The 41,045-nt window shown below is 78.2% G+C and carries 37 protein-coding genes, 4 tRNA genes and 1 pseudogene; 24 read left to right on the top strand and 18 right to left on the bottom strand.

The features are described 5' to 3' along the window. Both WDV85_RS13990 and WDV85_RS13985 read left to right on the top strand, forming a co-directional pair. Positions 1-1,017 (top strand): annotated as a pseudogene (locus tag WDV85_RS13990) (hypothetical protein); the annotation flags it as partial. Continuing rightward, positions 1,014-1,223, top strand: coding sequence for a hypothetical protein (locus WDV85_RS13985; protein ID WP_298803253.1), 210 nt, complete (start codon positions 1,014-1,016; stop codon positions 1,221-1,223). The pseudogene WDV85_RS13990 and the gene WDV85_RS13985, both read left to right, overlap by 4 nt. Here the strand turns inward: WDV85_RS13985 and WDV85_RS13980 are convergent. The 3 genes from WDV85_RS13980 to WDV85_RS13970 all read right to left on the bottom strand — a co-directional run bounded on the left by WDV85_RS13980 (position 1,214) and on the right by WDV85_RS13970 (position 4,307). Beyond that, positions 1,214-2,524, bottom strand: a complete 1,311-nt coding sequence (locus WDV85_RS13980; protein ID WP_339571209.1) for an HRDC domain-containing protein — start codon at positions 2,522-2,524, stop codon at positions 1,214-1,216. The genes WDV85_RS13985 and WDV85_RS13980 overlap by 10 nt on opposite strands. A gap of 193 nt (positions 2,525-2,717) precedes the next feature. Then, on the bottom strand, positions 2,718-3,440 hold the full coding sequence (locus tag WDV85_RS13975) for a response regulator transcription factor (protein ID WP_339571208.1): 723 nt from the start codon (positions 3,438-3,440) through the stop codon (positions 2,718-2,720). 252 nt (positions 3,441-3,692) lie between these two features. Next, on the bottom strand, positions 3,693-4,307 hold the full coding sequence (locus WDV85_RS13970) for a DUF3000 domain-containing protein (protein WP_339571207.1): 615 nt from the start codon (positions 4,305-4,307) through the stop codon (positions 3,693-3,695). A gap of 86 nt (positions 4,308-4,393) precedes the next feature. Between WDV85_RS13970 and hemE the strand changes: the two genes are divergently transcribed. The 3 genes from hemE (at position 4,394) to hemQ (ending at position 7,949) form a co-directional block, all read left to right on the top strand. After that, entirely contained in the window at positions 4,394-5,542 is a 1,149-nt protein-coding gene (gene hemE, locus WDV85_RS13965) for a uroporphyrinogen decarboxylase (RefSeq protein WP_339571206.1), read from the top strand. A gap of 8 nt (positions 5,543-5,550) precedes the next feature. Then, positions 5,551-7,206: a protoporphyrinogen oxidase gene (hemG, locus tag WDV85_RS13960; protein WP_339571205.1), complete on the top strand. Its 1,656-nt coding sequence runs from the start codon at positions 5,551-5,553 to the stop codon at positions 7,204-7,206. Positions 7,207-7,286: 80 nt separating this feature from the next. Continuing rightward, on the top strand, positions 7,287-7,949 hold the full coding sequence (gene hemQ / locus WDV85_RS13955) for a hydrogen peroxide-dependent heme synthase (protein ID WP_445263341.1): 663 nt from the start codon (positions 7,287-7,289) through the stop codon (positions 7,947-7,949). Between the two features lie 98 nt (positions 7,950-8,047). Here the strand turns inward: hemQ and WDV85_RS13950 are convergent, their stop codons facing one another. Further along, positions 8,048-8,470 (bottom strand): GNAT family N-acetyltransferase, encoded by a 423-nt coding sequence (locus WDV85_RS13950; protein WP_445263340.1) that lies wholly within the window; start codon positions 8,468-8,470, stop codon positions 8,048-8,050. A 113-nt stretch (positions 8,471-8,583) separates the two neighbouring features. Further along, positions 8,584-9,060: a peptide-methionine (R)-S-oxide reductase MsrB gene (gene msrB, locus WDV85_RS13945; protein ID WP_339571202.1), complete on the bottom strand. Its 477-nt coding sequence runs from the start codon at positions 9,058-9,060 to the stop codon at positions 8,584-8,586. 116 nt (positions 9,061-9,176) lie between these two features. Between msrB and WDV85_RS13940 the strand changes: the two genes are divergently transcribed. Further along, a complete protein-coding gene (locus WDV85_RS13940) occupies positions 9,177-9,449 on the top strand; it encodes a hypothetical protein (protein WP_339571201.1) in 273 nt (90 codons plus the stop codon). Positions 9,450-9,506: 57 nt separating this feature from the next. Here the strand turns inward: WDV85_RS13940 and WDV85_RS13935 are convergent, their stop codons facing one another. Genes WDV85_RS13935 through WDV85_RS13925 form a run of 3 tightly spaced genes read right to left on the bottom strand, consistent with a single transcriptional unit; the run spans position 9,507 to position 11,419 of the window. Continuing rightward, a complete protein-coding gene (locus WDV85_RS13935) occupies positions 9,507-9,785 on the bottom strand; it encodes a hypothetical protein (protein WP_339571200.1) in 279 nt (92 codons plus the stop codon). Between the two features lie 16 nt (positions 9,786-9,801). Further along, positions 9,802-10,338 carry a hypothetical protein gene (locus tag WDV85_RS13930; protein ID WP_339571199.1) on the bottom strand — a complete coding sequence of 179 codons (537 nt, stop codon included), beginning with the start codon at positions 10,336-10,338 and terminating at the stop codon, positions 9,802-9,804. Positions 10,339-10,372: 34 nt separating this feature from the next. Further along, positions 10,373-11,419, bottom strand: coding sequence for an ATP-dependent DNA ligase (locus tag WDV85_RS13925; RefSeq protein WP_445263339.1), 1,047 nt, complete (start codon positions 11,417-11,419; stop codon positions 10,373-10,375). Between the two features lie 260 nt (positions 11,420-11,679). Between WDV85_RS13925 and WDV85_RS13920 the strand changes: the two genes are divergently transcribed. Then, entirely contained in the window at positions 11,680-12,153 is a 474-nt protein-coding gene (locus WDV85_RS13920; protein ID WP_339571197.1) for a DoxX family protein, read from the top strand. Positions 12,154-12,167: 14 nt separating this feature from the next. Continuing rightward, positions 12,168-13,547 carry an alpha/beta hydrolase gene (locus tag WDV85_RS13915; protein ID WP_339571196.1) on the top strand — a complete coding sequence of 460 codons (1,380 nt, stop codon included), beginning with the start codon at positions 12,168-12,170 and terminating at the stop codon, positions 13,545-13,547. A 214-nt stretch (positions 13,548-13,761) separates the two neighbouring features. Here the strand turns inward: WDV85_RS13915 and WDV85_RS13910 are convergent, their stop codons facing one another. The 3 genes from WDV85_RS13910 to WDV85_RS13900 are packed head-to-tail and all read right to left on the bottom strand — an operon-like array spanning position 13,762 to position 15,985. Continuing rightward, complete coding sequence (locus tag WDV85_RS13910; RefSeq protein WP_339571195.1) at positions 13,762-14,586, bottom strand: dihydrofolate reductase family protein; 825 nt, start codon at positions 14,584-14,586, stop codon at positions 13,762-13,764. A gap of 8 nt (positions 14,587-14,594) precedes the next feature. Continuing rightward, positions 14,595-15,080 (bottom strand): SufE family protein, encoded by a 486-nt coding sequence (locus tag WDV85_RS13905; protein WP_339571194.1) that lies wholly within the window; start codon positions 15,078-15,080, stop codon positions 14,595-14,597. Further along, positions 15,077-15,985 carry a sulfurtransferase gene (locus tag WDV85_RS13900; protein ID WP_339571193.1) on the bottom strand — a complete coding sequence of 303 codons (909 nt, stop codon included), beginning with the start codon at positions 15,983-15,985 and terminating at the stop codon, positions 15,077-15,079. Before WDV85_RS13900 ends, WDV85_RS13905 begins: the two co-directional genes overlap by 4 nt. A 278-nt stretch (positions 15,986-16,263) precedes the next feature. On the opposite strand from WDV85_RS13900, the gene zapE reads away from it, so the two are divergent. Together zapE and WDV85_RS13890 are read left to right on the top strand one after the other, a co-directional pair. Beyond that, on the top strand, positions 16,264-17,295 hold the full coding sequence (gene zapE / locus WDV85_RS13895) for a cell division protein ZapE (RefSeq protein ID WP_445263338.1): 1,032 nt from the start codon (positions 16,264-16,266) through the stop codon (positions 17,293-17,295). Between the two features lie 131 nt (positions 17,296-17,426). Next, complete coding sequence (locus WDV85_RS13890) at positions 17,427-18,851, top strand: hypothetical protein (protein ID WP_339571191.1); 1,425 nt, start codon at positions 17,427-17,429, stop codon at positions 18,849-18,851. Between the two features lie 93 nt (positions 18,852-18,944). Here WDV85_RS13890 and treZ read toward each other — a convergent pair whose 3' ends face one another. The 3 genes from treZ to glgX form a co-directional block, all read right to left on the bottom strand. Next, positions 18,945-20,744 carry a malto-oligosyltrehalose trehalohydrolase gene (treZ, locus tag WDV85_RS13885; RefSeq protein ID WP_339571190.1) on the bottom strand — a complete coding sequence of 600 codons (1,800 nt, stop codon included), beginning with the start codon at positions 20,742-20,744 and terminating at the stop codon, positions 18,945-18,947. Positions 20,745-20,821: 77 nt separating this feature from the next. Continuing rightward, positions 20,822-23,389, bottom strand: coding sequence for a malto-oligosyltrehalose synthase (gene treY, locus WDV85_RS13880; RefSeq protein ID WP_339571189.1), 2,568 nt, complete (start codon positions 23,387-23,389; stop codon positions 20,822-20,824). Further along, on the bottom strand, positions 23,386-25,689 hold the full coding sequence (glgX, locus tag WDV85_RS13875; RefSeq protein WP_339571188.1) for a glycogen debranching protein GlgX: 2,304 nt from the start codon (positions 25,687-25,689) through the stop codon (positions 23,386-23,388). Before glgX ends, treY begins: the two co-directional genes overlap by 4 nt. Positions 25,690-25,939: 250 nt before the next feature. On the opposite strand from glgX, the gene WDV85_RS13870 reads away from it, so the two are divergent. After that, positions 25,940-26,899 (top strand): YihY/virulence factor BrkB family protein, encoded by a 960-nt coding sequence (locus WDV85_RS13870; RefSeq protein ID WP_339571187.1) that lies wholly within the window; start codon positions 25,940-25,942, stop codon positions 26,897-26,899. A gap of 125 nt (positions 26,900-27,024) precedes the next feature. Here WDV85_RS13870 and WDV85_RS13865 read toward each other — a convergent pair. The 3 genes from WDV85_RS13865 to WDV85_RS13855 form a co-directional block, all read right to left on the bottom strand. Beyond that, positions 27,025-27,099, bottom strand: a tRNA-Val gene (locus WDV85_RS13865). A 44-nt stretch (positions 27,100-27,143) separates the two neighbouring features. Beyond that, a tRNA-Cys gene (locus WDV85_RS13860) sits at positions 27,144-27,214 on the bottom strand. Positions 27,215-27,241: 27 nt separating this feature from the next. Next, a tRNA-Gly gene (locus tag WDV85_RS13855) sits at positions 27,242-27,314 on the bottom strand. A gap of 59 nt (positions 27,315-27,373) precedes the next feature. Between WDV85_RS13855 and WDV85_RS13850 the strand changes: the two genes are divergently transcribed. Together WDV85_RS13850 and WDV85_RS13845 are read left to right on the top strand one after the other, a co-directional pair. Continuing rightward, positions 27,374-28,561, top strand: a complete 1,188-nt coding sequence (locus WDV85_RS13850; RefSeq protein ID WP_339571186.1) for a chorismate-binding protein — start codon at positions 27,374-27,376, stop codon at positions 28,559-28,561. A gap of 107 nt (positions 28,562-28,668) precedes the next feature. Beyond that, positions 28,669-29,565 carry an aminotransferase class IV gene (locus WDV85_RS13845; RefSeq protein ID WP_445263337.1) on the top strand — a complete coding sequence of 299 codons (897 nt, stop codon included), beginning with the start codon at positions 28,669-28,671 and terminating at the stop codon, positions 29,563-29,565. Positions 29,566-29,687: 122 nt separating this feature from the next. Here the strand turns inward: WDV85_RS13845 and WDV85_RS13840 are convergent, their stop codons facing one another. Beyond that, complete coding sequence (locus WDV85_RS13840; protein ID WP_339571184.1) at positions 29,688-30,134, bottom strand: SsgA family sporulation/cell division regulator; 447 nt, start codon at positions 30,132-30,134, stop codon at positions 29,688-29,690. Positions 30,135-30,359: 225 nt separating this feature from the next. Between WDV85_RS13840 and WDV85_RS13835 the strand changes: the two genes are divergently transcribed. From WDV85_RS13835 to WDV85_RS13785, 11 genes are all read left to right on the top strand, one after another. Continuing rightward, positions 30,360-31,034, top strand: a complete 675-nt coding sequence (locus WDV85_RS13835; RefSeq protein WP_339571183.1) for a PGPGW domain-containing protein — start codon at positions 30,360-30,362, stop codon at positions 31,032-31,034. 72 nt (positions 31,035-31,106) lie between these two features. Further along, positions 31,107-31,181, top strand: a tRNA-Val gene (locus WDV85_RS13830). An 81-nt stretch (positions 31,182-31,262) separates the two neighbouring features. Then, positions 31,263-31,946, top strand: a complete 684-nt coding sequence (locus WDV85_RS13825) for an MOSC N-terminal beta barrel domain-containing protein (RefSeq protein WP_339571182.1) — start codon at positions 31,263-31,265, stop codon at positions 31,944-31,946. A 236-nt stretch (positions 31,947-32,182) separates the two neighbouring features. After that, positions 32,183-34,168: a threonine--tRNA ligase gene (gene thrS / locus WDV85_RS13820; RefSeq protein ID WP_445263336.1), complete on the top strand. Its 1,986-nt coding sequence runs from the start codon at positions 32,183-32,185 to the stop codon at positions 34,166-34,168. Then, complete coding sequence (locus WDV85_RS13815; RefSeq protein WP_339571180.1) at positions 34,165-34,779, top strand: HIT family protein; 615 nt, start codon at positions 34,165-34,167, stop codon at positions 34,777-34,779. The genes thrS and WDV85_RS13815 overlap by 4 nt, the downstream gene beginning before the upstream one ends. 106 nt (positions 34,780-34,885) lie before the next feature. Next, entirely contained in the window at positions 34,886-35,509 is a 624-nt protein-coding gene (gene pgsA, locus WDV85_RS13810) for a phosphatidylinositol phosphate synthase (RefSeq protein WP_339571179.1), read from the top strand. Beyond that, complete coding sequence (locus WDV85_RS13805; protein WP_339571178.1) at positions 35,506-36,483, top strand: phosphatidylinositol mannoside acyltransferase; 978 nt, start codon at positions 35,506-35,508, stop codon at positions 36,481-36,483. The genes pgsA and WDV85_RS13805 overlap by 4 nt, the downstream gene beginning before the upstream one ends. Next, positions 36,480-37,673: a glycosyltransferase family 4 protein gene (locus WDV85_RS13800; RefSeq protein ID WP_339571177.1), complete on the top strand. Its 1,194-nt coding sequence runs from the start codon at positions 36,480-36,482 to the stop codon at positions 37,671-37,673. The genes WDV85_RS13805 and WDV85_RS13800 overlap by 4 nt, the downstream gene beginning before the upstream one ends. An 11-nt stretch (positions 37,674-37,684) precedes the next feature. Further along, positions 37,685-38,368, top strand: coding sequence for a hypothetical protein (locus WDV85_RS13795; protein ID WP_339571176.1), 684 nt, complete (start codon positions 37,685-37,687; stop codon positions 38,366-38,368). Positions 38,369-38,568: 200 nt separating this feature from the next. Next, the gene (gene pdxS / locus WDV85_RS13790) at positions 38,569-39,525 is read left to right on the top strand and encodes a pyridoxal 5'-phosphate synthase lyase subunit PdxS (RefSeq protein ID WP_339571175.1); all 957 of its coding nucleotides are present in this window, start codon (positions 38,569-38,571) and stop codon (positions 39,523-39,525) included. 191 nt (positions 39,526-39,716) lie between these two features. After that, positions 39,717-41,018, top strand: a complete 1,302-nt coding sequence (locus WDV85_RS13785; protein ID WP_339571174.1) for a hypothetical protein — start codon at positions 39,717-39,719, stop codon at positions 41,016-41,018. Positions 41,019-41,045: the final 27 nt, after the last annotated feature.

Below are 41,045 nucleotides of genomic sequence, written 5' to 3'. Positions count from 1 at the left end.
TCCCCCCCCCCCCCCGCGACCGGCATGGACGAGGCGCAGTCCGCCCACGTGGTCTCCCTGCCCCCCGGGCGCTTCGCCGTCCACACGTCCTCCTGCGACGCCCCGGTGCTCGTCGACGTCCCCCTCGCCCCCGAGGGGGGAGGGCCCCCGCCGGCGGACCCGGCGCCGCTCGTGGGGCCGCTGCCCCCCTGGTACGGCCCCGTGCGCGCGCCGGGGGCGCTGCGCCAGCGGGACGTCGCGCGGGGGGCGCAGGTGGCGGCCGAGCCGCTGCTGGGCCTGCTCGTCGACACGTGGACCGTGGCGGCGCTGACGGGGCTGGTGCCGCCGCGGCTCGTGCCCGCGGCGCGCGAGGCCCTGGTGGCCGGGTGGCGCGGGGCGGCCGGCGAGGCGGCCGTCGCCGGGCTGGCGTGGTCGTGCGTGCGCGCCCGGCGGTCGGTGCTGGGCGCTGCGCCGCCCGAGGAGGTGGCCACCGGCGTGGCGGCCGGGGTCCTCGCCGGCCTGCGGGGCGAGCCGGTGGCCCCCGTGCCGGCGCGGTGGGCCTCGCGGGCCTGGGCGCACGGCGTCGCCGCCAAGGTGCTGCGCTCGGCCGACGGCACCACGGCGGAGGCGCTGTCCGCGGCCGCGCGGGGCCCCTGGCTCCGGGAGGTGCTCGGGCTGCGCCCGGACGAGCCGGCGCGGGCGGAGTGGGAGCGGCTGGCGGCGACCTCGACCTACGCGGCCGACAGCGCGTGGCGGGTGCTCGCGGGCGTGCCGGCCGACCGGGGACCGCTGGCCTCCGCGGCGACCGCGCTCGGCCGCACCCCCGTCCAGGCCCTGGCGCACCTCGCGCGCCGGGTGGAGGACCCCGCCGCCGTCGACCGGCTCGGCGTGGAGCGCGCCGCCGCCGACCCGTCGCGCCGGCCCGCTCGGCCCCCGGCGGACGCCGGCGCCGCGGTCGGGCGCCGGGCGGCACCGACCGCGAGCCCCGCAGCAGCCGCTGCCGGGGGAGGAGGACCGCAGGAGGGACAGGGTCGATGAGCGAGATGCACGGCGAGACGACGGAGCCGGAGGCGGTGCCCGACACCGGGTTCTACGGCGACGGGCCGCAGCAGGGCACCCTGGAGGCCGCCGACGACCGCGACGGGCTCTACGGCGACGGCCCCGGGCAGGGCGTCGAGACGAGCGGGAGCGAGCTGGGGGACTTCCACTCCGACTCGCCCCTGGGGGAGGACCCCTACGGCTGAGCCGCCCCGCCGCCGCCGTCGTCCGTGCTCCCGGCGCCCGCCCCGCGCATCGCCGCGGCCAGGGCCGGCGCCAGGAGGTCGACCTGCCACGGGCGGGCGCCGCCCGCGGCCAGGGCGCGGCGCAGGCCGGCCTCGTCGAGCGGGGAGGGCGGCTCCCAGCAGGTGCGCCGCAGCAGGTCCGGCTGCAGGAGGTTCTCGACGGGGACCGCCAGCTCCTCGGACCGGGCGGCGACGACGTCGCGCGCCGCGGCCAGGCGCGCCGCGGCGGCCGGGTCCTTGTCCTTCCACGAGCGCGGGGGCGGGGGCCCGCTGGACGGCGTGGAGGTGGGGGGCAGGTCGCGCTCGGGCAGCGCCTGGCCGCGGCGCACCGCCTCGAGCCAGGTGGCCGCGCGCCGCCGGTTGGCCGGGCCCGAGAAGACGGGCATGGCGGTCAGGGCCGCCGGGGAGGTCGGCATCGCCGTCGCGGCCGCGACGACGGCGCGGTCGGGCAGCACGCGGCCGGGGGAGACGTCGCGGCGCTGGGCGATGCGCTCGCGCTCCTCCCACAGCTCGCGGACGACGGCGAGCTGGCGCCGGGAGCGGACCGCGTGGAGCCCGGAGGTGCGGCGCCACGGGTCGGTGCGCGGCGGGGCGGGTGGCGCGTCGCGGACCGCGGCGAACTCCTGCCGCGCCCAGTCGAGCTTGCCCTGCTCGTCGAGGACGGCGAGGAGCGCGTCGCGCAGCGGCAGGAGCAGCTCGACGTCGAGCGCCGCGTACCGCAGCCACGGCTCGGGCAGCGGGCGCGTGGACCAGTCGACCGCCGAGTGCTCCTTGGCCAGGTCGACGCCCAGGAGGCGCTGGAGGACCGCCGCCAGGCCCACGCGGGGGAAGCCGGCGAGGCGGGCGCCGAGCTCGGTGTCGACGAGGTCGCCGCCCGGTCGCATCCCGACGTCGGCGAGGCAGGGCAGGTCCTGCCCGGCGGCGTGGAGGACCCACTCGGCGTCGCCGGCGGCGTCGGCGAGGACGGACAGGTCGGGCAGCGCGTCGGGGTCGACGAGCAGCGTGCCCGTGCCCGCCCGGCGCAGCTGGACGAGGAAGGCGCGCTGGCCGTAGCGGTAGCCCGAGGCCCGCTCGGCGTCGACGGCCAGGGGGCCGGTCCCCGCGGCGAGGCGCTCCGCGGCGTCGGCGAGGCCCGCCCCGTCGGCCACGACCTCCGGGACGCCCTCGGCGGGCTCGGTGAGCACCGGGAGAGCGGGGGCGTCGTCCTCGGGGACGTCGCCCTCGGCGGCACCGGCCGCGGTGCGGGGCTGGCCGTCGGTCATGGGGTCACCGTAGGCCCGCGCGCCGCGCTGCCCGGATCGACGCCGGACGGCGCCGGGTCGGTGCTGGGTCCGGTGCCGCCGGTGCGCACCGCACCGGCGCCCGGCGCGCCACCGCCGCGCGCCCGGGTCGGGCGCGCGGCGGTGGGACGGTCCGGTGGGAGCCGACCGGGCTCCGGGCGGGCGGGGCGGGTCGTCAGCTGACGAGGCCCGCTCGCAGGGTGATGGCGACCATCTCGGCGCGGTCGCCGGTGCGCAGCTTGCGGGCGATGCGGGCGAGGTGGCTCTTCACCGTGAGGGCGGACAGGCCGAGCACCTCGCCGACGTCGCGGTTGGAGCGGCCCTCGGCGACGAGGGAGATGACCTGGACCTCGCGCTCGGAGAGGTCCTCCCACGCGCCGGTGGGAGGCACGGCGTCGAGGCGGCGCACCGGGCGCAGGGGGCCGCCGTCCTCGTCGACCGGGTCGACGACGAGGTAGCAGCGGGCGCCCGCGGCCAGGGCGGCGCCCGCGGCGGCGGCGGCGTCGGCGCCCTCGCGGCGGTGGTCGACGACGACGGTCGTCGCCCACCCGCCGGCGGCGGTCTCGCGGACGAGCCCGAGGCCGGTCCCGCCCCCGAAGGACGGCTGGACGACGGCCACGGCACCCGTGCGGCGGGTGGCGAGGGTGCGGGCGGCGGCCGCGTCGGGGGCGGCCAGCACCTCGCGGGCGCCCAGGGCGCGGAGCACGCGGACGGCGGCGCGGCGCAGCGACGACGAGGACAGCGCGACGAGCGCGGTGCCCCGCTCGCCGGAGAGGCCCTCGCGGGTCCGGGGCTGCTGGCTGGGGATGCGGGCGACCGCGGGCGCGGCCGGGCGGGCGCCGGTGCGGACGGCGGTCGGCGCGGCGGGCCGTGCGGTGGGCGGCAGGACGGCGGACACGAGGGCTCCCTTCGCAGCGCCCCTCCATGGGCGCTGTCTGGAGTCCCATCGGCACACCCGTCCGGGCGCTTGAGCCGTCACCGGGCCTCGGCTACAGGACCTGCCCGGCGGTCGCCTCCGCTGCGCGGCAGGCGCCCTCCCGGGCGGCACGCCCGCGGCCCGGGCGGCAGCCGCCCGCGCGCTGCAGCGGGGACGCTGCGGGAGGGGCTGCTGCGGCAGGGGTTGCTGCGGCAGGGGCCGCTGCGGGGGCCGTCAGCGGGTGCGGCGGGGGAGGGCGGTGACGCCCGCGGGCAGCGGCGGGAGGCCGGCCACCGTGCAGAGCAGGTGGTCGGCCCACGCGCGCAGGTGGTCGCCGACCGCGTCCGGCCCGCCGAGCGGGGACCAGGAGGCGCGGACCTCCAGCTCGACCGTCGGCTCGCGCTCGGCGAGGCTGCCGTAGCTGTCGGACAGCACGCGCGTCACGGTGCCCCCCGCGGCGGCGTGCTCGACGCCGCCCTCGGCGAGCGCGTCCACGAACCACGACCAGCCGACGTCACCGAGCAGCGGGTCGGCGCCGGTCTCGGGGTCGAGCTCGGCCCGGGCGAAGGTGACGACGCGCAGGTCGCCCTCCCAGGCCTCCTGGCCGGCGGGGTCGTGCAGCATCACGAAGCGTCCCGTGGCGAGGTCCTCGTCGTCGCCGGCGCGGGCGACGTCGGCCGACAGGGCGACGGCGAAGGGCGCCACCCGGGCGGGGGCGGGGACCTCGGCCAGCCGCACCTCGGGGCGCGTGCGCGCGGCGCGCAGGCTCGCGGTGCAGCGCTCGACGACGGAGCCGCTGCCGGCGCCGGCGGCGCCGCGCGTGCCGTCCCTGCTCCCGCGCCCGTCCACGCGCCGCACGGTAGGCGGCCCCGGGCGGGCGGGGGCGGACCCGCGGCCCCGCCACGCCGACGAGCACCCCGTGGGACCATCGGCGGGTGCCCGACACCCCCCGCACCACCGCCCCGACCGACGCCGACCACGACGTCGAGGCCGACGCCGCAGCGGGGACCGGCCGGGCCGGCGCCGACGCTCCTCGCGCCGGCGGCGCGGCGGAGGGCCCCTTCGCCGCCGCTGCCGCGGGACGGCGGGGCTCGCGGACCCCCGTGTGGTTCATGCGCCAGGCGGGCCGCTCCCTGCCCGAGTACAGGGCGGCGCGGGCGGGCACGGCGATGCTCGAGGCCTGCCGCACGCCCGAGCTCGTCACCGAGATCACGCTGCAGCCGGTGCGCCGCTACGGCGTCGACGCCGCCGTCCTCTACAGCGACATCGTCGTGCCGCTGGCGGCCGCGGGCGTCGACCTCGACATCGTCCCCGGCACCGGACCCGTCATCGCCGCCCCCGTGCGGACGGCCGCCGACGTCGACGCCCTGCCCGTCCTCGACCCCGCGCAGGTCGGCTTCGTCGACGAGGCGGTGCGGATGCTCGTGCCCGAGCTCGGCGACGTGCCGCTGCTCGGCTTCGCCGGCGCCCCCTTCACCCTGGCCAGCTACCTCGTCGAGGGCGGCCCGAGCCGCCACCACGAGGTCACCAAGGCGATGATGTACGGCGACCCGGGCCTGTGGCACGCGCTCATGGAGCGCCTCGCCGCGCTGACGACGACGTTCCTGCGCGTGCAGGTCGAGGCCGGCGCCCGGGCCGTGCAGCTCTTCGACTCCTGGATCGGCGCCCTGCCGCTCGCCGACTACCGGCGCTACGTCCTGCCGCACTCGACGGCGGTGCTCGAGGGGGTGGCCGACCTCGGCGTGCCCCGCATCCACTTCGGCACCGGGACGGGCGAGCTGCTCGGCGCGATGGCCGAGGCGGGGCCCGAGGTCGTCGGCGTCGACTTCCGCGTCCCGCTCGACGAGGCCGCCCGGCGGACGGCCGCCGCCGTGGGCCGGCCGGTGCCCCTCCAGGGCAACCTCGACCCGGCCGCCCTCTTCGCCCCGTGGCCCGTGGTGCGCGAGCGCGTGCTCGAGGTCCTCGAGGCCGGGCGGGCCGCCCCGGGCCACGTCTTCAACCTCGGCCACGGCGTCCTGCCGACGACGGACCCCGACGTGCTCGCGCGGGTCGTCGACCTCGTGCACGAGACGACGACCCGCTGAGCGGCGCCGTGCCGACGGGCGGTCACGGGGGGGACGGGCACGGCCCGGACGTCGCCCCGGTCGTCGTGGTGGGGGCCGGCATCAGCGGCCTGGTGGCGGCCCGCGAGCTGCGCCGAGGGGGCGCCGAGGTGCTCGTGCTCGAGGCCGCGGACCGCGTCGGCGGGGTGATGTCCCGCGGCGCGGTGGACGTGCCCGGCCGCGACGAGCCGCTCGTCGTCGACCTCGGGCCCGAGTCGCTGCTCGCCCGGCGCCCCGAGGCCGTCGCGCTGCTGGACGAGCTCGGCCTCGCGGACGAGGTCGAGCACCCGGAGGCCGTGCCGGCGGCCGTGGCCTCGCGGGGGCGCCTGCACGACCTGCCGCCCGGCACGACGATGGGCGTGCCGCGCTCGACCGCCCACCTGGCGGGGCTGCTGACGCCGGCCGAGGTCGCCCGCGTGGCCGCCGAGGAGCGCGTCGCCCCGCTCACCGCCGACGACGTCGACGTGGCCTCGTGGGTCGCGGGGCGCGTGGGGCGCGCCGTCGTCGACCGCCTCGTCGAGCCGCTGCTCGGCGGCGTCTACGCCGGCAGCGCGAGCGCCCTGTCGCTGCGCGCCACCGTCCCGGCGCTGTGGGACGTCGCCGTCCGCGGCGAGCCGCTCCTGCGTCCCGGGGCGGCGGCGAGCGGGGGGAGCGCCGGCGGGGCGGGGGCGACGACGGCGCCGGCGGGCGCCCCGACCACCGCGGGCGCTCCCGCGGCCGGCCCCGTCTTCGCGGGGGTGCGGGGCGGCGTCGCTCGGCTCGCCGAGGAGGTCGCCGCCCAGCTCGTGCGCGACGGCGTCGAGGTGCGCCGCGGGACGCCCGCCACCTCGCTCGAGCCGCTGCCCGGGTCGTCGTCCGCGCCGTCGTCCGGGCCGGCCTCCGGGCCGTCGTCCGCACCCCTGTCCGGGTCGGGCGGCCGCTGGGTCGTCGGCACCCCCGCCGGGCCGGTGGTGGCGAGCGCCGTCGTCGTCGCGCTGCCCGCGCCCGCGGCCGCCCGGCTGCTGCGGGGGGCGGCGCCCGTCGCCGCCGCGGCCCTCGGGCAGGTCCGCACGGCGAGCAGCGCCATCGCCACGCTCGTCGTCCCGGGGCGGGTGCTCGCGGGGGCGGGGCGCTCGGGGCTCCTCGTGCCGCCCGTGGACGGCCGCCTCGTCAAGGCCTCGACGTTCTCGAGCGTGAAGTGGCGCTGGCTCGCCCGCTCCGCGGCCGCGGGGGGAGCGGGCGGGGGCGACGACCCGCCGGCCGTGCTGCGCGCGTCCATGGGGCGGGCGGGGGAGGAGGCCGTCCTCGACCGGGAGGACGCGGACCTGCTCCGCGCGTCGGCCGCCGAGCTGGGCGAGCTGCTCGGCGGGCCCGGCTCCCCGGCGGTGCCGGTGCTGGGCGGCCGCGTCGTGCGCTGGCGGGACGGGCTGCCGCAGTACGGCCCCGGCCACCTCGACCTCGTCGCCCGCGCGCTCGCCGACGTGGCCGCCCGGCCCGGGCTCGCCGTCGCGGGCTCGGCGTACGAGGGCGTCGGCGTCCCCGCGTGCGTCGCGTCCGGCCGCCGGGCCGCGGCGCGGCTCCTCGTCGGGAGCGCACCGGTCGCCGGGGTCGGCGGGGCCCCTCCCGCCGGGCCCGTGCCGCAGGGGCCTGGGACCATGGGGACGTGAGCCAGACGACGAGCGACGCGTCCACCAGCACCTCGTCCGCCCCGGAGGCGGCCGCCGCGGCGGCCCCCACCTCGGCGGAGATCAACGCGACGATCCGCTACACGATGTGGTCGGTGTTCCGGGCCGCGGGGCGGATGCCCGAGGACGAGCGCCCCGCGGCGGCGCGCGAGCTCGAGGAGCTCCTCGCGGCTGACGACGACGTCGTCGTCCGCGGCCTCTACGACGTCAGCGGCCTGCGCGCCGACGCCGACGTCATGGTCTGGTGGCACGCGTCGTCGGTCGAGGCCCTGCAGGGCGCCTACCACCGGCTGCGGCGCTCGGCGGTGGGCCGCGTGCTCGAGCCCGTGTGGTCCTCGACCGGGCTGCACCGGCCGGCGGAGTTCAACAAGGGGCACGTGCCGGCCTTCATGGCGGGGGAGGAGGCGCGCGGCTACCTGTGCGTGTACCCCTTCGTGCGCTCCTACGACTGGTACCTGCTCGAGGACGCCGACCGCAAGAAGATGCTGCGCGACCACGGCATGGCCGCCATGCCGTACCCGGACGTGCGGGCCAACACCGTGAGCGCCTTCGCGCTGGGCGACTACGAGTGGCTGCTGGCCTTCGAGGCCGACGAGCTGCACCGCATCGTCGACCTCATGCGCGAGCTGCGGGCCACCGAGGCGCGGCGCCACGTCCGCGAGGAGCTGCCCTTCTACACGGGGCCGCGGGTGAGCCCGGCCGAGGCGGTCGAGCGCCTGCCCTGACGGCCGCGCCGGCACCCCGACGCACGAGAGCCCCGCCCCTCGAGGGGCGGGGCTCTCGTGCGTCCCGCGGGCCCGGACGACCCCGGCGGGGGAGCGCGTCAGCCCGCGGTGCCGGGACGGCGCATGGGCACGTGGGGGATGCCGTCCTCGAGGAACTCCTCGCCGACGACCTCGAAGCCGTGGCGGGCGTACCAGCCGGCCAGGTGCGCCTGGGCGTCGAGGACGAGGTCCTCGTGGCCGTGCCGGCCCACGACGTCGGCGAGGAGCACCGACGCGAGGCCCTGGCCCCTCGCCGACGGCGCCGTGACGACGCGGCCGACCCGCCGCGGCCCGCCCCCCGCGTCCTCGAGGACGCGGAGGGCCGCCGCCACGGGGACGCGCTCGCCCGCGCGCACGCGGCCGTCGCCGGTGTGCCACAGGTGCTCGGTGCCCGGCTCGAGGTCCCGGCCGTCGAGCTCGGGGTAGGGGCACTCCTGCTCGACGACGAAGACGTCGACCCGCAGCCGCACGAGGGCGTGCAGCGTGGCGGCGTCGAGGTCGTCGGGTCGGGCGCGCCGGACCTCGCCGACGGGGCCCGCGACGGCGTCCCCGTCGGAGCGGCCGGCGACCGTCTCGAGCCGGGCCACCGGGCCGCTCAGGACCGCTCGGGCTGCAGGCGCAGCGAGACGGAGTTGATGCAGTAGCGCTGGTCGGTCGGGGTGCCGTAGCCCTCGCCCTCGAAGACGTGGCCCAGGTGGCCGTCGCACGCGGCGCAGCGGACCTCGGTGCGGACCATGCCGAGGGAGCGGTCGCTGATGTAGCGCACGCGGTCCTCGGCCAGCGGGGCGTAGAAGGACGGCCAGCCGCAGTGGGAGTCGAACTTCGTCTCGGAGCGGAAGAGCTCCGTGCCGCAGGCGCGGCAGCTGTACACGCCCACGGTCTTCTCGTCGGTGTACTCACCGGTGTAGGGGCGCTCGGTGCCCCCGAGGCGCAGCACCGAGTACTCCTCGGGCGACAGGCGCTCGCGCCACTCGGCGTCGCTGCGGCGCACGGGCTCCGGCGCGCCCGCCGGCTCGGGCACAGTGCCGGCGGACGGAGGGCCGGCGGACGGGTTCGGGGAGGTGGAGGTCATGCCCGTCCCAACACGGGCGCCCGCCACCCCCTTCCCGCCGCGCCCTCGCCCCCCGCACCGCGCCCCGCACGCCCCACCGGGAGCGGCGGCGCCGCCGGGCGCGCCAGGATGGGGCCATGCAGGCGGACGAGGTGCGTGAGCAGCCCGGTGGCGGGACCGAGCGGGACGACTCGGGGGACGAGGTGCTCGTGCCGACGGAGGCGAGCCCCGGCACGCCCGCGCACGAGCCCGCGGCGACCACGGCGGCGGGCGACGCCGAGCCCGAGGACGCCTGGCGCCAGGGCATCCACCTCGCCAGCGGCAGCGCGGACGACGCCGACGGCAGCGGCCAGGCGCGCTCGGGCTACTGGGACGACCAGGACGACCCCGAGGGGCCCGACGAGACCTGAGCCGACGCGGGGGCCCCGGGCGGGAGGTGGGCCGAGCTCCCCGGGCGGGCGGGGCGGTCAGCCCGCGGCGTGCTGGTCGGGGTCGGGCTCGAGGTGCTCGGCCTCCTCGGGGATCTGCCGGGGGCCGATGACGACGAGGCGCCCGGCGGACAGCTCGGCGGAGGCGTCGCGCAGCCACGACGGCGGCTGGTCCGGCAGGCCCTCCGCGGCGATGGCCGCGACGAGCTGCTCGCGGATCTCGGCGGGCGGCGTGCCCTGCAGCCGCCGCAGCTCGCCGAGGACGTGCTGCAGGCGGTTCTGCAGGTGGTCCAGGCCCTGGGGGTCGCTCTCGGTCATGGGGGCGACCGTAGCCTCAGCCCAGCCGCGCCGTCCCGCCGTAGACGTGCAGCACCGGCACGCCGAGGGCGTCGCGGGCGCGCGAGGCCCAGTCGCGGTGGAAGGTGTCCTCGACGGCGTGGGGGCGCGTGACCACGACGACCTCGCGCACGCCGCCCGCGCCGACGGCCGCCTCGAGCGCGGGCAGCGGGTCGTCCTGGACGACCTCGCCCTCGGCGGCGCACCCCGCGCCGCGCAGCGCCGCGAGCGACTGCTCGAGGGCGCTCGTCGCCTCGGCCCGGGCCTCCCGCTCGTCGGGCTGCCCCTCGCGGACGGCGTCGAGGGCGGCGCGCATCTCGAAGAGGCTGAGGTGGTCGACGACGTCCGCGAGCAGGTTGCGCTCGGTGTCCGCCGGCACGAGGACGCGGTAGGCGGCCCGCACGCCCTCGACCTCGTGCAGCGCCGCGACGCGCTCCGCGTCGCCCTCGTCGAGGGCCTCCTCGGTGAGGAGCAGGACGACCTCCGAGGCGGCGGCCGTGGGGGCGGTCTCGGGGGGCAGGCTCTCCTCGGGCACGGGCGCAGGCTAGTCGAGCCCTCGCGCCGGGGCGTCAGCCCCCGGAGAGCACGGCCGCCAGGTCGTAGGCCGCCGGCACCTCGATCTGGTCGGTGGTGCACGAGAGCGGCTCCCGGTCCGGGCGCCACCGCAGGAAGCGCACGACGTGCCGGAACCGGCCGTTCTCGAGCTGGTCGTAGCCGACCTCGCAGACGAGCTCGGGGCGCACGACGACGAAGGAGCCGTCCCTGCTCGCGGAGAAGCGGTTGCGCTCGCCGGCGCCCCGGACCGGCTCTCCGTCCTCGTCCCGCTCGACGTACGGGGCCAGCTCGTCCACCAGCTCCCGGCGCCGGGCCGCCGTGAAGGCTGAGGCGCCGCCCACCTGGTGGAAGTCCTCGCCGTCCGGCGGGCGCAGGCCGAGCAGGAGCGAGCCCACGCCCTCACCGCTCTTGTGGACCCGGTACCCGACGACGACGACGTCGGCCGTCCGGGCGTGCTTGACCTTCGCCATCACCCGGCGGCCGGGCTCGTAGCGCGCCGCGCGCGGCTTGGCGACGACGCCGTCGAGGCCCGCGCCCTCGAAGTCGGCGAGCCAGCGCCGCGCCAGGTCGGCGTCGTCGGTGCGCTGGGTCACGTGCAGGGGCCCCCGCACCCCGGCCCACGCCGCCTCCAGCCGGCGGCGCCGCTCCTCGGCCGGGTGGTCGGTGAGGTCCTCGTCGCCCTCGGCGAGCAGGTCGAAGGCCACGAAGGAGGCGGGCGTCTCCTCCGCGAGGGTCCGCACGCGCGAGGCGGCGGGGTGGATCCGCTGGGAGAGGGCCTCCCAGTCCAGGCGCTCGGCGCCCGGCTGGCCGCGGCGGACGACGACCTCGCCGTCGACGACGCACCGCGCGCCGCCGAGCTGGTCGACGAGCTCGGCCACGACCTCGGGGAAGTAGCGCGTGAGCGGCTTGCCGCCGCGGCTGCCCAGCTCGACCGCCGGCCCGCCCTCGGCGGTGCCGTCGTAGAAGACGACGCAGCGGAAGCCGTCCCACTTCGGCTCGTACCAGAGGCCCCCGTCGACCGACGCCGGCTCCGGGACGGCGCCGACCGCCCGCGCGAGCATGGGGTCCACGGGCGGCAGCACCGGCAGGGCGAGGCGCGCGCCGCCGGGCACCGGCTCGGGCCCGGGTTCGGCGTCGGCGGCGGGGCGGCGGGAGGTGGGCACGGGCCGATCCTGCACCCGGGCACCGCACCCGGGCACCGGACCCGGGGCGTCCACCGGCGCCCTCGACCCCGGTCTGCAGCGGGCGGTGGGCCACGGCGCCCCGCGCTGCCCGCGCCGCCCGCGCCGCGCGGGGCGCGGGCGCCGGGCAGGATGGCGGCATGGCTGGACGTCGAGGACGCGGCGGCCCGGGGGACCGGCTCCTCCGGCAGGAGCGGGACCACGGGCGGGACCACAGGGGGGACGGGCGGCGGCGCCGGACGGGCGCCGACGCGGCCGCCCGGTGGATGTCCGCCTCCTTCACCGCGACCGGGCTGCTCCACCTCGTGCGCCCCGCGGTGTTCGACGCGGCCGTGCCCCGCGCGCTCGGCGCGCCCCGACCCTGGACGCTGCTGTCCGGGGCCGCCGAGCTGGTCTGCGCCGCGGCCCTCGCCGCGCCCGACACCCGCCGGGCCGGGGGCGTGCTGTCCGCGGCGCTGCTGCTGGCGGTCTGGCCCGCCAACATCTCCATGGCGCAGCGCGCGCTGCGCTCGCCCCGCGCCTCGCGGACCCGGCGGGTGGTCACGGTGGTCCGGGTGCCGCTGCAGGTGCCGATGGTCGTGAGCGCCCTCGCGGTCGCCCGGTGTCCCCGATGAGCGGAGAGGCCCCGATGAGCGGAGGACGCCCGACGAGCGGGGGGTGGTCGACCGGTCGTCGTCGGCTCCCGGGTCGGGGCGCGCCGTGGGGGGCGCCGGTCGCCGCGGCCGGGCGCGGGCTCGGCGCCGTGCGCCGGCGCCTGCCGGTGGGGCCCGTCGCCCGGCGCCGGGCGCGCACCGCGGCCCGGGTGGCGGCCTGGAGCGGGGCCGGTGCCGTCGCGGCGACGTCGCTGGCGGCCGCCGCCGTCTCCGGGCTCGCCGCCTTCTTCGTCCGGCAGGTGGTCAGGCCCGTGCACGAGCGGCCGGACGACGTCCGGGTCCTCGCGGTGGACCTCGAGGGCGCCGGGCCGGACGGGCCCGTCGTCACGGTGACGGCGGACGCCCAGACCCGCGCCCCCGGCCGCTACGTCCTCCTCCTCGACGGCGGGCGCCGCGCGGCGCAGGTCGGCGCGGTGGTGCGCGAGGAGCGGGGCGCCGTCGTGCGCGAGCTGCTCACGGCGCCGGAGGGCGGCCTCGCGCCCGGCCCGGCGCGCTGGAGCGGGACCGTCCACGTCGGCGACCCGACGTCGGCGCTCGACCTCGCGCACGAGGACGTCCGGGTCGCGACGCCGCTCGGCGGCCTCCCCGCGTGGTTCGTGCCGGCCGCCCGTGGGCACCGCGACGCCGAGGGCGGCGCCGGGTCGACCGGGCGGGCGGGGGGCGAGGTCTGGGCCGTGCTCGTCCACGGCCGCGGCGCCACGCGCGAGGAGTGCCTCCGCGCGGTGCCGCTGCTGCACCGCCTGGGGCTGCCGTGCCTCGTGCCGGCCTACCGCAACGACGCCGACGCCCCGCCCGAGTCCGCGGGCCACTACGGCCTGGGGGACACCGAGTGGCTGGACGTCGAGGCGGCCGTGCTCCACGCCCTCGACCACGGCGCGCGGGAGGTCGTCCTCGTCGGCTGGTCGATGGGCGGGGCCATCGTCCTGCAGCTCGCCACGCGGTCGTGGACCGCCGACCGGGTCCGCGCGGTCGTCCTCGACTCGCCGGTCGTCGACTGGCGCGACGTGCTGGAGCACGCGGCGCGCCGGAACCGGCTGCCCTGGGCCGCCGGTCGTCTCGGCGTCGCCATGCTGGCCCGGCCGGAGGCGCGGGCGCTGCTCGGCGTCAGCGCGCCCATCGACGTCGCCCGCCTCGACTGGGTCGTCCGCGCCGACGAGCTGCGGCTGCCCGTCCTGCTGCTCCACGCCGCCGACGACGACGTCGTCCCCATCGGGCCCTCGCGGCGGCTCGCGGCCGCCCGACCCGACCTCGTCGTCTTCCGGGACTTCCCGGGAGCGCAGCACACCAAGGAGTGGAACACCGACCCGGAGCGCTGGGAGCGCGAGGTCGCCCGGTTCCTGCTCGAGCACCTCTGACGCCGGACCGGGCGGGCGTGCGGAGCCGGCCCGGCGTGCCGGCTGCGCACGTGCCCGCACCCCCGCGGTGCCGAGGGAGGTCGGCAGGGGGACGCGTCGAGGGCCTGCCGGACGTCCGCGGACTTCGCGGGGCTCGTGACGGCGTGCCGTCCCTCGACGTCCGCGGTGCCGACGACCTGACGGCGTGGCGCCCCCAGGTCCCCGGTCGGCGCGTCTACGCGCTGCCGGGGCGGCGCACGACCCACCGGCCGAGCAGGGTGCCGCCGCCGTCGTCGGCCAGCAGCAGCGACGCCAGGTCGAGGTGCGCGGTGAGCGCGGGGCCGACGAGGGCGCGCGGGCCGTCGCCGGCGACGAGCAGCGGCGACGTCGTGAGGCACAGCTCGTCGAGCAGGCCGGCGGCCGCGACGTCCCGCAGCAGCGCGGGGCCGCCCTCGCAGAGCACGCGCCGCAGGCCCCGGTCCGCCAGCGCGGCGACGGCGGCCGCGAGGTCGACGTCGTCGTGCCCGGTGACGACGACGCCGCCGTCGCCCAGCGCCGCGCGCAGCCGGCCCAGCACGTCCTCTCCTGCGCTCTCGCAGGTCACGGCCATCACCGCCCCGCCGTCGTCGCGACGGGCGAGCGCCGCGTCGGGCAGCCGCCCGGAGCGGGTGACGACGGCGAGCGCCGGGGCCGGCGCCTGCCCGAGGGCGGAGCGCCGGGCGGCCAGGGACGCCCGCACCCGCAGCGGTCCGTAGACCTCCGCGCGCGCCGTCCGCGCCCCGACGAGCACCACGTCGGCGAGCGAGCGCAGCAGGACGAGGACGCGGAGGTCGGTGGGCCCGGAGATCGAGCGGCTCGAGCCGTCCTCGCCGGCGGCGGCGCCGTCGAGGGTGGTGACGAGGTTGGCGCGGACCCGGGCGTCGCGGCCCGGCTCCGGGAGGTCGTGGGCGTAGAGCGCCGCGAGGTCGTCCTCGGCGTCCGGGGACGCCGCACCCCCCGCCGCCGGCGCCACCTCGCGGGGGGCGCCGAGCGACGGGGGGTGCAGGAGCCGCACGCCCACGCCGGCCGTCAGGCGGCCGTCGACTCGCGGACCTGGCGCTGGATGCGGCCCAGCATCCCGGTCATGCCGCGCAGCCGCAGCGGGCTGACGGCGCGGTCCAGGCCCAGGCGCGAGCAGACGTCGCCCGGGACGTCGAGCACCTGCGCGGCGGGCAGCCCGTCGAGGCCCTCGGCGAGGATGCCGGCGAAACCGCGCGTCGTCGGCGCCTCCGCGGGGGCCGAGAAGAACAGGTGCACGGTGCGGTCGGCGTCGTCGTCCACCTCGGTGAGCAGGAAGATCGGCGACTGGCACTCCGGCACCGGCTCGAGGAGCTCGGGGTGGTCGGCGTACCGCGGCGGCAGCGCCGGCAGGCCCCGGCTGAAGTCGAGGAGCAGCTGCAGCCGCTCGGGCTCGCTGACGGCGTGGAAGTCCTCGACGATCTCGGCCAGCGCCGCGGGCAGGCCCTCCGTGGGGCCGCCCGTGCCCGCGGCGCCGCCGGTGGTCGCGGCGGTCACGAGCGCCGCGCCGGGGCGTCGCCGGGCTCGGAGCCCGTGGCGATGGGCACGCGCACGGCGTTGCCCCACTCGGTCCACGAGCCGTCGTAGTTGCGCACCCTGTCGAAGCCGAGCAGGTGGGTGAGCACGAACCACGTGTGCGAGGAGCGCTCGCCGATGCGGCAGTAGGCGATGACGTCGTCGCCCGGCTGCAGGCCCTTCTCGCCCGTGTAGATGGCCTCGAGCTCGGCGCGGCCCTTGAAGCGGCCGTCCTCGGCCGCCGCGCGCGCCCACGGCACCGACTGGGCGGTGGGGATGTGGCCGCCGCGCAGGGCGCCCTCCTCCGGGTAGGCGGGCATGTGCGTGCGCTCGCCGGTGTACTCCTCGGGCGAGCGGACGTCGACGAGCGGGCCGGTGCCGAGGTGCGCGAGGACGTCGGGCGCGAAGGCGCGGACCTCCTCGTCACGGCGCTCGACGACGGGGTAGTCCGTGGGGGCCGGCGACGGCGCGTCCGTCGTCATGGGGCGGTCCTCGGCCAGCCAGGCGGCGCGCCCGCCGTCGAGGAGCCGCACGTCCTCGTGGCCGAAGAGGGTGAAGACCCACAGCGCGTAGGCCGCCCACCAGTTCGACTTGTCGCCGTAGACGACGACGGTGGAGTCGCGGCTGATGCCCTTGGCCGACATGAGCCGGGCGAAGGCCTCGCCGTCGACGTAGTCGCGGGTCACCGGGTCGTTGAGGTCGGTGTGCCAGTCGACCTTGACGGCGCCGGCGATGTGGCCGGTCTCGTAGAGCAGCACGTCCTCGTCGGACTCCACGACGACGAGGCCCTCGTCGCCGAGGTGGTCGGCCAGCCACGCGGTCGTGACGAGGCGCTCGGGGTGGGCGTACTCGGCCAGGGCCGGGCTCGGGTCGGTGGGGACGGGCACGGGGCTCTCCTCGGGATCGCACGAGTCGGTCGCTGTCGTGGTCGTCGCGGGCCCGCGCGCGGGGCTCTCGCCGCCGCGGGTGGTCGCGGTCCGCGTCCTGCTCACCGGGCAACACCTCGGGAGCGGCCGGATCTTCCCGCACCGGGGCAGCGGCCGCAGCCGCGCCCACGCTGCGGACGGCGACGAGCCGCCTAGGGTCGTGGCCCGTGACGACGACGAGCGGGGACCCGGCGGGCGAGGGCCCGGCGAGCCAGGAGCGGGGCGGGCGCGAGACGGGGGTGGGCTCCCTCGTGGGCCGCGAGCCGCAGCTGGGGCGCGACCGGCTCGTCGCCGAGCTCGTGCCCTCGCCGCGCTTCGCGGACGTCTCCTTCGCCTCCTACGAGCCCTCGCCCGACGAGCCCTCGCAGGCGGCGGCCGTCACCGAGCTGGAGGCCCACGCGGAGCGCGTCCGGGACGCCCAGGCGTCGCGCGGCCAGAAGGAGGGCGGCCTGCGGCGGCTGCTGCGCGGTCGCCCGACCACTCCGCAGGCCGCGCCCGGCGTCTACCTCGACGGGGGCTTCGGCGTCGGCAAGACGCACCTGCTCGCGGCGACCTGGCACGCCGTGCCCGGGCCGAAGGCCTTCGGCACCTTCGTCGAGTACACCAACCTCGTCGGCGCGCTCGGCTTCGCCGAGGCCGTCCGGGCGCTCTCGCCCATGACCCTCGTCGCCATCGACGAGTTCGAGCTCGACGACCCGGGGGACACCGTGCTCATGGCGCGCCTGCTCCGCGAGCTCGTCGACGCCGGCGTGCGGCTGGCGGCGACCTCGAACACCCTCCCGGGCTCGCTGGGGGAGGGGCGCTTCGCCGCCGACGACTTCCTCCGCGAGATCCAGGCCGTCGGCAGCAACTTCGACGTCGTGCGGATCGAGGGCGAGGACTACCGCCACCGCGGCCTGCCCGACCCGCCCGCGCCGCTGCCCGACGACGAGCTCGAGGCCCGTGCCCGCGCGGTCGGCGGCGGCGCCGTCCTCGACGACGCGGGCGCGCTGACGGAGCACCTCGCCCGCGTGCACCCGAGCCGCTACGGCGCGCTGCTCGACGGCGTCACGCACGTCTTCTGGCGGGGGCTGCGCCCGCTCGCGGACCAGAACGTGGCGCTGCGCACCGTCGTGCTCGCCGACCGGATGTACGACCGCTCGATCCCGCTCGCCGTGTCGGGCGCGAGCCTCGCGGACCTCTTCACCCCCGAGATGCTCGCGGGCGGCTACCGGAAGAAGTACTCCCGCGCCCTCTCGCGCCTCACGTCCCTCGCCCGCGACGGGGCCTGAGCCCCGCGCGCGCCCGCGGACGGGGACCGGCGCCCAGGAGCCCGAGGACAGGCGACCTTGACCCTCCCGCCGCGGGGGGTGAGAGTGCCGCCGCGGGCGACGAGGGCGTCGCCCCCCGAGGAGGAGACGACGTGGACGAGCACCGCACCCCGACCCGCGACCCGCGGCGCGCCCCGAGCCGGCGGGCGGTCCTCGCCGGTGCCACCGGCGCCGGAGCCCTGGCGCTGGCGGTCGCCCCGGCCACCGGGGCCGCAGCGGCACCGCCCTCGGTGGCGACGCCGTCGCTGCGCCGCGCGGGCGCGCGCGCCCTGGACTTCCTCCAGGTCATGACCGACGCCTACCCGGCGGCGAACGGCGACGGCCCGGTGCTGGCGCAGAGCTACTCCGACCAGAACGGGCTCTTCAGCACGGCCTTCGTCTACGACGAGGCGCTCAGCATCTGCGCGGCGCTCGCCACGGGCACCGCGCGGGGCGAGGCCCTCGCGCGCCGTCTCGGCGACGGCCTGCTGTTCGCCCAGGGGAACGACCCCGCCTACGACGACGGCCGGCTGCGCCAGGCCTACAACGTCGGCCCGTACGTCTTCTACGACGGCGTCCCGCAGCCCTACGGCCTCCGCCTCCCCGACGGCACCGCGAACATCGGCTCCCAGTTCGGCTTCCTCGGCACCGCCGTCGGCGACATGGCCTGGCCCGGCATGGCCCTCGTCCAGCTGCACGAGCGCACGGGCGAGCAGCGCTACCTCGACGGGGCGCTCGCCATCGCCCGGTGGATCACGACGAACGCCCGCAACGACGGCGCGCTGGGCGGCTTCTCGTTCGGCGTGACCGCGGGTGACGAGCGGATCCCCAACGTCTCGACCGAGCACAACGTCGACTGCGTGGGCTTCTTCCGCCAGCTCGCCGCGGCCACGCGCGACCGCTCCTGGCTCGAGGAGGCGGCGCGCGCCCGCGCCTTCCTCGGGCGCGTCTGGGAGCCCGACGGCGGGTACTTCTACACGGGGAGCGACGACGGGACGACGGTCAACCGTGACCCCCTGCCGCTGGACCCGCAGGCGTGGAGCTGGCTCGCGCTGCGCGAGGGCCGCTACGCCCGGGCCCTCGACTGGGCCGGGCAGGCGCTCGCCGTGACCGACGACGCCGCGCAGCCGCTGAGCCAGCTGCCCGACGGCGTCCGCGTCTCCGGGGTGACCTTCAGCTCGGCGTCGCTGACCTCGACCGCGGTCTACAACGGGCTGACGGTCGACCCGCAGGGCGTGTGGCTCGAGGGCACCGGCCAGCTGGCCACGGCCTACGCCGACCGCGGCCGCGGGCAGGCGGACGCCCGGCGCGCCCGCGGCCTGCTCGGGCAGATCACGGTGGCCCAGGACCTCGTGGGGCAGGACCAGACGGTGGGCGGCGCGCCGCTGCCGGCGGACTCCGGCGTCGTCGCGGCGACGAGCGTGCTCGACACCGGCTTCGGCTTCGCCTACTTCCAGTCGCAGCACATCGGCGCCACGGCGTGGTTCCTCATGGGCGTCGAGGGCGCCAACCCCTTCGTGCGCGGGGGCCTGCGCTGAGGCCCTGACCGGGGCCGCCCGGGGCGGCGGCCGGCGCCGACGCCGACGCGCCGGGGGCCGGCGGACCTCGAGGTCCGCCGGCCCCCTCCCGCGTCAGCGCAGCCGGGCCACCGCGACCGCGTGGGCGGGCAGGCGCACGACCTCGCCCTCCAGGGCGACCTCGCCGTCCTCGGCGTAGGAGGCGACGAGCTCGGCGCCGCTCTCGCCCTCGACGCCGGCGCCGCGCTCGAGCGGCACCTCCCGCGCCCGGTCGGAGAGGTTGACCGCGACGCGGAAGGCCCCGCGGACGAGCACGAGCCAGCCGGCGTCCTCGTCGCCGACGACGTCGAGGCTCGGCGAGCGGCCGAGGACGTCGTCGCGCAGGTCCCCCTCCGTCGCACGGAGCTCGAGCAGGCGCCGGTGCCACGCGAGCAGCGCCGCGCCGCGCCCCGACGTCGGCTCGTCCCAGTCGAGCACCGAGGCGTCGCGGGTGGCCGGGTCCTGCGGGTCGGGCACGTCCTCGGCGTCCCACCCGTGGGAGGAGAACTCCGAGCGCCGCCCCGTCCGCACGGCCTCGGCGAGCTCGGGGTCGGGGAAGTCGGTGAAGAACTGCCACGGCGTGCGCGCGCCCCACTCCTCGCCCATGAAGAGCATGGGGGAGAAGGGGCCGAGGAGGACGAGGGCGGCGCTGCCGGCGAGGACCCCGCCGGGCAGGCTCGCCGACGGGCGGTCGCCGGTGGCCCGGTTGCCCACCTGGTCGTGGTTGGACGTGTAGGCGACGAAGGAGCCGCCGCGGTGGCGGGTCGGGTCGACCGGCCGCCCCCAGACCTGCTCGCGGAAGGGCGAGTACGTGCCGGCGTGCCAGAAGGCCCCCGTCATGACGGCGCGGACGGACTCCAGCGAGCCGAAGTCGACGTAGTAGCCCTGCCGCTCGCCGGTGACGAGGGCGTGCACGGCGTGGTGGACGTCGTCGGCCCACTGCGCCTGCATGCCGTAGCCGCCCTCGACGGCGGGCTCGACCATGCGCGGGTCGTTGAGGTCGGACTCCGCCACGAGCGTCAGCGGCCGCCCGACCTCGTCGGACAGGTCGGCCGCCCGCAGCGACAGCTCGGCCAGCACGTGGACGGGCGAGTCGTCGACGAGCGCGTGGACGGCGTCGAGCCGCAGGGCGTCGACGTGGAAGTCGTGCAGCCACCGCAGGGCCCCCTCGACGACGAAGGCGCGGACCTCCCGGGCGCCCGGCGCGTCGAGGTTCACCGCCGTGCCCCAGGGCGTCTCGTGCTGGTCGGTGAAGTAGGGGCCGAACTCGGGCAGGTAGTTCCCCGCCGGGCCCAGGTGGTTGTAGACGACGTCGAGGCAGACCCCGAGGCCGCGGGCGTGGCAGGCGTCGACGAAGCGCTGCAGCGCCTCCGGCCCGCCGTAGGGGTGGTGCACGGCCCACAGGTCGACCCCGTCGTAGCCCCAGCCCCAGCGGCCCGGGAAGGCGGCGACGGGCAGCAGCTCGACGACCTGGACGCCGAGGTCGACGAGGTGGTCGAGCCGCCCGACGGCCGCGTCGAGCGTGCCCTCGGGCGTGAAGGTCCCGACGTGGAGCTCGTAGAAGACGGCGCCGCGGCCGTCCACGCCCGTCCACGCCCCGTCGGACCAGGCGAAGCGCGCGGCGTCGAAGACCCGGCTGGGGCCGTCGGGGCCCTCGGGCTGCCAGGCGCTGCGCGGGTCGGGGCGCGCGGGGCCGCCGTCGACGGAGAAGGCGTAGTCGGTGCCGTGGCCGGCGTCCTCGACGGTCGCCGACCACCACCCGCCCCCGGAGGCGTCCATCGTGACGAGGCGGCCCCCCTCGGCCGGGGCGCCGGAGGCGCCGACGGCGACCTCGACGCCGGTGGCGTCGGGGGCCCAGACGGTGAAGACGTGCACGGTTCCTCCTGCGGCGGTGCGGGTGTCGGACGATCGGCCGGACGTCGGGCGCGGCGGGCGCCCGACGTCCGGGGCGCTCAGGCCTCGACGAGCAGGGCGACGGGCAGGTCGGCGAGGACGTCCGCCAGCCGGGCGGCGCCCGGGGCGTGCTCCCGCCCGGTGAGCACGTCGCGCCAGGCCCCCGCGGGCGTCCCCGGCAGCGTGAGCGAGTGCTCGCCCCACCCGCCGTAGCGGGCGAGGGCGTCGGGCAGCCGCGTGGCGACGGTGACGGCGCGCGGCGCGCCGTCCTGCGTCCGCGCGAAGGCCACGGCGGAGCCGCTCGACGTCGGCAGCGGCGCGTAGCCCGTCCCCGCCCCCGTGAAGGCGGCCGCGAGGTCGCGGCGCACGCGCAGCGCCCGCGAGGTGACGAGGAGCTTCTCCTCGTCGAGGTCACGGGGGCGCGCCCCGCCGTCGAGGCGCTCGAGCAGCGCGCTGCGCCGCGCGTAGTCCACCGGCCGGCGGTTGTCGGGGTCGACGAGCGAGCGCTCGCCGACCTCGGTGCCCTGGTAGACGTCGGGCACGCCCGGCATCGTCAGCTGCACGAGCTTCTGCCCGAGCACCGCCGAGCGCGCCGCCGGTGCGGTGGCGGCGACGAAGGCGCCCACCTGCGCGAGCACCGCCTCGTCGCCGAGGACGCCGGTGGCGAAGCCGGCGACGGCCTGCTCGTACTCCTCGTCGGGGGCCGTCCACGTCGTGCGGCGCTTCGCCTCCTTGACGGCCTTCTCGAGGTAGGCGAGCAGGCGCTCGGCGGAGATCGGCCCGCCGGGGCCGTCCGCGCCGGCCGGCTCCCACGTGGCGACGAGCGTCTGCCACACGAGCATCTCGGTGGGGCCGTCGAGGAGGGCCGAGCGGTGCTCGGCCGCGGCCTGCCGCCACAGCGCGAGCGCCTCGGCCCAGGCCGCGGGCACGCCCGAGACGACCGACAGCTGCACGCGGGCGTCCTCCGCCCGCTTCGTGTCGTGCGTGGACAGCGTCGTCATCGTCGTCGGCCAGTGCTCGACGATCCCCGCGCAGAAGGCGTGGAACTCCTCCGGCGACACGCCGAAGCGCTCCGGCGCGCCGCCCACCTCGTTGAGGCTGGAGAGGCGGAACCACCGGTAGAAGGCCGTGTCCTCCACGCCCTTGGCCATGACCGGCCCGCACGTCTGCTGGAAGCGGACGACCAGCTCGGCCCGCTCCGCCTCCGCGGTGCGACCGGCCGAGCCGGCCTCGCGGCCCAGCAGCAGGTCGCGGACGACCTCGAGGGTCTCGTGGCGCTCGGGCGCGAGGTGCGCCCGGGCGACCTCGACCGCCTCGTCGAGCACGTGCGCGGCCTCCGCGGGCGCCGCCTCGCCGGGCACGACGTAGGCCCGGTACCGGGGGAAGGCCACGAGCAGCTCGGTGACGACCTCGGTGAGCCCGCGGCGGGTGTGGTCGCGCAGGAGCACGTCGGCGTGGCAGATCCCGCTGAGGAGGTCCACGAGGCGGTGCACCTCGGTGTAGAGGTTCTCGGCGACGACCTCCCGCTTGGCCTGCTCGACGACGGGCCCGAAGTCCGCCGGGTCGCCGGTCACCTGCGTGAAGAGCGCCGTCAGCGGCGCCTCGCCCGCCGGGTCGACGAAGAGCCCGCCGACGCGCAGCAGCGCGTCGTAGCCCGTCGTCCCCGCGCAGGGCCAGTCGTCGGGGAGCTGCTCGGCCCCCTCGAGGATCTTCTCCACGACGACCCACGCCCCGCCGGTGCGGTCCGCGAGGCGGCGCAGGTACTCGCGCGGGTCGGCGAGGCCGTCGGGGTGGTCGATCCGCAGGCCGTCGAGCTCGCCCGTGCGGAGCATCTCCAGCAGCAGCGCGTGCGTGGCGTCGAAGACGCCCTCGTCCTCGACCCGGACGGCGGCGAGGGTGTCGACGTCGAAGAAGCGCCGGTAGTTGAGCTCCTCGTCGGCCACCCGCCAGTGCGCCAGGCGGTACCACTGCGCCTCGACGAGGCGGTCCATCGGCAGCGCCTCGGTGCCCGGGCGCACGGGGAAGACGTGGTCGTAGTAGCGCAGGAGGGGCTCGTCGCCGCTCGTGTCGAGCTCGAGCTCCCCGGCGGCCAGCACCTGGCCGATGCGCGAGCCCAGCACGGGCATGAGCAGGGCGTGGTCCTCGGTCGACCAGTCGACGTCGAACCAGCTGACGTACGGCGAGTAGGGCCCGTCGCGCAGCACGGACCACAGGACGGCGTTCGCGCTCGCGGGCGTGGGCACGGCGACGTGGTTGGGCACGACGTCGGCGACGGCCGACAGCCCGTGCTCGCGCAGCGCCGCGACCATGCGGTCGAAGGCCTCGCGGCCGCCGGCCTCCTGCGACAGGCGCGAGTGGTCGACGACGTCGTAGCCGTGCGTCGAGCCCGGGGCGGCCTGCAGCACGGGGGAGAGGTAGGCGTGCGTGACGCCCAGGCGCGCGAGGTACCCGGCGACGCCCGCGGCGTCGTCGTAGGTGAACTCCGGCTGCACCTGCAGCCGGTAGGTCGACGTCGGCACCGTCCGGCCCGGGCCGGGGCGGTGCTGGCGCGCGGCCGTCGCGGCGTCCTGGTCCTCCGGCTCCCGTGGGGCGACGGGTGCGGTGGTGGGGGTCTCGGGTGCGCTCACTTCGCGTCCCCCTTGCGGCGGCGGGGCGTCCGGCTCCGGGACGGGGCGGAGCTCGGGTCTGCCGCGGGGGTCGCGGGCGTCGCGGGCGTGTCGCCGGCGCCGGGGCTGCGGGCGGCCCGGGTGCGGCGGGCGGTGGCGCCGTCGTCGACGGCCGCCGTGGCGGACGCCGCGCGCAGCGGCTCCGGCTCGGCGTGGGCCGGGTCGCACACGAGGACGACCATGCTGCGGGCGCCGAGGTGCAGCGAGCCGCCGGCCTGGACGACCTGGCCCTCGAGCAGCGAGGCGGTGTCGACGAGCGCCCGCCACGCCGGCCCGTAGGCGGTGTCCGGCATGACGAACTCCAGCCCCTCGTGGTGGCTGTTGTAGAGGACGAGGAACTTGTCGTCCTCCACCCGCTCGCCGCGGGGGCCGGGCTCGTTGATCTCGTGGCCGTTGAGCCAGACGGTGACCGCGCGCGCGAAGTGGCTGTGCCAGTCGCCGTCCTTCATCACCTCGCCGGCGGGCGTCATCCACACGATGTCCGAGAGGTCCGACTGCCCGCCCTTGGAGGCCTCGCCCTTGAAGAAGCGGCGCCGCCGGAAGATGGGGTGCTCGCGGCGCAGGGCCACCGCCCGCCGGGTGAAGTCGAGCAGCTCGGCCTGCTGCTCGTCGAGCCGCCAGTCGATCCAGCTGGTCTCGTTGTCCTGGCAGTAGCCGTTGTTGTTGCCGCCCTGGGTGCGGCCGAGCTCGTCGCCGTGCAGGAGCATCGGCACGCCCTGGCTCAGCAGCAGGGTGAGCAGGAAGTTGCGCTGCTGGCGGGCGCGCAGGACGAGGACCTCGGGGTCGTCGGTCGGGCCCTCGACGCCGCAGTTCCAGGACCGGTTGTGGCTCTCGCCGTCGGCGCCGCCCTCGCCGTTGGCCTCGTTGTGCTTGTCGTTGTAGGAGACCAGGTCCCGCATGGTGAAGCCGTCGTGCGCGGTGACGAAGTTGATCGAGGCGACGGGCCGGCGCCGCGAGCTCTCGTAGAGGTCGCTGGAGCCGGAGATGCGGCTGGCGAACTCCGCCAGCGTCGACTCCTCGCCGCGCCAGAAGTCGCGGACCGTGTCGCGGTACATGCCGTTCCACTCGGTCCACAGCGGGGGGAAGCCGCCGACCTGGTAGCCGCCGTCGCCGACGTCCCAGGGCTCGGCGATGAGCTTGACCTGGCTGACCACCGGGTCCTGCTGGATGAGGTCGAAGAAGGCCGAGAGCCGGTCCACCTCGTGGAACTGGCGCGCCAGGGTCGAAGCGAGGTCGAAGCGGAAGCCGTCGACGTGCATCTCGGTCACCCAGTAGCGCAGCGAGTCCATGATGAGCTGCAGGACGTGCGGGTGGCGCATGAGCAGGCTGTTGCCGGTGCCCGTGGTGTCGAAGTAGTGCTGCTCGTCGCCGTCGACGAGGCGGTAGTAGGCGGCGTTGTCGATGCCCCGGAAGGAGAGGGTGGGGCCCATCTCGTTGCCCTCGGCGGTGTGGTTGTAGACGACGTCGAGGATGACCTCGATGTCGGCCTGGTGCAGCGCCAGCACCATCGCCTTGAACTCCGACACCTGGTCCCCGCGCGTGCCCGCCGAGGAGTACTCGCCGTGCGGGGCGAAGAAGCCGATCGTGTTGTAGCCCCAGTAGTTGCGCAGCCCCCGGTCGACGAGGTGGGAGTCCTGCACGAACTGGTGGACGGGCATGAGCTCGACGGCGGTGACGCCCAGGTCGGTGAGGTGCTTGACCATGGCCGGGTGGCCGACGGCGGCGTAGGTGCCGCGCAGCTCCTCGGGGATGTCCGGGTGCGTCATCGTCAGGCCCTTGACGTGGGCCTCGTAGATGACGCTCTCGTGGTACTCGTGCCCCGGGCGGCGGTCGGCGCTCCAGTCGAAGAACGGGTTGATGACGACCGACAGCGCCGTGTGGCCGAGGCTGTCGTCGTCGTTGAACGAGTCCTTGTCGCCGAAGCGGTAGGAGAACAGGGACTCGTCCCCGTCGTCCTGGCCGTCGATGGCCTTGGCGTAGGGGTCGAGCAGGAGCTTCGCGGGGTTGCACCGGTGCCCGGAGGCCGGGGCGTAGGGGCCGTGGACCCGGTACCCGTAGCGCTGGCCCGGGCGCACGTTCGGCAGGAAGGCGTGCCACACGAAGCCGTCCACCTCGGTCAGCGGCACCCGCGTCTCGCCGCCCTCGTCGTCCACGAGGCACAGCTCGACGCGCTCGGCGACCTCGCTGAAGAGGGCGAAGTTCGTGCCCGTGCCGTCGTAGGTGGCCCCCAGGGGGTAGGGGCTGCCGGGGTAGGTCTGCATGTGCGGGTCGTCCCTCGGGTCTGGGGGCGGTCGGTCGGCGCTCGCCGCGCCGGGCGCTGTGCGGTGCCGGTCGGCGCGGCACCCCATCCCACCGCATCGCGCGCCGTGCTGCTCACCGGTCCGCCCCCGGCGACCGCGGGGGCGGACCGGTGAGCGCCTCCACGGGGCCCCACCCGGGGCCCTCTCCCGGGGCCCTCTCCCGGGGGGCCGCACCTGGGCCGGTCCCGGGGCGGCGCCCTACCCTCGCCGCGTGGCCGGGGTGGGGGAGGACCTGCGCCGCCGGGGCCGTGAGGTCGGCGGTCGTCTGCGGGGCGTCCCCGTGCTGGGCGCGGTCGCCGCGGTCGTGGTCGAGGCCGTGCGGCTCGGGCTGCGCCAGCGGGTCACCGGCCTGGCGGCGGAGGCCGCCTTCTTCGCCCTGCTGTCCCTGCCGCCCCTCGTCCTGGGGCTCACGGGCACGGCCGCGCTCGTCGGCTCCCGCCTCGGGGCGGACACGACGGCGCAGCTCGAGCGCGTGCTGAGCACCCAGCTCGCGCCCTTCCTCACCGAGGACGTCGTGGGCGGGACCATCGTCCCGACCATCACCGCGGCCCTGGACGGCCCCCGCTTCGACCTCATCTCCATCGGCTTCGTGCTGTCGCTCTGGTCGGGCTCGCGCGCCCTGGCCGTGCTCCTCGACACCGTCGCGATCATGTACGGCATGGGCGGGGAGCGCGGCCCCGTGCGCGCCCGCGCGCTCTCGCTCCTGCTCTACGTGCTGGGGCTGGGGGCGGGCGCCGTCGCGCTGCCCCTGCTGCTGCTCGGCCCCGCGGTCATCGAACGGCTCCTGCCGGACCCGTTCGAGGGGCTCCTCTCCCTGTACTGGCCCGTCGTGCTCCTGCTGAGCTCGCTGCTGCTCGCCCTGCTGTACCACGCCGCGACGCCGGTCCGGCTGGCCTGGCGGCGGGCGCTGCCGGGCGCGGCGGTGGCGCTCGGCCTGTGGGTGGTGACCTCGTGGGGGCTGCGGGCCCTGCTCGGCCTCACCGTCGGGACGGGGCGCGGCGTCGCCATCTACGGCCCGCTGTCGGCGCCCATCGTCCTGCTCCTGTGGTTCTACCTGCTGGCGCTCGGCGTCCTCGTGGGCGCCGGCCTCAACGCCGCGGTCGAGCACGTGCGGCCCCAGCGCGACGAGGACGGCATGACGGTCGACGAGCGGGCGGCCGAGGGCACCTGAGCGCCGGCCGGGGGCCCCCGGGGGCGTCGACCGACGAGGAGGCGGACCCGGGACGCCGGGGGGCGGGCGAGCGAGAGCCCCGGACGCACGAGAGCCCCGGTCCGTCGGACCGGGGCTCTCGTGGGTGGTGGGCGATACTGGGATCGAACCAGTGACCTCTTCCGTGTCAGGGAAGCGCGCTACCGCTGCGCCAATCGCCCGGGGTGCGTCGTCCGCGGCTCGACGTCTCCTCCGCGGGACACCGAGGTGGAGACGGGATTCGAACCCGCGTTCACGGCTTTGCAGGCCGTTGCCTCGCCTCTCGGCCACTCCACCGTGAGGCGTGCCGAGGCACTGCCTCCGAGCGGACGACGGGATTCGAACCCGCGACCCTCACCTTGGCAAGGTGATGCTCTACCAGCTGAGCCACGTCCGCACGCTGCCTCCGCCGGCCCCGGGGGGCCGCCGTCGGCGTGCGTGCTGGACTCTAGACGAGTGGTGAACGACTCGTCCAACTCGGCCCCGCCGGGCCCCGTCGCGGCGCCCGGACTCCGCGCCGACGGGCGGGCGCCCGGGCCGGCGCCCGAGGGCCCCGGACCCGCCGCGGCGGGTCCCCCGGCCCGGCCGGCGCCGCCCGCCGCCTGGTGGGGCGGGCTCCTCGCCACGGACGTCGAGGAGGTCGTCGACCTGGCGGAGGACCCGGGCGCCCTCGAGCGCGACGGGTGGTGGTTCGTCGTCCTCGACTTCGAGGCGCCGGTGGGGGAGCCGAGCGCCGTCAGCGCCGACGCCCGCGGCCGGGCCCGCGCGTGGCGCTTCGGCCGGGTGCGGCCCGCGGCGCCCCCGGACGGCGGGGCGTGGGGCGGCCCGGGCGCCGAGGACTGGACCTCCTCCGCGGACCGCGCCGCCTACACGGCCGGCGTCGGCCTCGTCCGCGAGCTGGTCCGCGCCGGCGTCGTCTACCAGGCCAACCTCTGCCGGCTCCTCGAGGCGCCCCTGCCGCCGGGCGCCGACCCCTGGGCGCTCGCCGCGCGGCTGCGGGAGGGCAACGCGGCGCCGTTCTCCGGCGTCCTGGACCTCGGGGAGGAGGGCTTCGTCGTGCCCGCGTCGCCGGAGCTCTTCCTGCGCCGGCGCGGTGACGTCGTCGAGAGCGGGCCCATCAAGGGCACCGCCGCGCCCGGGGGCCCGCTCGGCCCGAAGGACGTCGCCGAGAACGTCATGATCACCGACCTCGTCCGCAACGACCTCCAGCGCGTGTGCCGGCCCGGGACGGTCGAGGTGGTCTCCCTGCTGGCGCGGGAGGCCCACCCCGGGCTGGACCACCTCGTCTCCACCGTGCGCGGCCGGCTGCGGGCCGGGACGACGTGGGCCGACCTCCTGCGGGCGACCTTCCCGCCCGCCTCGGTGAGCGGCGCGCCCAAGCGGGCGGCCCTCGACGCGCTCGCCGCGCTCGAGGCAGCGCCGCGGGGGCCGTACTGCGGCGGCGTCGGGTGGGTCGACGCGCGCCGGGGCGCGGCGGAGCTCGCCGTCGGCATCCGGACCTTCGCGGCCTCCGGGGGCGTCCTGCGCTTCGGGACGGGCGCCGGCATCACGTGGGGCTCGGACCCGCAGGGGGAGTGGGAGGAGACCGAGCTCAAGGCGGCGCGCCTCCTGCGGCTGGCCTCCCGCGTCCCCGGCGCACCATGATCGACGCCATGGCGGACGGCGGACCGGCGGAGGGCCGCGTGGGCGGCGCAGGACGAGCACCCGGGGCCGGTGGCGCCGTCGGGGCCGCGGAGGCGGGCGTCGACGGGATGCGGGTCCCGTCGGCCGCCCCGCCCGCCGCGGCGGCCGGGCCGCCGGTCGTCTGGGTCGACGGGCGGCTGCACGCGGGGGGCGGCGCCGTCGTCGACGCCCTGGACCACGGCATGACGACGGGGGACGGCGTCTTCGAGACGTGCAAGGTCGTGGACGGCGTCCCCTTCGCCCTGGGCCTGCACCTGGAGCGCCTCGCCCGCTCCGCCGCGGGGCTGGGCCTGCCGGCCCCGGACCCGGCGCGCGTGCGCGAGGCCGTGGGCGCCGTCCTCGCCGAGCGCCCGCTCGGCCGCGGGCGGCTGCGCGTCACCTGGACGAGCGGGCCGGGGCCGCTGGGGTCCGAGCGGCACGGCGGCTCGACCCTCGTCGTGGCCGCCGCGCCCGCCCCGGCGCCCGCGGCGGCGCCGTCCGTCGTGCTCGTCCCGTGGACGCGCAACGAGCGGGCCGCCACGGCCGGGCTGAAGACGACGTCCTACGCCGAGAACGTCGTGGCCCTGCGGCGGGCGCTCGCCGCGGGCGCCGGCGAGGCGCTCCTCGCCAACACGCGCGGCGAGCTGTGCGAGGGCACGGGCAGCAACGTCGTCGTCCAGCTGCGCGACGACCGCGGTGCGCCGGCGCCCGAGCTCGTGACGCCGCCGCTGTCCTCGGGGTGCCTGGCCGGCGTGACCCGGGCCCTGCTGCTGCGCTGGGCGTCGGAGGAGGGGCTCCCGCTCGTCGAGCGCGCGATCCCGGTGGAGGCGCTCGAGGACGCGGCCGCCGTGCTGCTCACCTCGTCGCTGCGCGACGTGCAGGTGCAGACGGCGCTCGACGGGCGCCCGCTGGCGACGGACGGGCTGCCGGCGCGCGCGGCGGAGCTCTTCGCGCGCCGGGCCGCCGAGGACGTCGACCCGTCCTGAGGGCCGTCGCCCGGCGGTCCGTCCCGTCCCGGACGCACGAAGGCCCCGCCGGCGGACCGGCGGGGCCTTCGTGCGCGACGGGGTGGCGGGCCCCCGCTCGGAGGGGACCCGCCGCCGGGGCCTCAGGCCGTGAGCAGGTGGCCGATCTCGGCGTCGAGGTCCATGCAGCGGGACTCGCCGCCCCGCGGCACGGCGGCCAGGGTGCGCGCCACGAACGCCCGGAGGTCGCTGGTGGCGGCCTCGAGGAGGGCCCGGCCGTCGGGGGAGCTCAGCGCCACGCACGTGGTGTCGGGCCGGCCGTCGGCGGCGGGCCACACGCGCACGTCCCCGTCGCCGCTGGGCGCCTCGAGGCCGGCGAGCAGGAGCTCGCGGGCGAAGACCCACTGGACGTCGGAGCCGGGCTCGCCGCCCGAGCCGAAGGCGACCGTCACCGCGAACGGGTCGTCGGCGCTGTAGCGCAGGACCACGGGCAGCGCGACGGCGTCGCCGTCGGGCGAGACGAGGCGGAGGTCGACCGGCGACTCGACGTCCGCGGGGCGGCCGGAGCTGCGGGGCGTGACGGGGGACATGCGGGCCTCCTGCGGTGGCTCTGCGGTGCGGGGCGGCCCGAGCGGCCGTCCGGTCTGACGAGCATGTGCCCCGAGGGGGCTCCGGCTAAACCCGTGGCGCGCGCATGCCCCGGACGGAGCAGTGGTGCCACCCGGTCGCTCAAGGCCGTCACCGGCCGTGCCGAGCAGGGCGTCCCCGCCCGGACGACGCCCCGCCGGGCCCGCGGCCTCGCCTACCCTCGGGGCATGGCCAGCGGTCCGCGCCACGCCGAGCCGGGCTCGAGCGAGCCCGCCGGCGGCGACGTCGACGCCGCGCCCGGGGCCTCCGGAGGGGGCCCGCCCCGCAGCGCCGACGGGGCAGACGGCCCCGCGCCCTTCGCGGTGCGCCCCCGCGCCGCCCCGGGGGCGACGGGCCCCTCGGCCGGCGCGCCGGGGGAGACGGCGCAGGGCGCGCCGCCCTCGGCCACCGGCCCGCCCGACGAGCCGGGCGCGCCCGAGGAGGCGGCGCTGGCGCGGTGGCGCTGGCGGGCGCGCCTGCGCCGGCGTCCCCGGGTCTACCGCGTGTACCGGGTCGGGGTCGCGGTCGTCGGGGGGCTGCTGCTCGTCGCGTGGGCGCTCCTCAGCTGGCTGCCCGGTCCCGGCGGCATCCCCCTGTTCCTCCTCGCCCTGGCGGTGCTGTCCACCGAGTTCTCCTGGGCCCGCCGCCTCCTGGTGCGCGCCCGCGTCGCCGCGCACCGCTTCGCCGAGTGGTCCGCGGCCCTGCCCCTGTGGACCCGGCTCCTGGGGTCGGCCGCGGCCGTGGCCTTCGTCGTCGTCGCCGTGGCGCTCGGGCTCGCCGTCGTCCTCGGCGTCCCGGCGTGGGTGCCCGACGGGCTGGCGCTCCACCTCGACCGCCTCCCCGGCGTCGAGCGGACGGGCTGAGCGGCCCGGCGGGTCGAGCCGCACGGGCGCATCGGGTACTGTTGCCGACCGACGCCGCAGCAGCGGGGTCACGGGCGATTGGCTCAGCGGTAGAGCACCTCGTTCACACCGAGGGGGTCACTGGTTCGATCCCAGTATCGCCCACCACCCACGACGGCCGGTTCCCTGCGGGGAGCCGGCCGTCGTCGTCCCGGCGGTGCGGCCCGGTGCGGTCGCGAGGAGGTGCGCGTGGCGGCAGCGACGGGTCCCCGGCCCCCCGGCGGTGACGTCCCCGCCGTCGACGCCGACGACGACGCGGGCGTCGTCGTCGGCGTCGTCGCGGCGCTGGCCCGCTACCCGCTGCGCTCGGCCCGCGGCGAGGACCTCGAGCGCGCGGACGTGACCGGCGCCGGCCTGGCCGGCGACCGCGGGCACGTGCTGGTCGACGGCGACGGGCGGGCCCTGCGGGGGCGGGACGCGCCCGCGCTGGCCGGCCTGGTGGCGGCGCTGGAGGGCGACCGCCTCGTCGTGCGCGACGCGGAGGGGCGCCGCCTCGACGCGGCGGGCCTGGCCGCGGCCACCGGGGTCCCCGGCGCCGGCACGGCGCCCGCCGACGACCACGGCGCGGCCCCGGGCGGCGCGGCGGTGGCCCCCGTCCACCTCGTGAGCGTCGGCGCGGAGGCCGGCCCGGGGGCCGAGGGGTGCGACCCCGCCCCCCGCGCCAACGTCGTGCTCGACCTCGACCTCGGCGCCGGCCCCGGCGCGGAGCGCGGCTGGGTCGGCGACGTCCTCGCCGTGGGCGGGGCGCGCCTCGTCGTCACCCGCACCCCGAGGCGCTGCCTGGGCGTCTACGCCGACGTCCTCGTCGCGGGGGAGGTCGCCGTCGGCGACGTCGTCCGCCGGCTCGGGGGCGGCGCGACCACGACCGCCTGACCCGGACGGCGAAGCCCGGGGCGAGGGGGCCCGGGGCGAGGGGGCCCGGGGACGAGGGGGCCCGGGGCGAGGGGGCCCGGGGACGAGGGGCGCGGGGACGAGGACTCGGGGACGACGGGGCCGGTGGCGGCGTCGATAGCATCGCGGCCGTGACGCAGAGCCCCGAGACCACCGCCCCCGACGAGCCGCTCGTCACCGTCCTCGTCGAGACCGGGACCGGCCGCGCGGAGCGCCGGGTGCCGCGGGGCGCGACGGCGTGGCAGGTCCTCGAGGACGACCACCGCGGGGCGCGCGGCGACGAGGCCGTCGTCGTCGCCCGGGTCGGCGGCGAGCTGCGCGACCTCGACGCCGAGGTCGCCGAGGGCGACGTCGTCGAGGCCGTGACGGCGGGCTCGCCCGACGGGCTGGCCGTGCTGCGGCACTCGGCCGCCCACGTCCTGGCCCAGGCCGTCCAGGCGGCGCGGCCCGACGCCCGGCTCGGCATCGGGCCGCCCGTCACCGACGGCTTCTACTACGACTTCGACGTCGAGGTCCCCTTCACGCCCGAGGACCTGCAGGCCCTGCAGAAGGCCATGGGCCGCATCGTCAAGGAGGGGCAGCGCTTCCGCCGCCGCGTCGTCACCGAGGACGAGGCGCGCGCCGAGCTCGCCGACGAGCCGTACAAGCTCGAGCTCATCGGGCTCAAGGGCCCGGGCGGCGGCGAGGAGGTCGCCGAGGGCGCCTCCGTGGAGGTCGGCGGCGGCGAGCTGACGGTCTACGAGAACGTCCGTCGCGACGGCTCCGTGGCGTGGCGCGACCTGTGCCGGGGCCCGCACGCGCCCTCGACGAAGGCGCTGGGGAACGCCTTCGCGCTCACGCGCTCCGCCGCCGCCTACTGGCGGGGCGACCAGGCCAACGCCCAGCTGCAGCGCGTCTACGGCACCGCGTGGGCGACGAAGGAGGGCCTCACCGCCTACGTCGAGCGGCTCGCCGAGGCGGAGCGCCGCGACCACCGCCGGCTCGGCAGCGAGCTCGACCTCTTCTCCTTCCCCGACGAGATCGGCTCCGGCCTCGCCGTCTTCCACCCCCGGGGCGGGGTCGTGCGCCGGGAGATGGAGGACTACTCGCGGCGCCGCCACGAGGAGTCGGGCTACTCCTTCGTCAACACCCCGCACATCACGAAGAAGGACCTGTTCGAGACCTCCGGGCACCTCGACTGGTACGCGGACGGCATGTTCCCGGCGATGCACCTCGACGAGGTGCGCGACGCCGACGGGACGCTGCGCCGGCAGGGGCAGGACTACTACCTCAAGCCGATGAACTGCCCGTTCCACAACCTCGTCTTCCGCAGCCGGGGGCGCTCCTACCGCGAGCTGCCGCTGCGGCTCTTCGAGTTCGGGTCGGTCTACCGCTACGAGAAGTCGGGCGTCGTCCACGGCCTCACCCGCGTGCGCGGCATGACGCAGGACGACGCGCACATCTACTGCACCCGCGAGCAGATGGCCGGCGAGCTCGTCAGCCTGCTCGACTTCGTGCTCGGGTTGCTGCGCGACTACGGGCTCGACGACTTCTACCTCGAGCTGTCGACGCGCAACCCGGACAAGTCGATCGGCAGCGACGCGGACTGGGAGGAGGCCACCGAGGCGCTGCGCCACGCCGCCGGCGCCTCCGGCCTCGAGCTCGTGCCCGACCCGGGGGGCGCGGCGTTCTACGGCCCGAAGATCTCCGTCCAGGCGCGCGACGCCATCGGCCGCACGTGGCAGCTGTCGACCATCCAGGTGGACTTCCAGCTGCCCGAGCGCTTCGGGCTCGAGTACCAGGCGGCCGACGGCTCGCGCCGGCGGCCCGTCATGATCCACCGGGCGCTCTTCGGCTCCATCGAGCGCTTCTTCGGCGTGCTGCTCGAGCACTACGCCGGGGCCTTCCCGCCGTGGCTCGCGCCCGTGCAGGTGGTCGGGATCCCCGTCGCCGGGGACTTCGCGCCGCACCTGCACGACGTCGCCGCGCGCCTGCGCGCGCAGGGGGTGCGGGTCGAGGTCGACGACTCCGACGACCGGATGCAGAAGAAGATCCGCACCCACACGAAGCAGAAGGTGCCCTTCCTGCTCATCGCCGGCGCCGAGGACGTCGAGAAGGGCGCCGTGAGCTTCCGCTTCCGTGACGGGAGCCAGGACAACGGCGTGCCCGTCGACGAGGCGGTGGCGCGCGTCGTCGACGCCGTGCGCGCCAAGGCGCAGGTGTGAGCGCCCCGGCCGGGGCGGGCGCGTCCGGCGGTGACCCGGGGGACGCCGGGCCCCAGGTCGACCCCGCCGGGTGGTACGCGGGCGAGGCCGACGGCTTCGAGCGCCTCTGGACCCCGCACCGGATGGCCTACATCGGCGGGGTGGACAAGCCCGCTGACGAGCAGGAGGGGCCGCAGTGCCCCTTCTGCCGGGCGCGCGAGGGGGAGGACGCCGACGGGCTGGTCGTGGCCCGCGGCGAGGAGTGCTTCGCCGTCCTCAACCTCTACCCGTACAACCCCGGGCACCTCATGGTCTGCCCCTACCGGCACGTGGCCGCCTACGTCGACCTCACGGAGTCCGAGACCGTCGAGGTCGCCCGGATGACGCGCACCGCGCTGCGCGTGCTCGCCGAGGTCAGCGCGCCCCACGGCTTCAACCTCGGCGTCAACCAGGGCGCCGTGGCGGGGGCCGGCATCGCCGGGCACCTCCACCAGCACGTCGTCCCGCGGTGGGGCGGGGACGCCAACTTCTTGCCGGTCGTCGGCCGCACCAAGGCCGTGCCCGAGCTGCTGGGCGACACGCGGGCCAAGCTGGCGGCCGCCTGGCCGGCGCCCGACCGCGCCCGGCCCTGAGCCCGCCGACCACGCCCGACCTGACCACGCCGGGCCCCAGCACGGTCCCGAGCGCCCCGCGCGGCGGTCCGACGCCGGTGGTGCGCATGGCTAGGGTTCCCTGACCATGCTCAGCCGCTACGCCCGCGCCGTGATGGCCGCCGTCTTCACCCCGGTGGCGCGCGCCCTCGTGCGCCGCGGCGTGAGCCCGGACGTCGTCACGGTGCTGGGGACCCTGGGCGTCGTGCTCGCCGCGCTGCTGCTCCTGCCGGCGGGCCACCTCGTCGTCGGCCCCCTCGTCATCACGGCCTTCGTCCTGTCCGACACCCTCGACGGCGTCATGGCGCGCATGACGGGCCGCTCGGGGCCCTGGGGCGCCTTCCTCGACTCCACCCTCGACCGCGTCGGCGACGCCGCCATCTTCCTCGGCGTGGCGCTGTGGTCCCTCGGCCACGGGGCGAGCCCCGCCGCCGGGGTGCTGGCGCTCGTCTGCCTCGTGCTCGGCTCGGTCGTCTCCTACGCCAAGGCCCGCGCGGAGGGCCTGGGCATGACCGCCGACGTGGGCATCGCCGCCCGCGCCGACCGGCTCGTCGCCGTGCTCGCCGCGACGTTCTTCGTCGGCCTCGGCGCGCCGACGCTCCTGCTCGTCGTCGTGCTGGCCGTCCTCGCGGTGCTGAGCGCCGTGACCGTCGGCCAGCGCGTGGCGACCGTGCGCCGCCAGGCGTCCGCGCTCGCCCGCCGCACCCCGTGAGCGCGCCCCTGCTCGTCGTGTGGCGCGCCGTCGCGGTCCTGCCGGAGCCCGTGGCGCGCACCGCCGGCGGCCTCGCCGCCGACGCGGTGTGGCTGCTCGCCGTGACGCCGGGCGTGCGCGGCGCCCGGGCCCTCGCCGGCGTGCGGCAGCTGCGGGCCAACCTGGCGCTGACCGACCCGGGGCGCCCGCCCCGGGCGGCACGAGGGCTGCTGCGGGCGGCGCTGCGCTCCTACGCCCGGTACTGGGTCGACCTCTTCCGCCTCGAGCGGTGGCCCGAGCACCGGCGCCGCCGGGCGGTGCGGCTGGAGGAGGACGACGCCCTGCGGGCCGCGCTGGCGGACGGCCGCGGCGCCGTCGTCGCGCTGTCGCACTCCGCGAGCTGGGACGTCATGGGCGCCTACGCGGCGCTGGAGCTGGCGCCGGTGACGACGGTCGCGGAACGGCTGGCCGACGACGACCTGCACGCGGCCTTCGGCCGGGTCCGCACCGCCCTCGGGGTGGAGGCCCTGCCGCTGAGCGGCGGCGCCCCCCCGCTGCCCGCCCTGGTGCGCCGCGTGCGGGCGGGGGGCTTCGTGCCCCTGCTCGTCGACCGCGACCTCGGGGGCGCGGCCGTGGAGGTCGACCTGCTCGGCGGGCGCGCGCGCGTGGCCTCGGGCGCGGCGGCCCTCGCCGACCTGGCGGGCGCCCCGCTGTTCGCCCTCGAGGCCTGGTACGACCGCGACCCCTCCGTGCCCGGGGGCTGGGTGGTGCGCGGACGGCCGCACCCGGTCGAGCGCGTCGCCGACGGCTCGCGGCCCGAGCGCGTGGCCCGCACCACCCAGCGCGTCGCCGACGTGCTCGGCGCCGCCGTCGCGCGCCACCCGCAGGACTGGCACGTGCTGCAGCCGGTGCTCCTCCCGCGACCCGCCGGGGCGCCGGCCGGCGCGGGCGCGGGCGCGGTCGAGGGCCCGGGCGAGGGCGCAGGCGCGTCGTGAGGATCGGGGTCGTCTGCCCCTACGCCCTCGACGTGCCGGGCGGCGTCCAGCTGCACGTGCGCGACCAGGCGCGCGAGCTGCGGCGCCTGGGGCACGAGGTGGGCGTGCTCGCCCCGGGCGGGGAGCGGGGACCCGCCGCGTCGCGCGACGACGACGAGCCGGGGGAGCCGGGCCTCGAGCTCGCGGGCCGCGTCGTCGCCGTCCCCTTCAACGGGTCGGTCGCGCGCCTGTCCTTCGGACCCGTCACGGCCGCCCGCGTGCGCCGGTGGCTGGCCGGCGGGCGCTGGGACCTCGTCCACGTCCACGAGCCGGCGTCGCCGAGCCTGGGCCTGCTCGCCCTCCTCGCCGCCGAGGTGCCCGTCGTCGCGACCTTCCACAGCGCGCTCGAGCGCTCGCGCGCCATGCGGGCGGCCCAGCCGCTGCTGCGGCCGGGCTTCGAGCGCATCTCCGCGCGCGTGGCGGTGAGCGAGGACGCGCGCCGGACCGTCGTCGAGCACCTCGGCGGCGACGCCGTCGTCGTCCCCAACGGCGTGCGGGTGGACGACTTCGCCGGCGCGGCGCCGGACCCGCGGTGGCTGGGGGCGCGGGCGGGGAGGCCCCCGGTGCTCGGCTTCCTCGGCCGCCTCGACGAGCCGCGCAAGGGCTTGGCGGTGCTGGCCGCCGCCCTGCCGCGCCTGCGCGCCGCCCACCCCGGCGTGCGCGTGCTCGTGGCCGGGTCCGGGGACGGCGGGGCGCTGCGGCGGCTGCCCGCCGAGGACGCCGCCGCGCTCGAGCTCCTCGGCCCCGTGAGCGAGGAGGGCAAGCGGTCGCTGCTCGCCTCGGTCGACGCCTACGTCGCCCCGCAGACGGGCGGGGAGAGCTTCGGCATCGTCCTCGTCGAGGCCATGGCGGCCGGCGCGCCGGTCGTGGCCAGCGCCCTGCCGGCCTTCCGGCGCGTGCTCGGGCAGGGGGAGCTCGGGACGCTCTTCGCCGTCGGTGACGCCGACGCGCTGGCGGCCGCCGTCGCGGGCGTCCTGGACGACCCCGCGGCGACCGCGGCCCGCCGCGCGGCGGCCGCGGCGGCGGTGCGCCGCTACGACTGGGCGGTCGTCGCCGACGAGCTCGTCGCCGTCTACGAGACGGTGCTGCGGGGCAGCCGCGCGGAGGCCCGCGCGCCCGTCCCGCCGACCCGCCGGGGGGGCTGGCGGTGAGGGGCGCGCTCGTGGCCGCGGCGGGCCCGGCGGGGGTGCTCGTCGACGTCCGCGTCCTCGTGCTGGTGCCCCTGGTCGTCCTCGGTCTGGCCCTGGCGGCGCTGCTGCTCAGCACGGCGGCCCGGCGCCTGGACCGCCTCCACCGGCGCGCCGACGGCGCCCGGGCGGCCCTCGTGGAGCAGCTCGTGCGCCGCGCCGCGGCCGCCGACCGGCTGGCGCGCAGCGGCCTGCTCGACCCGGCGTCGTCGGTGCTGCTCGCCGTGGCCGCCGCCGACGCCCTCGGGGAGGGGGAGGAGGCCGAGGAGGCCGCGGCGTCGAGCGCCGAGGGAGGGCGGCGGGACGCGGGCCGGCTCGGCGAGGGGTGGTCGGGCGCGGACGCGGCCACGGGGCCGGGACGGCTGACCGCCGAGCGCGAGCGGGCCGAGAGCGACCTGTCGGCCGCGCTGCGGGCCGCCCTGCCGCCCGAGGTGCTCGGGCCCCTGGGCCGGGACCCCTCCGCAGCCCCCCTGCTCGAGGACCTGGCCGCGGAGTGCCGCCGGCTGCGCCTGGCCCGGCGGTTCTCCAACGAGGCGCAGGTGCAGGTGCGGCGCCGCCGGCGCAGCCGGCTCGTGCGGTGGGGCCGCCTCGCCGGGCGCGCGCCGGAGCCGCGCACCTTCGAGGTCGACGACGAGCCGCCCCCGGGCCTGCTGCCCTGAGCCCGGTGGCGCCCCGCGCGACGCCCCTCCGCCCTCGTCCCGGGCCGCGTCCGGGGCAGCGCGCCCGGCGACGGGGGAGGGCGGCCCCGGGCCTACCATGAGGACGCGGTGAGGCGGCGCCCGCCGCCGCGCCCGCCCGCGGTCGAGCGGCCCCCGCCCGACGCGACGCCCCCACCCGTCCGTAGACCTGCGAGGTACCGGTGCCCACGCCCGAGACGACCCAGCCCGCCGCCGCCCAGCCGCCCACCGGGCCGGGGGAGAGCGCCCGCGACAGCGCGGCCCGCGGCACCGCCCGGGTCAAGCGCGGCATGGCCGAGATGCTCAAGGGCGGCGTCATCATGGACGTCGTCACGGCCGAGCAGGCGAAGATCGCCGAGGACGCCGGCGCCGTCGCCGTCATGGCCCTCGAGCGCGTCCCCGCGGACATCCGCGCCCAGGGCGGGGTGGCCCGCATGAGCGACCCCGACCTCGTCCAGGGCATCGTCGACGCCGTCTCGATCCCCGTCATGGCGAAGGCGCGCATCGGCCACTTCGTCGAGGCGCAGGTGCTGCAGAGCCTCGGCGTGGACTACGTCGACGAGTCCGAGGTCCTCACCCCCGCCGACTACGTCCACCACATCGACAAGTGGCGCTTCACGGTGCCCTTCGTCTGCGGCGCGACGAACCTCGGCGAGGCCCTGCGGCGCATCACCGAGGGCGCGGCGATGATCCGCTCCAAGGGCGAGGCGGGCACCGGCGACGTCTCGAACGCCACGGGCCACATCCGCACCATCCGCGGCGAGATCGCCCGCCTCACGTCGATGAGCAGCGACGAGCTCTACGTCGCCGCCAAGGAGCTGCAGGCGCCGTACGAGCTCGTCGCCGAGGTCGCGGCGGCCGGGAAGCTGCCCGTCGTCCTCTTCACCGCGGGGGGCATCGCCACGCCCGCCGACGCCGCGATGATGATGCAGCTCGGCGCCGAGGGCGTCTTCGTCGGCTCCGGCATCTTCAAGTCGGGCAACCCGGCCGACCGGGCCGCGGCCATCGTCAGGGCGACCACCTTCCACGACGACCCCGACGTCGTCGCGAAGGTCTCCCGCGGCCTCGGCGACGCGATGGTCGGCCTCAACGTCGACGCCATCCCCGAGCCGCACCGCCTGGCCTCGCGCGGCTGGTGAGGCGGCGGCCGGCCCCCGGGCCGGCCACCCGCCGCCCACGACCCCGACGCCCCGTCCACCTGCGGGTGGGCGGGGCGTCGTGCGTGACCGCACCGAGATGTCGGAAGTCTCCGGTCCGGACGGTGCGCGGCCGATAGGTTCTCGACGCCGCGGGCCGCCATGCGCCCGCCTCGACCCCCGAAGGGGCCTCCATGCCGCGCACGACCACCCGCCGAGCCGCCGCCACCGGGCTCGGCGCCCTGGCCGCGACCACCGCCCTCGCCCTCGCCGCGCCCAGCGCGACGGCGGCGACGTCCTCCTTCGTCCTCGACCCCGGGCAGGACGTGGTCTTCTCGGCGTTCGGCTTCCCGCTGGACGCGGACCAGGCCGACGAGCTCGAGGCCACGCCGGTCGACATGACGGACGGCACCGTCGAGGTGCAGCTGCCCGCCCTGGCCGTCGACCACGGCGAGCTGTCGGCGGTGCTGGTCCCGGCGGACGACTTCGAGGAGGCCTACGACTCGGGCGAGGACCCCCGCGACCGGGCGATCGCCCTCGCGTCGGACCTCCAGGTCGCCGTGGAGGAGCCGCTGCTGACCGTCGAGCTCCCGGTCGACGACCCCGCGCTCGTCGACGAGGAGGGCGCGGTCGTCGACGACGTCTACCTGCTCGTCGACGGCCTCGAGGTCCTCGAGTTCCCCGAGGCGCCCTCCCTCGAGGTCGTCGTGCCGCTCGACCTCGCCCCGACCGACGAGGCCGCCGAGCTCGTGCAGGTGCCCGCCGAGGTGGACGCGAGCTACCTCGACGCCGTCGCCTCCGTCGACGAGCCGGTCGCCGCGCAGGTCGGGGTGCCGTTCGAGGTCGTCCTCCCGGAGGAGTCGAGCTTGCGCGACCTGGGAGTCGAGGACCTCGACGGGCTCGACGGCTTCCTCGTGCCGTTGGCGACCGAGGACGAGGAGGGGGTGGACCTCGTGCTGGAGTCCTTCTCCGACTCCTTCGCCGCGCTGGGCGCCGCGAGCGTCGAGGGGGCCGCCTCGGCCGGGGAGGCCGGCCTCGCCCGGACGCTCGCCGAGATCGGCAGCGGCACGGACGGCGACCCGGCCGGTGTGCTCGAGGGCGCGACGGTGCTCGACGTCGAGGACGGGGAGGACACCGCCGGGGCGGGAGGCTCGACCGCCGTCGTCAAGCCGTCGGAGGACCTCGACCCGGGCAGCTACCTCATGGTGCTCTTCCCGCCCACCGGCGACGACGCGGTCGGCGTCGTCGCCCTGGGCGGGCTCGAGCTGGCGGCGGCCCCCGCGCCCGCTCCCGCGCCCACGCCGACGGTGACCGTCACGGCCCCCGCGCCGGCTCCCGCAGCGCCCGCGCGCCAGAACCCGGGCCTGCGCTCCAACACGGGCGTCGAGGGCGGCGGGGTGGACGGTGGCCTCGTGGCCGTCGGCGCCGGCCTGGTCGCCGTCGCCGCCGTCGGCGGGGCCGCAGCGATCCGCACGGGACGCCGTGGGCGCGCCTGACACCGGCTCGTCGGCGGGCGCCGGCGC

The sequence above is a fragment of the Pseudokineococcus sp. 5B2Z-1 genome, assembly GCF_037482305.1.
GTDB lineage: Bacteria > Actinomycetota > Actinomycetes > Actinomycetales > Quadrisphaeraceae > Pseudokineococcus.
Note: the sequence above shows the minus strand (reverse complement) of the source record. Positions and strands in the feature narration are given on the sequence as shown.

Bases quoted from the DNA above. Each gene is read 5' to 3' on its own strand.
- WDV85_RS13985 (WP_298803253.1), top strand. From the start codon at position 1,014: ATGAGCGAGATGCACGGCGAGACGACGGAGCCGGAGGCGGTGCCCGAC.
- WDV85_RS13980 (WP_339571209.1), bottom strand. From the start codon at position 2,524: ATGACCGACGGCCAGCCCCGCACCGCGGCCGGTGCCGCCGAGGGCGAC.
- msrB (WP_339571202.1), bottom strand. From the start codon at position 9,060: ATGACCTCCACCTCCCCGAACCCGTCCGCCGGCCCTCCGTCCGCCGGC.
- WDV85_RS13940 (WP_339571201.1), top strand. From the start codon at position 9,177: ATGCAGGCGGACGAGGTGCGTGAGCAGCCCGGTGGCGGGACCGAGCGG.
- WDV85_RS13935 (WP_339571200.1), bottom strand. From the start codon at position 9,785: ATGACCGAGAGCGACCCCCAGGGCCTGGACCACCTGCAGAACCGCCTG.
- WDV85_RS13925 (WP_445263339.1), bottom strand. From the start codon at position 11,419: ATGCTCGCGCGGGCGGTCGGCGCCGTCCCGGAGCCGGCGTCGGTCGAC.
- WDV85_RS13920 (WP_339571197.1), top strand. From the start codon at position 11,680: ATGGCTGGACGTCGAGGACGCGGCGGCCCGGGGGACCGGCTCCTCCGG.
- WDV85_RS13915 (WP_339571196.1), top strand. From the start codon at position 12,168: ATGAGCGGAGGACGCCCGACGAGCGGGGGGTGGTCGACCGGTCGTCGT.
- glgX (WP_339571188.1), bottom strand. From the start codon at position 25,689: ATGCAGACCTACCCCGGCAGCCCCTACCCCCTGGGGGCCACCTACGAC.
- WDV85_RS13845 (WP_445263337.1), top strand. From the start codon at position 28,669: ATGCGGGTCCCGTCGGCCGCCCCGCCCGCCGCGGCGGCCGGGCCGCCG.
- WDV85_RS13840 (WP_339571184.1), bottom strand. From the start codon at position 30,134: ATGTCCCCCGTCACGCCCCGCAGCTCCGGCCGCCCCGCGGACGTCGAG.
- WDV85_RS13835 (WP_339571183.1), top strand. From the start codon at position 30,360: ATGGCCAGCGGTCCGCGCCACGCCGAGCCGGGCTCGAGCGAGCCCGCC.
- pgsA (WP_339571179.1), top strand. From the start codon at position 34,886: ATGCTCAGCCGCTACGCCCGCGCCGTGATGGCCGCCGTCTTCACCCCG.
- WDV85_RS13785 (WP_339571174.1), top strand. From the start codon at position 39,717: ATGCCGCGCACGACCACCCGCCGAGCCGCCGCCACCGGGCTCGGCGCC.